The organism is Rhodococcus sp. P3_B8, from assembly GCF_056402775.1.
The window spans coordinates 114795-164918 of record NZ_JBFUGT010000008.1 but is presented as its reverse complement, the minus strand read 5'-3'; the positions used below and the strand labels follow the sequence as shown (position 1 = coordinate 164918).

52 protein-coding genes are annotated in these 50124 nt (G+C 67.4%); 25 read left to right on the top strand and 27 right to left on the bottom strand.

Annotated features, from left to right (window positions below):
• Positions 1-208: acyl-CoA dehydrogenase family protein (locus tag AC1D1G_RS06035; RefSeq protein ID WP_477951499.1), on the bottom strand; the 208-nt coding region annotated here is incomplete at its 3' end.
• Here AC1D1G_RS06035 and AC1D1G_RS06030 point away from each other — a divergent pair.
• On the top strand, positions 153-791 hold the full coding sequence (locus AC1D1G_RS06030) for a WhiB family transcriptional regulator (RefSeq protein WP_477951498.1): 639 nt from the start codon (positions 153-155) through the stop codon (positions 789-791). The two genes, AC1D1G_RS06035 and AC1D1G_RS06030, sit on opposite strands and share 56 nt — an antisense overlap.
• A 40-nt stretch (positions 792-831) precedes the next feature.
• On the opposite strand, the gene AC1D1G_RS06025 is transcribed toward AC1D1G_RS06030, so the two are convergent.
• The 3 genes from AC1D1G_RS06025 to AC1D1G_RS06015 are packed head-to-tail and all read right to left on the bottom strand — an operon-like array spanning position 832 to position 2478.
• Positions 832-2034 (bottom strand): fatty acid desaturase family protein, encoded by a 1203-nt coding sequence (locus AC1D1G_RS06025; protein WP_477951497.1) that lies wholly within the window; start codon positions 2032-2034, stop codon positions 832-834.
• A gap of 42 nt (positions 2035-2076) precedes the next feature.
• Positions 2077-2232: a DUF6131 family protein gene (locus AC1D1G_RS06020; protein WP_009476302.1), complete on the bottom strand. Its 156-nt coding sequence runs from the start codon at positions 2230-2232 to the stop codon at positions 2077-2079.
• Positions 2233-2283: 51 nt separating this feature from the next.
• Positions 2284-2478: a CsbD family protein gene (locus AC1D1G_RS06015; RefSeq protein ID WP_280779476.1), complete on the bottom strand. Its 195-nt coding sequence runs from the start codon at positions 2476-2478 to the stop codon at positions 2284-2286.
• A 225-nt stretch (positions 2479-2703) separates the two neighbouring features.
• Between AC1D1G_RS06015 and AC1D1G_RS06010 the strand changes: the two genes are divergently transcribed.
• From AC1D1G_RS06010 to AC1D1G_RS05985, 6 genes are all read left to right on the top strand, one after another.
• Entirely contained in the window at positions 2704-3411 is a 708-nt protein-coding gene (locus AC1D1G_RS06010; RefSeq protein WP_283333179.1) for a TetR/AcrR family transcriptional regulator C-terminal domain-containing protein, read from the top strand.
• Between the two features lie 144 nt (positions 3412-3555).
• Positions 3556-3933, top strand: a complete 378-nt coding sequence (locus AC1D1G_RS06005; protein ID WP_477951503.1) for a YciI family protein — start codon at positions 3556-3558, stop codon at positions 3931-3933.
• On the top strand, positions 3930-5165 hold the full coding sequence (locus AC1D1G_RS06000) for an RNA polymerase sigma factor (protein WP_283351008.1): 1236 nt from the start codon (positions 3930-3932) through the stop codon (positions 5163-5165). Before AC1D1G_RS06005 ends, AC1D1G_RS06000 begins: the two co-directional genes overlap by 4 nt.
• Complete coding sequence (locus tag AC1D1G_RS05995) at positions 5162-6046, top strand: carboxymuconolactone decarboxylase family protein (RefSeq protein WP_477951496.1); 885 nt, start codon at positions 5162-5164, stop codon at positions 6044-6046. The genes AC1D1G_RS06000 and AC1D1G_RS05995 overlap by 4 nt, the downstream gene beginning before the upstream one ends.
• 113 nt (positions 6047-6159) lie before the next feature.
• Positions 6160-6690: a pyridoxamine 5'-phosphate oxidase family protein gene (locus AC1D1G_RS05990; RefSeq protein ID WP_283351009.1), complete on the top strand. Its 531-nt coding sequence runs from the start codon at positions 6160-6162 to the stop codon at positions 6688-6690.
• Positions 6691-6743: 53 nt separating this feature from the next.
• Positions 6744-7391 carry a CG0192-related protein gene (locus tag AC1D1G_RS05985; protein WP_283333175.1) on the top strand — a complete coding sequence of 216 codons (648 nt, stop codon included), beginning with the start codon at positions 6744-6746 and terminating at the stop codon, positions 7389-7391.
• 185 nt (positions 7392-7576) lie between these two features.
• On the opposite strand, the gene AC1D1G_RS05980 is transcribed toward AC1D1G_RS05985, so the two are convergent.
• Both AC1D1G_RS05980 and AC1D1G_RS05975 read right to left on the bottom strand, forming a co-directional pair.
• Complete coding sequence (locus AC1D1G_RS05980; protein WP_477951495.1) at positions 7577-8380, bottom strand: MBL fold metallo-hydrolase; 804 nt, start codon at positions 8378-8380, stop codon at positions 7577-7579.
• Between the two features lie 11 nt (positions 8381-8391).
• A complete protein-coding gene (locus AC1D1G_RS05975) occupies positions 8392-8862 on the bottom strand; it encodes a grhN (RefSeq protein ID WP_477951494.1) in 471 nt (156 codons plus the stop codon).
• 102 nt (positions 8863-8964) lie between these two features.
• Between AC1D1G_RS05975 and AC1D1G_RS05970 the strand changes: the two genes are divergently transcribed.
• Entirely contained in the window at positions 8965-10095 is a 1131-nt protein-coding gene (locus AC1D1G_RS05970) for a helix-turn-helix transcriptional regulator (RefSeq protein WP_477951502.1), read from the top strand.
• Between the two features lie 58 nt (positions 10096-10153).
• Here AC1D1G_RS05970 and AC1D1G_RS05965 read toward each other — a convergent pair whose 3' ends face one another.
• The 3 genes from AC1D1G_RS05965 to AC1D1G_RS05955 all read right to left on the bottom strand — a co-directional run bounded on the left by AC1D1G_RS05965 (position 10154) and on the right by AC1D1G_RS05955 (position 11543).
• Positions 10154-10390, bottom strand: a complete 237-nt coding sequence (locus AC1D1G_RS05965; protein ID WP_005254663.1) for a hypothetical protein — start codon at positions 10388-10390, stop codon at positions 10154-10156.
• An 87-nt stretch (positions 10391-10477) separates the two neighbouring features.
• Complete coding sequence (locus tag AC1D1G_RS05960; protein WP_280779484.1) at positions 10478-10807, bottom strand: branched-chain amino acid transporter permease; 330 nt, start codon at positions 10805-10807, stop codon at positions 10478-10480.
• The gene (locus AC1D1G_RS05955; RefSeq protein ID WP_477951493.1) at positions 10800-11543 is read right to left on the bottom strand and encodes an AzlC family ABC transporter permease; all 744 of its coding nucleotides are present in this window, start codon (positions 11541-11543) and stop codon (positions 10800-10802) included. Before AC1D1G_RS05955 ends, AC1D1G_RS05960 begins: the two co-directional genes overlap by 8 nt.
• Before the next feature lie 77 nt (positions 11544-11620).
• On the opposite strand from AC1D1G_RS05955, the gene AC1D1G_RS05950 reads away from it, so the two are divergent.
• Positions 11621-12061 carry an Lrp/AsnC family transcriptional regulator gene (locus AC1D1G_RS05950; protein WP_477951492.1) on the top strand — a complete coding sequence of 147 codons (441 nt, stop codon included), beginning with the start codon at positions 11621-11623 and terminating at the stop codon, positions 12059-12061.
• 1 nt (position 12062) lies between these two features.
• Here the strand turns inward: AC1D1G_RS05950 and AC1D1G_RS05945 are convergent, their stop codons facing one another.
• The 8 genes from AC1D1G_RS05945 to AC1D1G_RS05910 are packed head-to-tail and all read right to left on the bottom strand — an operon-like array spanning position 12063 to position 19530.
• A complete protein-coding gene (locus tag AC1D1G_RS05945) occupies positions 12063-13142 on the bottom strand; it encodes an MSMEG_0565 family glycosyltransferase (protein ID WP_283333173.1) in 1080 nt (359 codons plus the stop codon).
• 1 nt (position 13143) lies between these two features.
• Positions 13144-13992, bottom strand: coding sequence for a carbon-nitrogen hydrolase family protein (locus AC1D1G_RS05940; RefSeq protein ID WP_283333172.1), 849 nt, complete (start codon positions 13990-13992; stop codon positions 13144-13146).
• A 5-nt stretch (positions 13993-13997) separates the two neighbouring features.
• Complete coding sequence (locus AC1D1G_RS05935) at positions 13998-15254, bottom strand: MSMEG_0569 family flavin-dependent oxidoreductase (RefSeq protein ID WP_477951491.1); 1257 nt, start codon at positions 15252-15254, stop codon at positions 13998-14000.
• The gene (locus tag AC1D1G_RS05930; RefSeq protein ID WP_283333170.1) at positions 15254-15556 is read right to left on the bottom strand and encodes an MSMEG_0570 family nitrogen starvation response protein; all 303 of its coding nucleotides are present in this window, start codon (positions 15554-15556) and stop codon (positions 15254-15256) included. Before AC1D1G_RS05930 ends, AC1D1G_RS05935 begins: the two co-directional genes overlap by 1 nt.
• Positions 15549-16505, bottom strand: coding sequence for a carbon-nitrogen hydrolase family protein (locus AC1D1G_RS05925; protein WP_283333169.1), 957 nt, complete (start codon positions 16503-16505; stop codon positions 15549-15551). Before AC1D1G_RS05925 ends, AC1D1G_RS05930 begins: the two co-directional genes overlap by 8 nt.
• Entirely contained in the window at positions 16502-17935 is a 1434-nt protein-coding gene (locus tag AC1D1G_RS05920) for an MSMEG_0567/sll0787 family protein (protein ID WP_283333168.1), read from the bottom strand. The genes AC1D1G_RS05925 and AC1D1G_RS05920 overlap by 4 nt, the downstream gene beginning before the upstream one ends.
• Position 17936: 1 nt before the next feature.
• The gene (locus tag AC1D1G_RS05915; protein ID WP_477951490.1) at positions 17937-18995 is read right to left on the bottom strand and encodes an MSMEG_0568 family radical SAM protein; all 1059 of its coding nucleotides are present in this window, start codon (positions 18993-18995) and stop codon (positions 17937-17939) included.
• 10 nt (positions 18996-19005) lie between these two features.
• Complete coding sequence (locus AC1D1G_RS05910; RefSeq protein WP_009476287.1) at positions 19006-19530, bottom strand: MSMEG_0572/Sll0783 family nitrogen starvation response protein; 525 nt, start codon at positions 19528-19530, stop codon at positions 19006-19008.
• Positions 19531-19947: 417 nt separating this feature from the next.
• Between AC1D1G_RS05910 and AC1D1G_RS05905 the strand changes: the two genes are divergently transcribed.
• The 4 genes from AC1D1G_RS05905 to AC1D1G_RS05890 all read left to right on the top strand — a co-directional run bounded on the left by AC1D1G_RS05905 (position 19948) and on the right by AC1D1G_RS05890 (position 24545).
• Positions 19948-21315 (top strand): hemolysin family protein, encoded by a 1368-nt coding sequence (locus AC1D1G_RS05905; protein WP_283333166.1) that lies wholly within the window; start codon positions 19948-19950, stop codon positions 21313-21315.
• Positions 21308-22342, top strand: a complete 1035-nt coding sequence (locus tag AC1D1G_RS05900; protein ID WP_283351014.1) for a CNNM domain-containing protein — start codon at positions 21308-21310, stop codon at positions 22340-22342. The genes AC1D1G_RS05905 and AC1D1G_RS05900 overlap by 8 nt, the downstream gene beginning before the upstream one ends.
• Positions 22339-22869 (top strand): hypothetical protein, encoded by a 531-nt coding sequence (locus tag AC1D1G_RS05895; protein ID WP_283351015.1) that lies wholly within the window; start codon positions 22339-22341, stop codon positions 22867-22869. The genes AC1D1G_RS05900 and AC1D1G_RS05895 overlap by 4 nt, the downstream gene beginning before the upstream one ends.
• Positions 22870-23084: 215 nt before the next feature.
• Positions 23085-24545, top strand: coding sequence for a PepSY-associated TM helix domain-containing protein (locus AC1D1G_RS05890; protein ID WP_283351016.1), 1461 nt, complete (start codon positions 23085-23087; stop codon positions 24543-24545).
• Positions 24546-24575: 30 nt separating this feature from the next.
• Here AC1D1G_RS05890 and AC1D1G_RS05885 read toward each other — a convergent pair whose 3' ends face one another.
• A complete protein-coding gene (locus AC1D1G_RS05885) occupies positions 24576-25244 on the bottom strand; it encodes an AIM24 family protein (protein ID WP_477951489.1) in 669 nt (222 codons plus the stop codon).
• 21 nt (positions 25245-25265) lie between these two features.
• A complete protein-coding gene (locus AC1D1G_RS05880) occupies positions 25266-25742 on the bottom strand; it encodes an Lrp/AsnC family transcriptional regulator (RefSeq protein WP_280779499.1) in 477 nt (158 codons plus the stop codon).
• A gap of 135 nt (positions 25743-25877) precedes the next feature.
• Here AC1D1G_RS05880 and pdhA point away from each other — a divergent pair, with 135 nt between their 5' ends.
• The 6 genes from pdhA to AC1D1G_RS05850 all read left to right on the top strand — a co-directional run bounded on the left by pdhA (position 25878) and on the right by AC1D1G_RS05850 (position 31649).
• A complete protein-coding gene (gene pdhA, locus AC1D1G_RS05875) occupies positions 25878-27014 on the top strand; it encodes a pyruvate dehydrogenase (acetyl-transferring) E1 component subunit alpha (protein ID WP_283333161.1) in 1137 nt (378 codons plus the stop codon).
• A gap of 4 nt (positions 27015-27018) precedes the next feature.
• Positions 27019-28023: an alpha-ketoacid dehydrogenase subunit beta gene (locus AC1D1G_RS05870; RefSeq protein ID WP_283333160.1), complete on the top strand. Its 1005-nt coding sequence runs from the start codon at positions 27019-27021 to the stop codon at positions 28021-28023.
• Positions 28020-29252 carry a dihydrolipoamide acetyltransferase family protein gene (locus AC1D1G_RS05865; protein ID WP_477951488.1) on the top strand — a complete coding sequence of 411 codons (1233 nt, stop codon included), beginning with the start codon at positions 28020-28022 and terminating at the stop codon, positions 29250-29252. The genes AC1D1G_RS05870 and AC1D1G_RS05865 overlap by 4 nt, the downstream gene beginning before the upstream one ends.
• A complete protein-coding gene (gene lpdA, locus AC1D1G_RS05860; protein WP_283333158.1) occupies positions 29252-30625 on the top strand; it encodes a dihydrolipoyl dehydrogenase in 1374 nt (457 codons plus the stop codon). Before AC1D1G_RS05865 ends, lpdA begins: the two co-directional genes overlap by 1 nt.
• Positions 30626-30699: 74 nt before the next feature.
• Positions 30700-31116, top strand: a complete 417-nt coding sequence (locus AC1D1G_RS05855; RefSeq protein ID WP_477951487.1) for a TIGR03667 family PPOX class F420-dependent oxidoreductase — start codon at positions 30700-30702, stop codon at positions 31114-31116.
• Positions 31117-31214: 98 nt separating this feature from the next.
• Positions 31215-31649, top strand: a complete 435-nt coding sequence (locus tag AC1D1G_RS05850; protein ID WP_283333156.1) for a VOC family protein — start codon at positions 31215-31217, stop codon at positions 31647-31649.
• Between the two features lie 12 nt (positions 31650-31661).
• Here the strand turns inward: AC1D1G_RS05850 and AC1D1G_RS05845 are convergent, their stop codons facing one another.
• Entirely contained in the window at positions 31662-32498 is an 837-nt protein-coding gene (locus tag AC1D1G_RS05845; protein WP_477951486.1) for a nucleotidyltransferase domain-containing protein, read from the bottom strand.
• 38 nt (positions 32499-32536) lie between these two features.
• Between AC1D1G_RS05845 and AC1D1G_RS05840 the strand changes: the two genes are divergently transcribed.
• Positions 32537-32932: a VOC family protein gene (locus AC1D1G_RS05840; protein WP_283333154.1), complete on the top strand. Its 396-nt coding sequence runs from the start codon at positions 32537-32539 to the stop codon at positions 32930-32932.
• Between the two features lie 10 nt (positions 32933-32942).
• Here the strand turns inward: AC1D1G_RS05840 and AC1D1G_RS05835 are convergent, their stop codons facing one another.
• The 5 genes from AC1D1G_RS05835 to AC1D1G_RS05815 all read right to left on the bottom strand — a co-directional run bounded on the left by AC1D1G_RS05835 (position 32943) and on the right by AC1D1G_RS05815 (position 39470).
• Positions 32943-34088, bottom strand: a complete 1146-nt coding sequence (locus AC1D1G_RS05835; RefSeq protein WP_477951485.1) for an FUSC family protein — start codon at positions 34086-34088, stop codon at positions 32943-32945.
• 181 nt (positions 34089-34269) lie between these two features.
• Positions 34270-35919, bottom strand: a complete 1650-nt coding sequence (locus tag AC1D1G_RS05830) for a dipeptide ABC transporter ATP-binding protein (protein ID WP_477951484.1) — start codon at positions 35917-35919, stop codon at positions 34270-34272.
• A 14-nt stretch (positions 35920-35933) separates the two neighbouring features.
• Positions 35934-36866, bottom strand: a complete 933-nt coding sequence (locus AC1D1G_RS05825; protein ID WP_477951483.1) for an ABC transporter permease — start codon at positions 36864-36866, stop codon at positions 35934-35936.
• Positions 36863-37822, bottom strand: a complete 960-nt coding sequence (locus AC1D1G_RS05820; protein ID WP_283333150.1) for an ABC transporter permease — start codon at positions 37820-37822, stop codon at positions 36863-36865. Before AC1D1G_RS05820 ends, AC1D1G_RS05825 begins: the two co-directional genes overlap by 4 nt.
• 43 nt (positions 37823-37865) lie before the next feature.
• A complete protein-coding gene (locus tag AC1D1G_RS05815) occupies positions 37866-39470 on the bottom strand; it encodes an ABC transporter substrate-binding protein (RefSeq protein ID WP_317569391.1) in 1605 nt (534 codons plus the stop codon).
• A gap of 346 nt (positions 39471-39816) precedes the next feature.
• On the opposite strand from AC1D1G_RS05815, the gene AC1D1G_RS05810 reads away from it, so the two are divergent.
• Positions 39817-42189: an arylsulfatase gene (locus AC1D1G_RS05810; RefSeq protein ID WP_477951482.1), complete on the top strand. Its 2373-nt coding sequence runs from the start codon at positions 39817-39819 to the stop codon at positions 42187-42189.
• 51 nt (positions 42190-42240) lie between these two features.
• Here AC1D1G_RS05810 and AC1D1G_RS05805 read toward each other — a convergent pair whose 3' ends face one another.
• Positions 42241-43323: a M48 family metallopeptidase gene (locus tag AC1D1G_RS05805; protein WP_477951481.1), complete on the bottom strand. Its 1083-nt coding sequence runs from the start codon at positions 43321-43323 to the stop codon at positions 42241-42243.
• Positions 43324-43658: 335 nt separating this feature from the next.
• On the opposite strand from AC1D1G_RS05805, the gene AC1D1G_RS05800 reads away from it, so the two are divergent.
• The 4 genes from AC1D1G_RS05800 to AC1D1G_RS05785 all read left to right on the top strand — a co-directional run bounded on the left by AC1D1G_RS05800 (position 43659) and on the right by AC1D1G_RS05785 (position 48894).
• The gene (locus AC1D1G_RS05800; RefSeq protein ID WP_477951480.1) at positions 43659-45998 is read left to right on the top strand and encodes a transketolase-like TK C-terminal-containing protein; all 2340 of its coding nucleotides are present in this window, start codon (positions 43659-43661) and stop codon (positions 45996-45998) included.
• A gap of 189 nt (positions 45999-46187) precedes the next feature.
• The gene (gene kdgD / locus AC1D1G_RS05795) at positions 46188-47102 is read left to right on the top strand and encodes a 5-dehydro-4-deoxyglucarate dehydratase (protein ID WP_164060816.1); all 915 of its coding nucleotides are present in this window, start codon (positions 46188-46190) and stop codon (positions 47100-47102) included.
• 35 nt (positions 47103-47137) lie between these two features.
• The gene (locus tag AC1D1G_RS05790) at positions 47138-47551 is read left to right on the top strand and encodes a heme-binding protein (protein WP_283351023.1); all 414 of its coding nucleotides are present in this window, start codon (positions 47138-47140) and stop codon (positions 47549-47551) included.
• A gap of 155 nt (positions 47552-47706) precedes the next feature.
• Positions 47707-48894: an NAD(P)/FAD-dependent oxidoreductase gene (locus tag AC1D1G_RS05785; protein ID WP_477951479.1), complete on the top strand. Its 1188-nt coding sequence runs from the start codon at positions 47707-47709 to the stop codon at positions 48892-48894.
• Between the two features lie 62 nt (positions 48895-48956).
• On the opposite strand, the gene solA is transcribed toward AC1D1G_RS05785, so the two are convergent.
• Entirely contained in the window at positions 48957-50093 is a 1137-nt protein-coding gene (gene solA, locus AC1D1G_RS05780) for an N-methyl-L-tryptophan oxidase (protein WP_283351025.1), read from the bottom strand.
• Positions 50094-50124 lie beyond the last annotated feature (31 nt).

Sequence of the window (50124 nt, the reverse complement as noted above, 5' to 3'; positions counted from 1 at the left end):
GCGCATAACAGGGCATCGACACCGGTGATCCGCCGTACTCCTCCGGAACCGCCAGACCGTAGATCCCGATCTGCTTCATCTGCTCGATCCACTTCTCGGGGTACTCGTTGGCGTGCTCCACCGCCTGCACCGTCGGCTTCACGTCGCGGTCGATGAAGGCGCGCACCGTCTCGACCAGGTACGCCTCTTCCTCGTTCAGCTTGCCCATCACTCCACCTCGCACTCGCACAATATTTGTACGGCCATATTCTCGGATATGTATGCTTCCGTCAAGCCTCGCATTGACATTCACCCGCGATCGGTGCCACCATCTAGTCCGGATCGGCAACATCTCTGCTGTTCAGGGGCTAGAAACGCGACTACAGGCGTCGGCCGACCTAATGGCCGTATTTACCGTCCCTTCACATACCGAAGGGATGCAAGTACCCCAGCGGTCGCCAACACCTCGCGTCGAGCGAACACCGTTTCTCACGAAAGAGGCGACCATGATGTCTCAGCACAGGTTCGAACTCCGGCCGGTTGCGCCCTCCGCGTCGAACTGGGACTGGCGGATGCACGGGCGTTGCCGGTCCACGGACACAGAGCTCTTCTTTCCGTGTGAGGGGGAAGGGCAGGGCGCACGCATTCGGCGAGAACGAGCCGCAAAGCATGTCTGCGAGCCCTGCCCGGTGCTGACCGAGTGCCGAAATCACGCATTGATCACCGGTGAGCAGTTCGGCGTCTGGGGTGGCACGACGGAGAAGGACCGCCGGTATCTTCGACCACCCCGACTCGGTCGATACCGTTCATGACGGCGAAATACCCGCGGCGTCACCGCTCGTCCGTATCGGCTCATCGGCGGTGCGCGCGCAGCGCGGTGCGGAGTCCTGTGCGGCGCCCGGTGGCTCCGTCGGCGGGCGTGATGGATGCGGTGCGGAATTTCAGTTCGGACGCGGTCTCGGGAGCATCGTCGGCGGTCGCGGACAGAAACCGGTCCGGGAGTGCCAACTTGTGGATGGTGCGCAGGGTCAAAAGGTATTGCCTGGCAAGCGAACCGGTGGTGTAGGGCAGATCGTACTTCTCGCACAGTACGCGGACCCGCGTCGCGATTTCCGGGTAGCGGTTGCTGGGGAGGTCCGGGAACAGGTGGTGCTCGATCTGGTAGCAGAGGTTGCCGCTGAGGAATGCGAGCACCGGGCCGGCTCGGAAGTTGGCGGTGCCGAGCATCTGGCGTAGATACCATTCCGCCCGGGTCTCGTTTTCCAGTTCGGTGGGGGTGAACTTCTCTGCGCCGTCCGGGAAATGTCCGCAGAAGATCACGACGTAGGCCCACAGGTTACGCAGTAGGTTGGCGGTGAGGTTCGCCTTCAGCGTCCGTCGCCACCGCCGCCCGCTGAGGACGGGAAAGAGGACGTAATCCTTGCCGGTCTGCCGGACGATCTTGCCGATCAGTGCTCGGGTGTGGCCGGACTTCTCGGCGGCGGTGCCGGCGCGCTCCTGTTCGGAATACAACCCGTGCAGGGCGATGCCCCATTCGAACGTGGCCGCCAGCAACAGGTTCCGCAGCGGTTGTAGCAGGTTGTCCGGTTTCCACGGCTGGTCGCGGGTGATGCGGATGACGCCGAATCCGAGGTCGTCGTCCATCCCGATCACGTTGCTGAACACATGGTGGCGATAGTTGTGGGAGTACTGCCACTGGGACGACAGGCCCGCCATGTCCCACTCCCAGGTGCTGGAGTGGATTTCCGGGTCGTTCATCCAGTCCCACTGGCCGTGAGACACGTTGTGCCCGATCTCCATGTTCTCCACACTCTTGGCCACGGCGAGAGCCGTGGTCCCGAGTGCCCATCCGACGCGCGTCCGGCTTGCGTGGATCACCAGCCGCGCAGCGGCATCCAACCCGCGCTGGAAGGCGATCGTGCGGTGGATGTAGGTGGCATCGCGCTCACCGAGTGAATCGGTGATGTCCCGCCTGATCGCGTCGAGTTCGGTGCTGAGCGCCTCGACGTCCTCCGCTGTGAGGTGCGCATATTCCTTGATGTCGGATATCGCCATGGTCTACTCCAGATTCCGGACCCACGCCGGACCGGCTGTGCGTCAGTAGTAGTGGCGTCGGCCCGCGACCGCGTGCCCGGCCATCCCCATGACCTCGAGCACCACTCCGATGATGATGAGCGCTATCCCGATGTACAGGAGCGCTGGGACGCTGAGGACCAAGCCGACTATGGCGAGGATGATGCCGAGAATGATCATGATGAGGCCTGATTTCGGGACGAGGTTCGAGATTCGGACTGGTGTGGAGGGTCAGCGTGTGAAGATTCTTTTGATCTTCCGGCCTGCCTGCTTGATCTGGTCGCCGGCTTGCTTGGCTTTGCCCTTGGCTTCCTGCGCACGTCCCTCTGCCTCCATGCGCTCGTTTCCGAGCGCCTTCCCGACGGTCTTCTTGGCGGCGCCTTCAGCGGTTTCAGCTTTGTGCCGAAGCTTTTTCCCGATACTCATGGCGATGCTTCTCGTTTCTCGGTTACGCGGCGGGTGCGGATCAGGCGTCGTACGTGAGCGGGAATGCGTCGCCGCTGGAGTTCAACACGCTTGCGCCTCCGACGATCTCGGACGATCATGACGGCCTCCTGTGGCCCACGGTGCATAATCAAGTCAACGCCGGATTCCGTCGCAAGTCAACACTGTAGATCTACGGTTTAGGCCTACAGTTGAACGCGAGGGAAGGTGGCGAAGATGCCCGAGCGTCGTTCGATCCACTCCGACGATGGCCCGATCACCCGTGAGCGGATACTAGAGTGCGCGCTCGGGATCATCGACGGTGACGGCATCGACGGCCTGTCCATGCGCCGCCTCGGCAAAGCACTCGGCCGCGACCCGATGACCCTGTACCGCCACGCCCCGAACAAGGCCGCGCTGCTCGACGGGGTTGCCGAGCGTGTCCTCGAAGAACTCGAGGTCGACACCGACGACGGCGACTGGGCGACGCAGCTGCGGGAGGTCGCGCGGGGCTTTCGCCGGTTGGCCCTCGCTCATCCTCAGGTGGTCCCGCTATTGGTCACCCGGCCGCTGTCGACGCCGCTCGGGCTCAGGCCGCTCGGCACCCTGCGTCCACTCGAGGACATCCTGACCCTGCTCACCAAAGCGGGCTTCACCGACGCCGATGCCTTGCACGTCTATCGGGCATTGTTCGGCTTCCTCTACGGCCACGTCCTCAACGAACTGCAGGAACTCGTCGAGCGTCCCGACGAGTCCGACGACCTTCTGCGCCTCGGCCTTCACCGCCTGCCGATCGCCGAGTTCCCTCTGATCCGGGGCCTGGCGCCGGTGCTGGCGTCCTACGACGGCGCCGCCGAACTCGAACGTGGCGTCGACATCCTCCTCGCGGGCCTGACCGCGACGTCGACGCAGCCCGACTCTCCTCCGTCCCGGTGATGTGAACGCGCTCGGACGTCGAGCCGGTTCGGTCGAGGGCATCGACATCGAAACCGAGTGGGCCGAAAAGTCGAGATAGGGTTGGCTCGTTCGTCATTCTCTACAGCCGAGTTGTCACGGGTGAGAGGAGGACCTGTGCAGTACATGCTGTTGATCTACAACTGTGAGCGGCCCGAACCGGGCGATCCGGGTTTCGCCGAGGCGCTGGCCCGGGTGAACGCATTCGCCGACGAGTGCCGCCGCCGCGGAGTCTTCGTCTCCGGGCACCCGCTGCAGCCGGAGCACACCGCCACCACGGTCAGCGTTCGGGACGGTCGGACGCTGATCACCGACGGCCCGTTCGCCGAGACCCACGAACACCTCGGCGGCGCCTATGTCCTCGACTGTCGCAATCTGGACGAAGCCCTGGAGCTGGCCGCCTTGTGCCCGTTGGCCGAGCAGGGGTCGATCGAGGTGCGGCCCATCGTCGATGTGCCGGGCCTGGATCACCGTCCGGCGAATGTGACGGTCGTCGGCGAATGAACGCCGAACCGGGGCTGCAGCAGGTCTACCTGGAACACAGGGCCCGGATGCTCGCAGCTCTGATCCACGTGCTCGGCGACTTCGAACTCGCCGAGGATGCGCTGCAGGATGCTTGTGCACTCGCGTTGCGCAAGTGGGGCGACACCGTACCGAACGACCCAGTGGCCTGGCTGCTCACGGCGGCCCGCAACAGCGCGGTCGACCGGCTGCGGCGGGCGCGGCTCGGCCGGGAGAAGCTCGCCCAGGTGGGTGAACAGTCCAGGGTGGTGACGGTGATGACGGACGTCGGTGAGGACAGCCTGCTGCGCATGGGTGATGAGCGGTTGAGCCTGATCTTTGCGTGCTGTCATCCCGCCCTGGCCGAGGACGCGCGGGTCGCCCTGACCCTGCAGGCCGTGGCCGGGCTGACCGCCGGGCAGATCGCCCGCATGTTTCTGATCGGCGAGTCGACGCTGGCGCAGCGCTTGGTGCGGGCGAAACGCAAGATTCGCGACGCCGGCATCAGTCTGGATGTGCCCGCCGATCACCAACTGCCCGAGCGGGTTTCCGGCGTTCTCGCGGTGGTGTACCTGATTTTCACCCAGGGCTACGCCCCCGGTCGGCTCGAGCAGAGCACGCTGTGCGAGGAGGCGATCAGGCTCGCCGAGCTCGTCGCCACCCTCATGCCCGACGAACCCGAAGCGCTCGGACTGGTCGCGTTGCTGCTGCTGCAACACTCGCACCGCGCCGCCCGCTACGATCCCGCCGGCGACGTGGTGCTGCTGTCGGATCAGGACCGCTCACGATGGGATCGCGCCGAGATCACCGAAGCGATCGGCGTACTGGACCGGGCGCTACGCCTCGGCAGACCGGGTCCGTACCAATTGCAGGCCGCGATCGCCGCGTTGCACGCCCAGGCTGCTTCGACCGATCACACGGACTGGCCAGGCATCGCCGCCCTGTACACCCAATTGCTCGCGGTCGATCCGTCACCGGTGGTGGCGTTGAACCACGCCGTGGCCACGGCAATGGCGACCGGCCCGGAGGAGGGGCTCGCGCTGATCGACGAAATCAACGGAATCGACCGCTACCACCTGCTTCATGCGGCACGAGCCGATCTCTTGCGCCGTCTCGGCCGCACCACGGAGGCGGCAATCGCCTACCGGCGAGCACACGAACTCGCCGGCAATCCCGCAGACCGGCGATTCCTCGCCCGACGTCTGCTCGAACTCGACCTCACGGAGTCCCCATGAGACTGTCCATTCTCGACCACGGCCACAGCCGACGCACCAAACTGTTCCTCACGCTCACGTCCACCATGTCGCGCGTGGACAGCCCCGACATCGTGAAGCTCCTGCTGTACCGGCCGGGCTTCCTCACCCGTCCGCTGTTGGAGCTCACCGCCGACGCGATGCGCGGGCCGTCGTACTGGACCGCCGCGGAACGGGAGTACCTCGCGATGTGCACCGCGCAGTTGCACCGCTGTCCGTTCTGCATCGACACGCACGCCGAACTCACCCGCATCGCCGGCCACGGTGAGATCGACCCGGATCGTCCCGCGTCGGCACGGCCCCCACTGAGCGCCGTCCGCGAGTTCCTCGACACGATCAGCCGCACGCCGGACCGTGCCGACCCCGCCGGAGTCGCCGACCTGCCCGAACAGGCGCTGGTGGAGGCATTGCGTGTCAACCTGGTGTGGAACATCGTCAACCGCCTGGCCAACGCGTTCGGCTTCACCCTCCGAGAAGGCCAGTTGCACAGCGGTACCCGCGGCCTGCACCGATTCGGCTATCGCTTCCCCGGATTCCTGCTCGCCGACGGCGCGAGACCCGACGGCAGTGACGATGCCGTGGCCGACCTCCGCCACTCGGTGTTGCACCGGCCTGCCACCACCGCCCCCGCCCTGCGTCTCGCCGCCGCGTCCGGCGACCCGCTTCCCGAACCGTGGCAGGCTTACGCGGCGGCGGTCCGCGACGCCTCCTACACGATCACCGACAGCGACATCGACAAACTTCTCGCCGCCGGACCAAACGAGGATCAGGTCTTCGAGGTCACCGTCGCCGCGGCGGTCGGCGCGGCCCTGGAGAGTTTCGATGCCGGAATGTCCGCACTGGGACACACGTCCACGAGCTGAACCGAGCAGATCGACGGAAAAACCTGACACAGGATGTCAGGGTCTCGGTGCGAGCATGGTTTCACCGTTCGGCGCCGGGCCCCGGATCGACATCGACACAGACAAGGACCTCCATGCGCGAAACACGAGAAGAGCTCGACGAGCTCCAAACCCTCCTCGACGCCTCCCTGTCCCGCTCCACCGCACATCTGCGTTCCATCATCAACACCGAGAGCACCCTGACCGCAGAACAGCTCACCCAGATCGTCACCGGCATGTGCACCCTCGCCCTGTCCACCGTCACGACGAAGGGCGAACCGCGGATCAGCGGTGTCGACGGGCACTTCCTGCACGGGAAGTGGCACTTCGGCACGGCGCGCGGCGCCGCCAAGGCCCGCCACCTCGCCGCCCGTCCCGCCGTCAGTGCTGCGCACCTGCGCGGTGAGGACCTGGGTGTGTTCACGCACGGGACGGTGGAGATCCTCAACCCCCAGGACGGCGAGCCGGCCGCGGACTGGCCGGACCTGCTCGCCTACTTCACAGACTTCTACGGCGAAGACTTCTTCGACTGGGACAACGACGTGGTCTACTACCGGCTGCATCCGCACTGGATGACCGTCTACGCCGCTGACATCGCCAAGCTCACCGCGGCGCCGCGGTCCTGATCGGCACTGTCGACCCGGCACCGATCGGCGGGTGACGCGGTACCGTCGGCCGCGTGGCTCTCATCCATCACGCTCAGCTGTCCCCGTCCAAGGCCGAGATGCTCGGTGACTGGGTTCCGCGCCAGCCCTGGATCGGGTCCGCCGACGCGTCGTCCGTCGAGGTCGTCGGTGCGTACCGGTTCGACGATCCGGCCGGGGAGGTCGGCATCGAAACCCACCTGGTCCGGACGGCGGACGGGCAGGTCGTGCAGGTGCCGGTGACCTATCGCGGTGCCCCGATGGCCGGTGCGGAGGCGTCGCTGATCACCACGATGCAGCATTCCGTGCTGGGTGAGCGCTGGGTCTACGACGCGTGCGCCGACCCGGTGTACGCGAATGCGCTCGTGACGGCGATCCTGACGGGAGGGACCGAGGCGGAACTCCAGTTCGACATACCCGGCGAGCGCCGAAAGGTGACGACCAAGGTGTCGGGTAGCGGCTCACCGGGCTCGACCGTGCCGGTCGTCGATGCCGTGAACTGTGCGAATGAGGGAACGACCACCGTCATCACGACGGACCGGATCGGCGTGCGGGTGTTCCGGGTGATCGATCCGGATCGGGTCGCGCCTGTCGGCTCGCACACTCTGGAGGGCACCTGGCCGGGCCGAGGTGCGCCGGCGCTGCTCGCGATCGCGCATCCGACGGCGAACCACGACGTGTGACGCGGGAGGGGCGGAATATCTCCGAGGACGGTACAGTTGAACCCGTCGACGGTGTCGGACATACCCCGGGTACCACATTAAAATTGTCGCCGAGAGCGACCACTTGCCGAGAGGCGATATGACGGCACCGTCGCAGAAGCCGCCGGCACCATGTGGTGCCGGCGGCTTTCGTTCTGCGGTGGACCTCACCCGACAGGCTCGAATCCGGCCAGCATCTGCTCGAGTGCGGCCTGGTCGGGCCCGATGAAGGGGTCTGACTTCGGTGCCTCGGCGAGCATGTCCAGAAACTCGGCGGTGCGTCCGTCCGCCGGGGGGAGGTGGGTGCCGAGGATCCATCGCGGGTCGAGCGCTCGGAGCGCGGCGACGGTGCGCAGGAACTTCGTCTCGTCCACCAGATGCACCCAGGGACTGTCGACGGTGGCCCACAGGTGCTGCGCGGAACGGACGGCGTTGGGTGTGGAGTACCCGACGTCGTTGGCGGTGGCGAGTTCGGCGGTCTCCATCGGCGCCCCGAAGCAATCCGACGAGAAGTAGGCCTCGCTGCGGTCGTCGTAGAAGCCGACGGTGCTGGGATTGTCGAACAGCGGGGGCCGTAGCGCCGTCAGTGTCCGATCGCCGACGTCGAGGGATTGACCCGGATTGAGCAGGTAGACCCGGTCCATCGGGACGGGCCGTGCGCAGGACATGATGCCTACGCCCGCGAAGGTCGTGATCAGGCGGGCGCGCGGCGCCGCGTCGAGCAAGTCGAACAACGCGCCGGTGTGATCGCGGTCCGGATGCGTCAGCCAGATCCACTCGACATCCGCGGGATCGAGCACCGAGCCCAGGGCTTCCATGAAGCCGCGTCCGGGCAGGCTGAGTCCGGTGTCGACGACGACGGGTTCGGCGGCGTGGAGAACGTACGCGTTCACCGGTAGGTGCCCGATCCCCGGTACTTCCAGTTCGTCACTGAGAGCGGTGATATCACGTCGGATATTGTTGATACGCATGGGAACTCTCCTCAGTCGTCGTAGTCGACGCGGATCAGTGATCGGGCGATCGTGGCCAGGTCGGCTTCGGTCGGCTCGTATCCCCGCGGGACCTTCAGGCCCAGTTCGAACGGGGTGGCCCCGTCGTCGAGCGCGGCACGGAATGCGGCGCCTGCCTCGGCGGGGGTGGCCTCCAGTAGCAGGGCCCGGCCCCGGCGGACACGGCCCCGGTGGGTGACCGTCACGGGTGCGCCGTCGGCGAAGTTGCTCCGCCACGGACGCTCGGTGAACACGAGCGTCTGACCGTCGACGTCGTGCAGGCACACCGGCACCCGCAGGGTGCGCCCGGTACGACGGCCGGTGAACTCGATCAGCCCTTGGCGCCGGATGCGCCGCCCCAGTGACCGGGTCGTGAGGACCCGCCGGACCAACGGGTTGACCAGCCGCATCAATTGGGGTGGCGGCGGGCTCAGCCGCACATTCGTGGTATCGATTTTGGACATGTCACCGACGCTAGGAGCGATGGAGCGGGCGCACCATTCCACAATTCTGGTATTTCCGGCGCCGATCCGCGCTCGTACGATTGACTCGTGAGCGTGGATTCCGTGCAGTGCGCGGCAGACAAGGTCGCACGATTGTGCGCCGCACCACGCGGCCTGGTGTCGCTGTGGCGGGACGCGTCGGACGTCGTCGCCGGTGTCGTCCCGTATTACTGGACGCCGTGCTGGTTCACTCTCGACCCCGTGTCCATGCTGATGACCAGTCACTATCACTTCGGCATGGACGAATTTCCCGGGGAATGGCTGGCCGCCGAGTATTACGAGGACGACGTTCAGTCCGTCCCCGACGTAATGCGTTCGGCCGAAGGGATTTCCACGTTGCACGAAGCCGCGCACGGTGATCCGTCGGGAAGTCCGCGCTGGCGCCGGAACCGGACACTCGGCGGCGACCAGGAGCTGATTGCGCGGTTACGCACGCGCTCGGGAGAAACGTGGGGAGCGCTGAGCCTCTATCGCGACGAGGGGATGCCGATGTTCTCGGAAACCGAGAAGTCGTTCGTGCAGGAGATAGCGCCGGTCCTCGCGGGCGGTGCCCGCCGCGCACTGCTGTACGGGCAGGCCGAGGAACCGGAGTATGCCGATTCGCCGGGTTTGCTCGTCCTCGACGAGAACTGGAACATCGAATCCGCGACGCCCGGGGTCGACCGGTGGATGGTGGATCTGCCGGGCGGGGACTGGGATCGGGGGGAGTTGCCGGCCGCGGTGATCACTCTCGCCGGTCGTGTATTGCGGTATGTGGAAGACCGCGACCGGCTGGGCGACGTGGCCATCTCGCGGGTGCTGTCGAGGTCGGGGGCGTGGTTGGTGCTGCATGGGGCATGCCTGACGTCGACGGGCAGGCGGCGGATCGCGGTGATCGTGGAGCCGGCGCATCCGAGCCGCCTGTATCCGCTGCTGATGTCGGCGTACGGGCTGACCGAGCGCGAGAAGGAGGTCACGTCGATGGTGTTGCAGGGGGCGTCGACTTCGCAGATCTCCGTCGAACTACACGTGTCGGCACAGACCGTGCAGCAACATCTGAAGAGCATCTTCGACAAGACCGGCGTGCACAGCCGACGCGACCTGGTCGGCAAGGTCTTCTTCCATCACTACGAGCCGCGGTTTCGCGACAACGAAAAGCGGACCGCCGCGGGCAGGCCTGTCCGCGGCGATCCCTGGCATACACAGAGCAGCTGAGCCCGGGAATCCGGTTACACCGGCGGATGGGTTCCGATCCGGGCCGTAGTCCGGTGGCCTACTGTTCCTTCTTCAGGCGGGCGGCCAGCATGGCCTTGCCCAGATCGCCACCCTTCCGGCTGACGGCTTGGGCGCGGCGGAAGAAGTCGGCCAACTCGGCGTCGCCGTCCATGTCGGCATCCGAGATGTAGCCCTCCAGACGCAGAGCGTTGCTCAGTGACGCTTCGACGAACCAAATCAGGTTGTAGTCCTTGTCCCGAACACCGGTCACCGAGCGTGCATCTTGTTCACTCATCAGTGCGTCCTTCCCGAGAAACGGCCGACTGTCTTGTGGTTCCTGCCTACCCGTGTGGTTGCATCGTAAACGTGAGGCGCGCCGGGCTCAGGCGAATACCCAGTTCATCAGGACGACGTACAGCCCGGTCCCGAGGACGATCGAGAGCACCGCATTCTTGCGCCACAGGTGCACCGCGGCCGTCGCCGCCACCGCGATCAGTTCGGGGATCCCGTGCGACGGGGCGGTGACGGACACGTTCTTCAGGGAGTACGCCACCAGGATCAGCATGATCCCGGCGGGCAGGTAGACACCGAGGTAGCCGACGAGTGCGGACGAGCGCAACGGCATGACGATCGCGAAGGGAACGGCGCGCAGGGCGAACGTGACGATCGCCATGATCGCGATGGCCGCGAGGATGTAACCGGCGTCAGGCATCGGTGCGCACCTTTCGCCGGGTGACGAGGTAGCGGATGACGAGCAGGCTCACGAAGGCGCCCATCGCTATCGGCAGCATGTGTTCGGGGTCGACGAGTCGCGCGATCAGCGCGCACATCACGGCCATCGAGGGAACCGCGAAACCACGCTGGGCCCGGATGGCCTCGATGGACAGCACGACGAACAGCGCGGTCAACGCGAAGTCGAGGCCGACGATGTTCTCCGGGATCCATTGCGCCGCGGTCGCTCCGAGCATCGCTCCACCGATCCAGTACGCGTGGAGATACAACTGCGAGTACACGATCACCCGGCCGGACATCGACTTCCGGTCGCCGGTGACCGTCATGGCGTACGCCTCGTCGGTCAGCGCGAACATGCTGTAGGAGCGGGCGAGCCGGCCCTTCACCCTGTCGAGGGGAAAGCTCAAGGCGTAGAACACGTGCCGGAAGTTCACCAGCAACGCGGTCAGCGCGATGTACGGGAGAGGCGTCATCGCGGCCACCATGCCGACCGCGATGAATTCGAGGGAACCGGCGTAGATCAGCGACGTGAAGACCATCGCCCACCACGGGTTGAGCCCCTGCTGGACGACGAGCACCCCGAGGGCGATCCCCAGCGGAACCAGCCCGATTCCGACGGGGAGCGACGCCTGTAGGGCGCGACGCCACTCCGGGGCCTGCCGGGGGTCGGAGTCGACGACTGCGGTCGTCGCGAGGGTAGCTGGATCGATCACCACGCAAATCTATAGCAACCATCCAGGTGCGCGATTGCGAGAGAATGCCCATTCGGCATAGTCTGCGCAATAATAGTTCAATGGACGCCATAGATCACGCAATTCTCGACCATCTGCGCAACGACTCCAGTCTGACCAACACGGAATTGGCGGATCTCGTGGGTCTCACACCCTCCCCGTGCCTGCGCCGGGTCAAGAAGCTCGAGGCGGACGGCGTCATCACCGGCTACCGCGCCATCGTCAGCCAGGAAGCGCTCGATCGGGGGTTCCAGGTGATCGTCACCGCCGAGATCGGTGTGAACGACCAGGCGACCATCGAACAGTTCGAGTCCCGGGTCGCCGCCTTCGACGAAGTGATCGAATGCCGGAGGCTGTTCGGGATCCCCGACTACTTCATCCGGGTGGCGGTCCGCGACCTCGCGACGTACGAGAACTTCATGGCCACCAAACTCAGCGGGCTCCCCGCGGTCTCGCGGGTCACCTCGTTGATCAMGATGAAGACCATCAAGAGCGCCGACTGAGTCAGCGGTGCGCCGCGACCTCCCGGTAGAACTCGAGGTGTTTCTGCGCGACGTTGTCCCATCGATGTGAGCGAGCGAAGGCGCGCCCCTCGTCGAGGGAGGCGCCGTCGGCAGGTTCGGTCAGGGCGCGTGCCATCTCCTCGTGGGTGGACGCGTACCGGACCGTCCCGCGAAAGACCTCCCGGAGGACCGGCAGGTCACGTGCGACGACGGGAACGCCTGCCGCCAGGGCTTCCATCGCGGCCAGCCCGAATCCTTCCTTGGTGGAGAGGAAGGCGAACGAGCGGGCCTGGGCTACCAGCGAGGGGAGTTCGGCGTCGTCGATCGTTCCGAGGATGGTCGGTGTCACACCCAGCTCTGCGGCCCGCCGGTCGAACTCGTCCCGGTACCCCCGGTAGTCGAACAGGGTCTCGCCGCCGGCGAACACCAGCCGCAGGTCCGGTTGCTCCTTCACGAGCAGTGCGTAGGCCTCCACCAGGTCGATGCTGCCCTTGCGCGGTTCGATACCGCCGACCGCCAACACGTAGTCGCCCAATTCACCGGCCCACCTGCGGCGGCGCTCGGCGTCCTCGCGGGCTTCCTCGAATCGGGCGGCGTCCACGCCGTTCGGAATGACGGCGCACTCGAGACCCCACCCGGCGGAGACCTCCGCGGCGACGGCGGCGGACACGCAGATCCGCGCGTACGGATCCACGATCGCGCGCTCGTGGCAGGCGGCGAGCGCGGGCGTCGTGAACTGGTCGAGATGGTGGATGGTTCGCACGCACCGTCCGACGGCGTTGGCACTGATGCAGTCCTGCGCGTGGACGATGTCGTAGGCCTCCGGTGTGAAGGCGGCGCGCATCGTCTCGATGGATCGGAGGATCCGGTCACCGACGGTCTCGTCGTCGACGTGTGCGAACGGCACCACCCGCACGGCGACAGTCGGGTCGACCGGACGGAAGAAGGCGGCGTCGCCGTGCCTGCCCAGGGTCCAGACCGTCACGTTCGCGCCCTGCCGGGCGAGGGCCTCCGCCAACGCCAGCGTGTGCACGACTCCCCCGCGCGGTTTGGTCGAATAGGTCAGCAGCGCGATCCGCACGTCAGTGTTCTCCTCGGTCCAGCAGTCTCCGGTAGGTGTCGATGCGGCGTTCCTCCAGGTGCCGAAGCACCTTCCTGGCCCGATTCACCTCGTAGTCGACGTCGAGTTCGGCGACGGCGAGGCCACCCTTCGTTCCCGTTCGCGCGAGCACGTCGCCGCCCGGACCCACCACCTTGGCCTGACCTAGGAATCGCAGTCCACCCTGGATTCCGGTCTGGTTGGACGACACGAGGACCACCTGGTTCTCGGCGGCCCGGGCCGAGTCGTAGAGATCGAACAGGCGTGATTGCCGGTCCTGGGTCATGCGCGCCGCCCGGTCCGTGATGCTGGCCGGCCACGCGGACAACGCGGCGATGATCCGTGCGCCGTCGAGCGCGAGGGTGCGGGCGGATTCCGGGAACGTCTTGTCGTAGTCGATCAGCATCCCGATCCGTCCCACCGGTGTGTCGAAGGCGGTGAAGGAGTCACCCGCGGCGTACGCCAGGGATTCCCCGGCCGGCTGATGAACCTTGCGGTGATTGCCCAGCACTCCGTCGCCGGTCACGCAGGCGGCGGCGTTGTAGCGCACCCCGTCGCACAGTTCCGTGTACCCGATGCAGACCGTCATGCGGCCCGCCATCTTCGCGACGGCCCTCAGCTCCGGGCTGTCCGCGGCGAGCGCGGGCGGGAGTTCCTCCGTGTCCGGCCGCCGGAGATCCGAGATGTAGCCGCCGAGGCAGGCGTCGGGCAGGACCAGCAGGTCCACGCCGTCGTTCGTCGCACTCTCGATCAGCGCCTGCAACTTCAGGAGCGCGCGATCGATGTCGCGGCCGAAGTGCCCCGCCAACGCTGCCAACCGTGTCGTCACCATAGGCGTCAGGCTAGTGTCGCCGTCGCCGGCAACACACCCGCTTCGAGTTCGATGCGGTCCGCCAGATACTCCGCGTCCCGCGCCACTCCCGCGAACCGTCCCGAACCCCACGTGTGCTGCCACGGAAGGCCGAGGAAGTACAGCCCGGGCACTGCGGTGACGCCGCGGTTGTGGGTGGGATGGCCCGCACCGTCGAAGACGCCCGCGTGGAGCCACCGGTAGTCGGTCCGGAAACCGATGGACCACACCACCGACGTGATGCCCGACGTCGGCAGTTCCAATTCGGTGACCTCACGTTCGGGACGCCAGACCGGCACGTACCGTTCCTCGCGCGGCGCATCGATGCCCGCGCGGTCGATGTAGGCGTCGATGGAATCCTTGATGCTCTCGCTCACGGCGTCGGCGGCATCCAGCGACGACTCCAGAGTGGGCGCGAACCGCAGGGCGCCGTCCGCGACGTCGAGCAGCCGCCCGTACAGACGCATTCCCGCGAGCGCGAAGGCACGGAGGTCGATGTCGCGGCCACCGTCCCGGCCGGTGACGTAGTGGTTGGTGTTCTCCCGCTTGCCCAGACCGCCCGGGTGATCGGCGATCGAGACGTCGTAGGTGCCCATGTCGTGCAGCCAGGCCACGCAGTCCCGGCCGCGGTAGAACCGCGCGACCCGCGGCGCCCCACCGGTGACGAGGTGGACGGTGCGACCCGCCAGGTGAAGATCCTCCGCGATCTGGGCGCCGGACTGGCCGTTGCCCACCACGAGAACCTCGCCCGCGGGCAGCGCGCCGGCGCTCCGGTACTGCGACGAGTGCAATTGCGTGATGTCGGCGGGAAGCCGTTCGGCGAACCGGGGAACGACCGGAGTGTGGTACCCGCCGACCGCGACCACGACGTGGTCGGCGTGCATCGGGCCTTCCGTCGTGTCCACGTCGAACCCTCCGGAACCCGACTGCCGCACCGCCACCACCGCGACCCCTTCGCGCACAGGCGGATCGAAGGTGTCGGCGTACCCGCGCACGAACTGGTAGGTCTGCTCGCGGTTCATGAACCCGTCGGGATCGCCGCCCGAGTAGGTGTATCCCGGAAGGGTGCACTGCCAGTTCGGAGTGACGAGAGTGAAGCTGTCCCAGCGACTGTCGCGCCACTCGTGTGCGATCGACTCTCGTTCGAGCACCACGTGGTCGATTCCACGCTGCACCAGATGCCAGCTGATCGACAGGCCCGCCTGGCCGCCGCCGATCACGACGACTGTGTGTTGTTCGGTCATCACGACTCTCCGGGGAGTGAAGCCGGGTTCATCTCGAGGACCCGGACGAGGGATTGGGGGTCGAGGGTGCGGCCGGCGCGTTCGAGTTCCTGCATCTGCTCGGACGCGGACGTGCAGTACATCCCGAACTTGGCACGGACTCGCTCACTGGCCTCGGTGAGCGCCGTCGTGGTGCGTGTGAGGAATTCGGCGACCGTGTAGTCCTCACCGGCCACCAGGTGGTCGTGCATGACCAGCGACGGCGAGTAGCAGGACTGGGTGCGTCCGTTCGGCCACCGCACCGTGAACGTCATCTCAGGCATCGACGGGCTCCAGTTCGGCTGTCGTGGTGCGGAGGAACGACGGTCGCGCCGACGCGTCGAGCCGCGTGCCGCTCACCCGGTTCTCCGCGACGACGTCGTCGTACAGTTCCGGCCGGCGGTCCCGGAGGTTGTACATCCCGCCGCTGCGAATCGCGTCCAGTTCGGCTTGCACATCCAGCGTGGCCGAGGCGAGGCCGGGTTCCACGCCCGTGGTGGCGAGGATTTCGCCGCCCGGGCCGACGATCTTCGCGCTGCACACGAACCGGAGCGATCCGAACGTTCCCGCCTGATTCGACGCCACCCAGACCACCTGGTTCTCCGTGGCCCGCGCGCGGTCGTAGATGTCGAATCTCTGCTTCCACCGGTCGTCTTCGGGATTCTCGACGCGGTTGGTGCGGGCGGTGGGCCACGCCGACAGCGACGTGATGATCTCCGCGCCGTCGAGGGCGAGCGTCCTCGCGGCCTCGGGAAAGGCCTTGTCGTAACAGATCTGCATGCCCATCCGTCCGACCGGTGTGTCGAACGCTTCGTACTTGTCGCCGGCGCGGTAGCAGAGGTTCTCCCCCAGCGGCTGGTGCACCTTGCGGTACGAGCCGAGTATCCCGTCGCCGTGCAGCGTCACCGCGGCGTTGTACCGGTCGGCGCCGTCGGCTTCGCAGAATCCGAGGGTGATCACCAGGTCGCCGGCCATGTCGACGACCCGCCGGACCTCGGGCCCGTCCAATTCCAGTGCGGGCGGGAGGCTGCGGAGCCGCCGCTGCCGCTGCTCCTCGGTTTCGTCGCCTCCGCCCAGGCTGGGCAGGTAACCGCCCAGGCAGGCCTCCGGAAGCACGAGTAGCGAACTCCCAGCCGCCCGCGCCTGCTCGATCAGTTCCCCGATCGTGCGATACGCCTGTTCCATGTCGCGGCCGAACTCGGCTGCCGCAACGGAGATTCCGATGTCAGTCATGCTCTTCCCAATCCTGTGACCGTGGAGTGCACCACGCGTGTCGTTACGCCGTCGGGCCAGCGAAGGCTGACCCCCGGCTCAAATGTCAATTCCCCGCAAACGGCCGAGGTGGCCGGCCCGGCGGGCGCCACCGCGCTACCCCGCCGATCGGCGGTGATCATCGCGAACCCGGGGAAGCACGTCATCCAGTCACCCGCCGTCGCAGCGGGTGGCCGGGGGACCGATGCGACGTCGAGGACGGCGCCGAGTCCGCTCGCCTCGGCGAGCATCCCGGTAGTGCCCGCGATCCCCGCCATGCTGATGTCCTTCGCCGCGGCGGGGCGGGTGCGGGCGACGAACGAGGCCATGTCCCGCAGTTCGTCCGAGCTGCGGTGGGACGTCGAATCCCACTGCTGTCCGGTGTATCCCGGCCTCCACTGCCCGTCCAGGTCTGCTGTCAGCGTGAGCTCGTCGCCCACCCGGCCACCACCCGCGGGCACCGGATCCGCGGTGCGCCCGAGCGCCGTCACCGACAGCGCCGCGGGAACGCCGAGCTGAGTGTGGCCCCCCAGTACCGGTACGTCCCACGCTTCCGCAGCCCGGCTGAGCCCACGGATCACCTTCGTCAGGATCGACGTGTTCGGTGCGCCGACGGTGTCGAGCATCCCGACCGGGACGGCACCCATCGCCGACAGGTCGTTGAGGTTGACGAGGGCGGCGCACCATCCGGCCCACTCGGGATCGCGCTGAACCATGGCAGGCAGGATGGCGTCACACGCCGCGATCAGGTCGCTGCCCGGAACCGGTGCGCCGTCGTCGCCGCGGAACCCGCTGCCGCCGAGCGCATCACCGTGCGTGCCGAAGGGTGCCAGGGTGTGGGCCAGACAGGACTTCGTGCTCTGGACCAGACGCTCGACGCGATCGATCGGCCACGTCATGTGCACGTGCGGCGCGCCCGCCACCGTGACGTCACCCATCCGCGTCCAGCCCAGGTGGGCGAACATCGTTTCGTTCCGGCTCTGCACGGTGGCGTCGAACCGCAACACGCCGCGTGATTCGGCGTGGGCGCAGGCGGCGCGCACGAGCGCCTTTCCGATTCCTCTGCTGTTCCGGACGTTTCGACCCACCACGAGTCGGCTTCCCGCCCACCACCCGAGGTCGGTGCCGTCCGTCATCGGTGCGAGGCGAACACCGCCGAGCACCTCGCCCGTGGTGCTGATCGCCACGAGCACCACGGTGCGGGGATCGTCGTCGACATCGTCCCGGTCGCTGGCGGTGAACAGCCCCTGTTCCACGACGAACGTCTCACGCCGCAGTCGCCGGTACGCCTCGGTCATGACCCGACCGGTGGCGGGTTGCACGAGTAAGCTCTGCTGCGACTCCTGAATCGACGGCCCGGTGAGGACGGCGAAGTCGGAAGGAGTGCTCTCGGCGGTCGGTAGGTCCCACATGTCAGCCTCCGGCGTTCTGAAGGACGCTGCAGGCCCCACATGCCGCGCAGCCCGCTTTCTGGTCGGCGCCGCGCATGCCGCCCGCCTGCAGTTCCTTCGCCACCCGCGAGGTGACGTCGGCGAGCAGGGCAGGCGACGGCGCCTGCGCCCCGTCCTCGACCGCCAGCGTGCCGGCGAGCGGCCGGAACGGGACGACGAACGGGTAGACGCCCATGTCGATCAATTCGGCTGCGCCCGCGACCAATTCGTCGGGGTCTTCACCCAATCCGACCAGCAGATAGGTCGACACCTGATTCCGTCCGAAGACCCGTACCGCCTCCCGCCACGCCGCCCGGTACTCGTCCAGCGGCACCGTCGCCTTGCCCGGCATCCAGCGCCGCCGAACCTCCTCGTCCAGGGACTCCACGTGGATGCCGATGGAATCGGCCCCCGCGTTCCGGAGATCCGTGATGGTCCCGAGATCGCCGGGCGGTTCGCACTGCACCTGGATGGCGAGATCCGGGGCCGCCGCCTTGACGGCCGCGACGCATCGCGCCAGGTGACGGGCCCCGCGATCCTTGGCCGCGGACGTGCCGGTGGTCATGATCATCTGTGTGACGCCGTCGAGACGGACGGCGGCTTCGGCGACCTCGGCGAGTTGTTCGGGCTTCTTCACCGCGATGGTCGAGCCGGACTGCAGTGATGCCTCGATCGAGCAGAACCGGCACCGCTGCTGCGGGTCGTACCGAATGCAGGTCTGGACCACGGTGGTGGCGAGGACGTTCGTCCCGTGCAGCCGGGCGATCTTCTCGTAGGAGATGCCGTCGGCAGTGTCCAGGTCGTAGAACCGGGGCCGGCGCACCGGCTCGATCTCCACCCCCATGTCGGTGCCGTTCATCAGCAGGCGGTTTCCGCTGACTTCGTACGGGCTGTCGGACCGGATGGGGATGGCGCCGCCGATCCCGCCGATCAGTACGTGACCGTCATCGCTGGGGCCGGCGCCGGAGGTTCGGGTGACCGGGACGTTCAGTGACCGAATCCCACGTACTGCTACGTCAACTCGTGTCGAGAGATCGCTCATCGTTCACACCTCAGACCATGTAGGTGGAGTTGATGATGGCGCCCTTGCGGGAGTAGTGAATGATGGCGTCCTGCACATCGAGGGGATGTGCGGGCACGACGCCCTCGATCAGGTCCTCTTCCCTGCCGCCGTGCAGCGCGAGACCGAAGCGGCACGCGAAGACGGTTCCACCTTCGGAGATGAACGTCGCGAGCGCGTCGTTGATGTTCTGCTCGCCGGGGAACCCGTTGTCGCCGGTGGTCGGAAAGCCACGTGTCGCAAGGCAGTTGAGCGCTCCGGGACCGTAGAAGTAGATCGCGGACTCGAAACCCTTGCGCAGTGCGCGGGTTGCCTGCAGGACGGCGACGAAGCTGACGGAGGATTCGTGCGCGATGCCGTGCACCAGCGTGAAGTAGGACTCGCCGTCCTCGGCCTTGTAGTCCGGGAAGATTTTCGTCGACCCGTAGATGTTGCTGCCCTTGGGCAGTGCCGGGTGGGGAATCTCGCCGAGCGACTTCTGGATGTTCGCGGCGATGGTGTTCTCGATGTCGGTCACAGGGGACTCCTGGTCGGTCGTGGGGCGGAGGCGCCCGAAGGGCCTGAACGCGCTGATGAGATGCTGTGGGTGACGGCCCGGGCGTAGACTTCGATGTCTGTTCGCTCTGCGTGGGGAGAGTGCGTTGCGCACTCCGTCGACCTGAAACAAGTACACGGTTCGGCGATTTCCGAATGGTCACGCGCGGAACAAGCTCAGGTTTCGTAACCCTCACCGCGGCCCGAATCCGGAAATCCGGTCGTAACACCAACCGGGTGACTCTGCGCACCCGCCGGTCGCAAAGGTAAAGAGTCCTTTACTATGGGTGTTTCATATCCCGAATACAGAGAGAGCCATGACCAGCGCTTCGCGCCCCCGAAGACCCAGCCCGCCCCAGAGTGATCACCGCAGTCCCGGATACAGGGCGCGGGTGAACGCATGGTGACCGTCCTGAGCATCGGCTTCGGCGTCGTCGTCGTATTACTGATCACCGCCCTGACCGGCTACTTCGTCGCCCAGGAATTCGCGTACATGTCGGTCGACCGCTCGCGGCTCAAAGCCCGGGCCGAGGCGGGAGACTCGGGCGCCGCCCGCGCCCTCGGCGTCACTCGCCGCACCTCGTTCATGCTCTCCGGCGCCCAGCTGGGCATCACCGTCACCGGCCTGCTCGTCGGTTACGTCGCCGAACCCCTGATCGGACGCGGCCTCGGTGAGCTCCTCGGCGGCGTCGGCATCCCGACCGCGGTCGGGATCGGTGTCGGCGCCGTCCTCGCCGTCCTGTTCTCCACCTTCGTCCAGATGCTCTTCGGGGAGCTCTTCCCGAAGAACCTGGCGATCGCCCGGCCGGAACCGGTGGCGCGTTGGCTCGCGCTGTCGACGACGATCTACCTGAAACTGTTCGGCTGGTTGATCTGGCTGTTCGACCAGTCGTCGAACCTGCTGCTGCGCGCGCTGCGGATCGAGCCGGTCCACGACGTCGAACACTCGGCCACGGTGCGGGACCTCGAACACATCGTCGCCGAATCCCGCGACGCCGGTGAGCTGCCGCGGGAACTCTCGACCCTGCTCGACCGGATCCTCGACTTTCCCACCCGCACCGCCGGGCACGCGATGATTCCCCGCGCCCACGTCGACACCGTCCGGGCCCACGATTCCCTGAGCAGTGTTCGCGAGAAGATGGGCGCGGGCCACACCCGATACCCCGTGGTCGGGAGTTCGTCCGACGATCTGCGCGGCGTCATCCACCTCCACGACCTGCTCGGCGAGCAGGCCGACGGTCCGGCCGCGTCCCGGGCCCGTCCGGCCGTCGTCGTGCCGTCGTCGCTGCCTCTGCCAGACGTGCTGGAACAGCTGACGGCGGCCCGGGACGAAATGGCCCTCGTCGTCGACGAGTACGGCGGATTCGCCGGCGTCATCACGATCGAGGACCTCGCGGAGGAACTCGTCGGTGAGATCGCCGACGAGCACGATCCCGACGGTGACGCGTCCGTGACGGGCTCGGAGTCCGAAGGCTGGACGATGCCCGGCGATCTGCACATCGACGAGGTGGAGCGCATCCTCGGACACGACCTGCCGCCCGGTGACTTCGAGACGCTCGCGGGTGCCGTCATCACCGAGTTCGGCGGTCTCCCCGTCGTCGGTGACGTCGTCGCGATCCGATTGAATCCGGATCCGGCCGACCTGATCAATGACGCCGACCCGCCCGTCCGCAGCCTCGACGCCGAGGTGCGGGCAGTCGACAAGCACGTCCCGTCCTCGCTGTTCGTGAGGCTCCGCGTCCTGGAGAGTGACTCGACCGATGAGTAATCCATGGGTCATCGCGCTCGTCACCGTCGGGTTGATCGCGGCCAGCGCGTTCTTCGTGGCGATCGAATTCGCGTTGATCGCCGCCCGCCGCCACCGGCTCGAGGACGCCGCCCCCACCAGCAGGGCCGCCCGCGCGGCTCTGCGCAGCGCCTCCGAGTTGTCCGTGCTGCTGGCCGGATCCCAGCTGGGCATCACCGTCTGCACCCTCGCGCTCGGCGCCGTCACGAAGCCGGCCGTGCATCACTGGCTCACCCCGGCCTTCGCAGGTTGGGGTGCCCCGCTGTGGCTGGCGGACGTGCTCGGATTCATCCTCGCTCTGATCATCGTCACGTTCCTGCATCTCGTCGTCGGTGAGATGGCACCGAAGTCGTGGGCGATCGCGCACCCGGAGAAATCGGCGACCCTGCTGGCGATCCCGATGCGCGGGTTCATGTGGGCCACCCGCCCGCTGTTGCTGGTGCTGAACCGGATGGCCAACCGGTGTCTGCGGAAGTTCGGCGTGGAACCGGTCGACCAGGTGGGGGCCGGGCAGGATCCCGACGCGCTGCGGCACCTCGTCGAGCACTCGGCGACCGTCGGCACGCTCGACGAGCGGTACCACGGTCAACTGACCAGCGCCCTGGAACTCCAATCGCTCGCCGTGCGAGACATGGTGCGGCCGAACACCGCCCCCAGCAGCGTCGCCCCGGACGCGTCTGCGGCTGCGATCAGGGCGGTCGCGGATCGAAGCGGCCACCTCCGACTGCTCGTGCGCGATGAGGACGGGATCAAGGGGGTGGTGCACGTTCGTGACAGCCTGCGGACCGGCGACGCAGCCACGGCCGCCGACCTCATGCGCCCGGTGCTGACCCTCGATGCGGACGCCGCCGTGTACGACGCATTGCGCACCATGCGCGAGACTCGCAGCCACCTTGCGATCGTCACCCACAGCGAGCAACTGATCGGTGTCGTCACCCTGACCGACGTCCTCGCGCGTCTGCGCCCCGCGGCCGGGGTGGGCCACGGAAGCGGTACCCTCGCGGGGTGAATTCACGGTTGGATGTGGTCGCGCGGGTGCGCGGCTCCGTCGTGGGTTCACTGTCCGGCGCGGTCAGCATCGCCGCGCACGGCATCGGTGGAGGCGGAATGCCCCCGAGCGATGGCTCGGTGGTGCTGCTCCTCGCGGCGTGCGCCGCGGTCGGGGCGTCGGTCGCCGCTGTCCGGGTGACCACCCGGGAATGGCTGTTCGTGCTGTCGGTGCTCGCTGCGGGCCAGCTGATCGGCCACACCACGCTGGCCTTGGCCGCCGATCATTCCCATGGGCTGGGGCTTTCCACCCCGATGATCGCCGCGCACCTCGCCGCGATCGCGGTGGCCGCTGTACTGGTCCGGTCCGCCGAACGCGCCTGCCTCAGGGCATTGGCGGCGTTGTCACGGATCGTTCTCGCCGTCCTGGCCCCGCTGCAGGTCGATACCGGCACCTGGACCGCGACCCCGGTCTACCGCGCGAAGCTGTCGTTGTGGCTGCTGGTCGCCGCGGGCGCCGGCACCCGCGGACCACCCGCTCTCGTCTAGTCGAATCCTTTCTCACCGCCTCCCGGTGCACACCAGACGTGTGGTCGCCGGTCCGGCGTGTTCTCACACGGCACCAGCAGACTCCCGGCGGGTCCCGGTGCCGGTCCCTTCCTGAGTCGGCGCATCCCTGACCTCGAGTTGCCCAGCGCACCCCGGACGTGCGCGGCCTCGACGGCGCTGGGTGCTCGTCTCACCCGATTCGAAGCGAGATCGTCATGTCCATCCCTGACCTCGAACGCGACACACCGGTCGCGTCCTCCCCGGCGTCGAAGGTCTCCCCGCCGCCACGCAGTTTCCGGCCACTGATCCTGCGCCTGCACTTCTATGCGGGGATCCTGGTAGCCCCGTTCCTGGTGATCGCCGCCGTCAGCGGCGGCCTCTACGCTCTCGCGCCGTCGGTCGAGCAGCTGGTCTACCGCGACTACCTGCACGTCGATTCGACCGGCCCGGACCTGCCGATGTCCGAACAGGTGCGGGCCGCGCAGCAGGTTCGCCCGGACCTCACTGTCGCCGCCGTGCGCCCGGCGACCGAAGCGGGTGACACGACGCAGGTGATGTTCACCGATCCCACCCTGGGCGAGTCCGAGCGCCGCGCGGTCTTCGTCGATCCCGTCACCGCGGAGTCGGTGGGCGAGCTCGTCGTCTACGGCAGCAGCGGGGCGCTGCCGATGCGCACCTGGATCTCGCAGTTGCACCGGCACCTGCACCTGGGCGAGCCCGGCCGCCTCTACAGCGAGCTCGCCGCGTCGTGGCTGTGGGTCATCGCGCTCGGTGGCGTGTACCTGTGGGTGCAGCGCTACCGCACCACCCGCGCCCGCAACGCGGACGCCGCCAGGCTGTGGACGCTCGACCGGTCGAGCCGCGGACGCAACCGCACCCTCAGCTGGCACGGGGTGGTCGGCATCTGGATCGCAGTCGGCCTGGTGTTCCTCTCGGTCACGGGCCTGACCTGGTCGCGGTACGCGGGCGAGAACGTCGGCGAACTCCGCTCCGCACTGAGCTGGACCACCCCCAAGATCGACAAGAAGCTGGACTCGGCGCCCGCTGCCGGCGCTGCCGCATCGGGCGGTCACGACGGGCACGGCGCCGGGCACACCCCCGCGTCGGATCCGGGAACCCTCGACCGCAACGTGGGCGAACTCGACACCGTCCTCGAGGTGGCGCGGCGGGGCGGTGTCACCGGTGCCGTCGAGGCGACCGTTCCCGCCGACGCGGGCACCGCGTTCACCGTCACCCAGACCCGCGAATCGTGGCAGTTCTCGACCGACGCGATCGCGGTCGACGGGGCGACGGGCGCGGTGACGGACGTGTCGCGATTCGGTGACTGGCCGCTCGCGGCGAAGCTGACGTCCTGGGGGATCGCCCTGCACATGGGGTTGCTGTTCGGCCTGCTCAACCAGCTGGTCCTGGCCGTCCTCGCGGTGGCGTTGCTCGCCGTGATCGTCCGCGGCTACCTCCTGTGGTGGCGCCGCAGGCCCACCCGCGGCACCACCCGGGCGGTGGGCAGGCCGCCGGTGCGGGGCACCTGGCGGCGAATCCACCCGGCCGCGGCGGTGGCCGGGGCCGCCTGCGTCGTCCTCGTCGGCTGGTTCGTTCCGCTGCTCGGCGTCAGCCTCCTCGCGTTCCTGCTCGTCGACGTCGCGGTCGGCGCCCTCGCCCGCACCCGGGCAGGGTGAGTGACCGGGGCACCCGTGCAGCCGCGGCGGTTACGGCTTGGGAACCGGGTGCCCCTCCGAGGTCTGGACGACGACGATGCCGCTTCCGGTGAGGCACAGCTGATATGCCTCACCGGAACCGCGGCCGATCGCGGCGCCCATCTTCGCGGTCTTGCGGATCGTCGAGTGCAGGCCGGTCGACCACAGCACCGCACTCTGCATGTCGACGTACGTGGGGGTGTCCACGTTCAGGACGACGGGAGTGCCGTAGATGGTGACGGCGAGGACACCGCGGCCGGTGAACGTGGTGTTGAACAGTCCGCCGCTGAGCATCGACGCCCCCTCGACGCGGTTGATGTCCCAGCTGAGGGAGCTGTCGAACGCGAGGACGTTGGAACCGCTGACGGTCACCGACTCGTCCTCGAGTTCGAGCAGGAAGATCTCGTCGGCGTCGCGGGCGAGGAACACGTCGCCGCTGCCGGAGACCTTCATCAGCGACATGCCCTCACCGGTGAATGCCTTTTTGAAGAACTTCCCGACACCGCCGCTGCCCTGGTAGGCGAAGTCGACGTCGCCCTGGTAGGCGACCATCGATCCCTGCCGGGCAAAGAAGTGACCGCTGGTTCCGGCCAAGTCCACCTTGAGCATTCGGGGATTCTGTAGCACGAAGGTGCCCGGGTCACCACTGCGTTCCGCGTTCTTCATCAGGTCGCTGCGCATGACGGAATCCTATCCGTCCCGTCAACGAACCCATTCCGGTCCGGGCCCGTTGTCTTCTTCGAAGATCAGCCACGTCTTGGTCGACTGCACACCCTCGAGGCTCTGCAACCGTTCGAGGACGACATGACGCAGTGCGCTGTTGTCCGGTGCGCGCACCAGGACGAGAACGTCGAAATCGCCGCCCAACAGCGAGAAGTGCTCGACGAAGGGCAGTGTCCGGAGCTGGGTGGAGATCCCCCGCCACGAGTCCTGCCGAATGGAGAGGGCGATGAACGCGGACGAGCCGAGTCCCGCCTTGGAGTGCGAGATCCGGGTGGTGAAGCCTTCGATGATCCCCGCCTCCTGCAACCGCTCGATTCGGACGTAGGCGTGCGCGCGGGAGATGTGCGCCTTCTCCGCCAGCGCCCGCATCGAGATGCGGCTGTCGGCGACCAGTTCCTTGATGATGCGCCGGTCGATGGCGTCGAGTTCATACGTGTCCGCTGTGCCGCCGGCCATCTGTCCATCCCTACTGTGGTCGCTCACACTCCGGTGAGACATTCTGCCCTCAATGAGCCGATTCTAGACCGTTTGTCTCTGATTCCGCCTTTTCGTTGTCGATAGGTCGTTCAGTTGCGAGCATTGACGAACACAATGCATCTGGAGGTAGACGTGACGCTCGTAGAGCCGCCCCTGGCGACGCCGTATCGGAAGTTCCTTCCCGCCGAGTGCGCGGTGCAGTATCTGGACGCGGCCGGTGAGCTGACCGAAAGCGAGGCCCGGTATCCGAGGCCGAGCGACGATCGTCTGATCGAGATGTACCGGAACATGGTGCTGGGCAGGCGCTTCGATCAGCAGGCGACGGCTCTGACCAAGCAGGGCCGGCTGGCCGTGTACCCGTCGTCGCGTGGTCAGGAGGCCTGCCAGATCGCGGCGGCGATGAGCCTGCAACCCGGCGACTGGATGTTCCCCACGTACCGCGACTCGGTCGCGCTCGCCGCCCGCGGCATCGATCCGGTCGAGATCCTCAGCATGCTCGCCGGCAACTGGCACTGCGGCTACGACCCCGCCGCCCACCGCAGCGCCCCGCAGTGCACCCCGCTGGCCACCCAGCTCCTGCACGCGACGGGTGTGGCCTACGGCGAACACCGCAAGGGAAACGACACGATCGCCCTGGCGTTCTGCGGCGACGGCGCGACCAGTGAGGGCGACTTCCACGAGGCCCTCAACTTCGCCGCCGTGTTCAAGGCGCCGGTCGTGTTTCTGGTGCAGAACAACGGATTCGCGATCAGTGTGCCGCTCGCCCGGCAGAGCGCGGCGCCCACGTTGGCGCACAAGGGGGTCGGCTATGGAATCGGCTCCGAGCAGGTGGACGGCAACGACCCGGTCGCCATGCTCGCCGTGATGGACGAGGCCGCGAACTTCGTCCGCGCCGGCAACGGTCCCGTCATCGTCGAAGCCCACACCTACCGGATCGATGCGCACACCAACGCCGACGACGCCACCCGCTACCGCGACTCGGCCGAGGTGGAACAGTGGCTCGGCCGCGACCCGCTGGCCCGGCTGGAGAAGTACCTGCGCGGGAAGGGCCTGCTCGACAACGCATCGTCTGAGGCCCTCACCGCGGACTCCGAGGCCGCCGCATCCGCGCTGCGTGCCGGCATGAACGTCGACCGGCCCACCGACCCGATGGACCTGTTCCGGTACGTCTTCGCCGAACAGACCCCGCAACTTCGAGAGCAGCAAGCGCAGGCGGAAGCCGAACTGGCCGCCGAGTCCGAGGAGAACTGACACCATGCCCGTGCTCACCATGGCCCAGGCCCTGAACACCGCACTGCGCGACGCCCTCACCGCCGACGAGAACGTCGTCGTCTTCGGCGAGGACGTCGGCGCCCTCGGCGGCGTCTTCCGCGTCACCGACGGCCTGACCCGAGACTTCGGTGCCGACCGGTGCTTCGACACCCCGCTCGCTGAATCCGGCATCATCGGCTTCGCGATCGGCATGGCGATGTCCGGGTTCAAGCCGGTCGTCGAAATGCAGTTCGACGCGTTCGCCTACCCGGCGTTCGAGCAGATCGTCTCCCACGTCGCGAAGATCCGGAACCGCACCAAGGGTGCGCTGTCCGTGCCGATCGTCATCCGGATCCCGTTCGCGGGCGGCATCGGCGGGGTCGAGCACCACTGCGACTCCAGCGAGGGCTACTACGCCCACACCCCCGGGCTGAAGGTCGTGGCCCCGTCCACCGTCGAGGACGCCTACACCCTGCTGCGCGAGGCGATCGACGACCCGGACCCGGTGATCTTCCTCGAACCGAAACGTCTGTACTTCTCCCGCGCCGACGTCGACCTCGCGGTCGGCGCACCGATCGGACAGGCCGCCGTCCGGCGTCCCGGCCGGGACGCGACCATCGTCGCGTACGGGCCGTCGGTGACCGTCGCGCTCGAGTCTGCCGAAGCGGCCGCGGCGGAGGGGCACGACATCGAGGTGATCGACCTGCGGTCGATCGTGCCGTTCGACGACGAGACCGTCATGGCGTCGGTCCGGAAGACCGGCCGCTGCATCGTCATTCAGGAGGCGCAGGGGTTCGCCGGTGTCGGCGCCGAGATCGCCGCCCGCGTCCAGGAACGCTGCTTCCACCACCTGCACGCGCCGGTGCTGCGGGTCAGCGGATTCGACATCCCCTACCCGGCACCGAAACTCGAACGCCTCCACCTGCCGAGCGTCGACCGTGTCCTCGACAGCGTCGACCGGTTGCAGTGGAACGACTCCGTCGACACCCGCTGGGCGGTGACCGCATGAACAACCAGGTCTTCCTGCTCCCCGACCTCGGCGAGGGACTCACCGAGGCCGACATCGCCGAATGGAAAGTCCGGGTCGGCGACACCGTCACCATCGACCAGGTGGTCGTCGAGGTCGAAACCGCGAAAGCCGCGGTCGAGGTGCCGATTCCCTTCGAGGGCACGGTGATCTCCCTGCACGGCGACGAAGGCTCGACGCTGAAGGTGGGCACCCCGCTCATCACCGTCAGCGGAACCCCCGCCGCACACGAGCAGTACCGCGAAGAAGAAAAAGCCGGCTCGGGCAACGTCCTGATCGGGTACGGCACCAGCGAGGACATGCGACGGCGTCGCCGACGGGTCGGCGTGACACGCGAGGTCACACGACCGGAACCGAACCGTACCGGTGTTGCGCCACGGGTCATCTCGCCGGTCGTCCGCAACCTCGCGCGGCAGAACGATCTCGACCTGTCGCGGCTGCCCGGGAGCGGTCCCGGCGGTGTGATCAACCGCGCCGACGTCGAGAAGGCACTCGCCGCCACACCCGAGACAGCCGACGCGCAGCGGATTCCGATCAAGGGCCTGCGGAAAGCGGTCGCCGACAAGCTGTCGACGAGCCGACGCGAAATCCCGGACGCGACAACCTGGGTCGACGTGGACGCCACCGACCTCCTCGCCGCCCGCCGGGCAATCAACGCCACTCTCGACGCCGACGCCGGCGTGAGCCTGATGGCCCTGCTCGCGCGTCTGGCCCTCGCGGCGCTGAAGCAGTACCCGGAACTGAACTCGACCGTCGACACCGAACGCAACGAGATCGTCCGATACGGACACGTCCACCTCGGCATCGCGGCGCAGACACCGCGCGGCCTGGTCGTCCCGGTGATCGGAAAGGCCGACTCGCTCACCACCGTCGAACTGGCCCGGCAACTGCGGGACACGACGGCGCTGGCCCGTGAGGGGACGCTCCCGCCGGCACGACTGACCGGTGGCACGTTCACCCTCAACAACTACGGCGTCTTCGGTGTGGACGGCTCGACCCCGATCATCAACCATCCCGAGGCCGCGATCCTCGGCGTCGGCCGCATTATCGACAAACCGTGGGTGGTGAACGGGCAGTTGGCCGTTCGGAAGGTCACCCAGGTGTCGCTGAGCTTCGATCACCGCGTATGCGACGGCGGTGTCGGGGGCGGGTTCCTCAGACTGTTCGCCGACTACCTCGAGAACCCGATCACCGTGCTGGGAAGGCTCTGATGACCACCACCCACAGTGACGTCCTGATCCTCGGTGGCGGTTCCGGCGGTTACGCCTGCGCCTTCCGAGCCGCGCAGCTCGGCCTGTCGGTCACACTGATCGAAGCCGACAAGATCGGCGGAACCTGCCTGCACCGGGGCTGTATCCCGACCAAAGCGCTCCTCCATTCCGCCGAGGTCGCCGACACCGCGCGGACCGGTGCCGCGTTCGGCGTGCGAACGACGTTCGACGGCATCGACATCGAGGCGGTGCACCAGTACAAGAACGACACGATCGACCGGTTGCACAGGGGACTGCAGGGCCTGGTCGCCCAGCACGAGATCAGCGTCGTGAGCGGGCACGGAAAGTATCTCGGAGACAGGACGATCGAGGTGGACGGCACCCGCTACACCGGGACGTCCGTGGTTCTCGCGACCGGCTCCTACGCCCGGACGGTGCCGTCCATCGAACTCGGTGAGCGCATCGTCAACAGCGACGACGCATTGAATCTCGGGTTCGTCCCGAAGAAGGCCATCGTTCTCGGCGGTGGCGTGATCGGCGTCGAGTTCGCCAGCGTCTGGGCCTCGTTCGGTGCGGAAGTGACTGTCGTCGAGGCGCTCCCCCGCCTGGTCGCGGCGGAGGATCCGTGGTGCTCGAAGCAACTCGAACGCGCGTTCCGCAAGCGCGGTATCGCCGCCCGCACTGGGGTGACGGTCGCGGCGGCGAAGGAAACCGCGGACGGCGTTCTCGTGGAACTCGACGGCGGCGACACCCTCGAGGCGGAGATCCTGCTGGTGGCGGTGGGGCGCGGACCGTGCACCGGTGACAGCGGGTTCGCGGAACACGGCATCACCCTGGACCGTGGGTTCGTCGTCACCGACGAGCGGCTGCGCACCCCCGTCGACGGTGTGTACGCCGTCGGCGACATCGTGGCCGGACTTCAACTGGCGCACCGCGGCTTTCAGCAGGGTGTGTTCGTTGCCGAAGAGATCGCCGGCCTCGATCCCGTTCCCGTGGCCGAGCATCTCGTTCCGCGGGTGACGTACTCGCACCCCGAGGTCGCGTCCGTCGGACTCACCGAGGATGCCGCCCGCGAACGGTACGGCGACGTCACGGCCGTCGTGTACGACCTTGCGGGCAACGGCAAGAGCCAGATCCTGAAGACGTCGGGCGGAATCAAGGTCGTCCGAGCCGGGCACACCGGCCCGGTGGTGGGTGTGCACATGGTCGGCGACCGCGTCGGCGAGCTGATCGGCGAGGCCCAGCTGACCGTCGCCTGGGAGGCCCTGCCCACCGACGTCGCACCGTTCGTCCACGCGCACCCCACCCAGAACGAAGCACTGGGCGAAGCGATGCTGGCGTTGTCGGGAAAGCCGCTGCACGCGCACGGCTGAACGCATTCGATCCGCGTCGGGGAAGATCGCGCACCGGTCCGCGGTTGATATCGGAAACGACACAGGAGAACGCCATGACTCTTTCAGCGTCCGCGATCACCGAACCCGTCGCCGACCGGTTGGCCCACGAAGCCATCGTGTGGTTGACGACCATCGGTCGCAACGACACGCCGGTTCCCACCCCGGTGTGGTTCAGCTGGTCGGGCACCGAATTCCTGATCTTCAGTCAACCGGGCACCGCCAAGCTCGCGAACATCGGCAGGAATCCGCAGGTCGCGCTGAACTTCAACAGCAGCCCCACGGGTGGTGACGTGTCGGTGTTCACCGGGAAGGCCCGCGTCGACACGGACGGTCCCTCGCCGGAGGAGTGGGAAACCTACGTCGAGAAGTACCGCGAGGACATGGCCGGTCTGGACTACACGCCCGAGAAGTTCCGGCAGGACTACTCGACGCTCGTCCGCGTCACCCCGGACCGGTTGCGCGGCTGGTAACCCAGAGTTCTGGGCAGAACGACGGCACCGACGTCCCCGATGCGCCACCATCTGATGCGGAGCAATTCGCTCCCCACCGATACGGAGGAACTCGCATCATGGACTGGACACTCGAAGTGGTCGTTCTGCCCGTCAGCGACATCGATCGTTCCGTCGCGTTCTACCGCGACAAGCTCGGCTTCCATCTCGACCACGACACCACCAACGAGCACATGCACGTCGTTCAGCTGACCCCCACCGGTTCGGGCTGCTCGATCGTGATCGGCGACCTCCCGTCGCAGACGGAGATGGCACCCGGGTCGATGAGGGGACTGCAGTTGGTGGTCGCCGACGCCGCCGCGGCCCGCCAGGAGTTGCTCGATCGGGGTGTCGAGGTCAGCGAGATCACCGTGTTCGACGAGCGTGACGGGGGAACTTTCTTCGGATTCGCCGATCCCGACGGCAATACGTGGGCGGTCCAGCAGATCAAGGCGCGGGCGGAGAAGCCCCTGATTCCGGTCGAGGCCCGCGGCCGGTTCGGGGAGAACGGCTGAGGGTTCGCACGCTCACGTCAGGGGACAGGCGTTGCGGGTGTCGTCGACGAGTTGTTCGGCCAGGGTGAGGGCGGCGGTCAGTTCGTCGGGCGTCGTTCCGAGTCGGCCGAGGACGGCGTGAGCGCGAGCGGTGAAATCGGTGGGTGCGTTCGRCAGGGCACCGGCGGCAGCCACGGCGCCCTTCTCGTTGATCACCCAGCGCCGGGCGTGCGCGTGGAGGGCGTGGGCGCACAGGCACACCGCGCGAAACAGGCACCCCGCCACATACGTCGCATCGGCACGCGGGATCGCCTTGCGGGCCAGCACGGTGACGAAGTCCGCCTCCCACAGTCGCCGCACCAGGGCTTCGCGCAGCGGGTCCGGGTAGTGCTGCATGCCGGCGTGAAGCGCAGCGATGCGTCCGGACGGATCGGCGAGGATCACCGCCGACGCGAGTTCGCCCGCGTACGCGAAGTCCGCGAACCCGAACGGGTGACCGGTCTGGGCGTGAAACCCGTACACACCCTGCTGCGTGTCCTGCCACACCGCGGTCACCCGGTCGAGGTCGCGATACAGCCAGTCGACCGCCCGGCCGTCGAACGACAGCCACGCACCGCCGTCGACCCACGGTCCCCACTCACCCGTCCGGGTCGCCGATGCCCCGGCGCCCGCCCACTCCCGCGCGAGATCGTTCAGCCCGCCGGTGTCGAGGGCCCCGCCGTAGTAGACACCCAGGTCGTAGTCGGATTCCGCCGTGTGCGTCCCTCGGGCGCGGCTGCCGCCGAGGGTGACGCCGACGACGCCATCGACGCGGCACAACCGCTCGGCGAGGGGTCGCAACACCAGGTCCTCGAAATCCACACCCCACATCGTCCACCCCGGCCCGGCGCAGCGGATAAATTCGGTTCATGCTCATCTTGGGAACGACCGTGATCGGAGCACGCGACATCGGGCGTGCAACCAGGTTCTGGACCGAGGCACTCGGATTGACGGCGCTCCCGCCCGTCGGCGACAACGACTTCACCAACCTGACGCTGCCCGACGGCCGGCCACTGCTGGCGATCCAGCAGAGCGAACACGACGCGGAGCCCGAGCCTCGGCTGCACCTCGACCTGCACGCCCGCGACAGCGAGGACCAGGCCGCGGAAATCGAACGACTCGTCGGTCTCGGCGCGCAGCGGGTGCCGTGGGACCGGTACCCCGAGGACTCGGACTTCGTGGTGCTGGAGGACACCGAGGGCAATCGGTTCTGCGTAATCGACAACTCTCGCGCGCCCGAACAGTGCCGGCTCGAGATGTCCTGAGGTCACTGGGCTACGCGGCGCCCGCGTAGTGGGCGGGGCGGGGCAGCATCGGCCGGCAGACGGCGCGGGGGATGCCGCACACTTCGAAGAAGTCGATGACGATGGATCGGACCTGCGCGGAGACGACCGCTGCGGAGAACCCCGCCGAGATCTCCTGCTGCGGCAGTGAGCGGGCGAATCGTTCGAGTTCGTCGCTGATCTGGATTTCGTTGGGTTTCTTCGCGGGAGTCGCGAGAATCATCAGCCGCATCCGGTCGGCGAGGTGCGCCAGATCGGAAACGGCGTCCGCCAACTGCGGGTCGACTCGCTCGCCGTCGTACGTGGCGATCAGGGCGCGCCGCACCAGGACCCGGGTGTTGCGTGCGGCGTTGTCGATCGGGTCGGCAATCGATGCCAGCCGGCCGATGCGGCGACGTCCCCGCCAGTGAATCGGTGAGATCCGGGCCACCTCGGATCCGGAGCGCAGTTCGACGCGCATGCTGTCGATGGTCGACTGCGTCGAACGGGCAAGTGCGAGAGCATCCTCCAGAGCGGAGACGTCACCCGCGGCCAGGCCCTTCGACGTTTGACGGAGGGCCGCGGCCACGCTGTCCAGCACAGCGGCGGCGCACCGGCGTGTCCGTCGCACCGGGTCGGTGGGCAACACGGACAGCGCCACCAGGCTGAGCGCACCCCCGATCAGTGCGTCCACGACACGGTCGAACGGGTGGGCGCTCGTAGCGGATGCCATGGCTGCGACCAACGCCGCCGACGAACCCGCCTGCAGGACGATCACCGAACCACCGTCGAGGAGCACCGCGAAAGACATCGCCACCGCTACCACGAGGCAGATCTGCCACGGCCCGTTGCCGATGTATCGCACGACGACGTCCGAGACGATCGTTCCGATGGTGACGCCCGCGATCAACTCGCCGGCCCGGCGGCTGCGGGCGCCCCGCGCGACGCTCAGGCACACGACCGCCGCCAACGGAGCCAGCAGCGGCTGTTCGTGACCGGCCACCTCGACCGACACCCACCACGCCGCCCCCGCGGTGACCGCCGTCTGCGCGATCGGCACCAGGTACCCCGCGAAGCGAAGCAACGCGGCGCGCACTGACGGCAGTGCGGTGGAACCGACCTTCCTGAGAAGGGCGAGTATCGAGATGAGCTGGAGCACAGTGGTACAGCTTTCTGGACGGTCACACGTGGGCAGGAGCACATTCTGTAGAGCCCGCCGCGGCCGACGATCGCCGGTGGACAAGCCTTCGCAAGCTTGTCCTGGATTTCTTACGCCCGTGTAAAAGTCGCCGCTTTCATAGCGCAGATCACGTTATCCACGTGGTTTCGGGCGATGCGGGTCACAACGCTGCCGTCGCTTGTCGCCGGGCACGCTGCGCCACGGGGTCCGGGATCGGGAGAGCGGCCACGAGTCGTCGCGTGTAGTCGTGTCGAGGGTGGGTCAGCACGCTGGTAGCGGGGCCGGTCTCGACCAGTTGCCCGGCCCGGAGCACGGCGACCGTGGTGGATACCCGCTCGACCACGGCGAGGTCGTGGCTGATGAACACCGCCGCGAAGCCGAGCTCACGCTGGAGAGTGGCGAACAGTTCGAGCACGTCGGCCTGCACGGAGACGTCCAGGGCGCTGGTCGGTTCGTCGGCGATCAGCAGGGTGGGCTCCAGCACGAGGGCCCGGGCCAACGCGACCCGTTGGCGCTGCCCGCCGGACAACTCGGACGGCAGCCGCGTGGCGAACGACGCCGGCAGCCGGACCGCATCCAGCAGGTCGACAACCTTCTTGCGTCGCTCGGCGCGGGTGCCGACCCGGTGGATGTCGAGGGGCTCGGCGATGCTCTCCTCGAGCGTGAAGCGGGGATCGAGCGAGGCGGCGGGATCCTGCGGTACGAACGCCAGCCGACGACGCAGTTCCCGCAGCGCGGATCCGCGGGTGGCGGCGACATCTCGGCCGTCGACGCGGATCGCCCCGGTCGCCGGAGTAATCAATCCGGCGATCGCGCGACCCAAAGTGGTCTTTCCCGAACCGGATTCGCCGACCACGCCGAGCACCTCACCCGCGGACAGCTTCAATGACACGTTATCGAGCGCGCGGAACGCCGCCTGACCGCGCCGACCCGGGTAGACGACCGACACGGTGTCGACGTCCAGGACCGGGGTGCCTGCTTCTTCGACCCCGGCGACCGGTTCTGAATACTCGCTCGGCTGCGGAAGGCGGAGGACCGAATCGAGCAGATGCCGGGTGTACTCGTGCTCGGCTCGAGCGAAGATCTCGGTGACCTCACCGCGTTCGACCACCTCGCCGAGCTGGAGCACCACCACGCTGTCAGCGATATCGGCGACGACACCCAGGTTGTGGGTGATCAGCAGGATGCCGGCATTCGTTCGGTCTCGCAGCCGACGGAGCAGGGAGAGGATCTCGGCCTGCACCGTGACGTCGAGCGCGGTAGTGGGTTCGTCGGCCAGGAGCAGGACGGGGTCGTTGGCCAGGGCCAGGGCGATGACCACACGTTGCTTCTGGCCGCCGGAGAGTTGGTGCGGGTAGTAGTCGATGCGTTTGTCCGGTTCGGGGATCTCGACCAGGGTCAGCAGTTCGATGGCGCGTTCGCGCAACTGCTTCCGGCCCGAGCGGCCGTGCGCTCGCAAGGCCTCGCCGATCAGCCAGCCGACGGTGCGCACAGGATTGAGCGCCGTCTGCGGCTCCTGGAAGACCATCGCGACCCGTCCGCCGCGGATGGCCTCGAGTTCGCGTTCGGATGCGCCGAGCACCTCGACGCCGTCGACCTTCACGGAACCGGTCGCGATTGCGGTGGGCGGAAGCAGTCCCATCGCGGCGCGGGCAGTGATCGACTTGCCGGATCCGGATTCGCCGACGAGCGCGACGATCTCGCCCCGGTTCACCCGGAGACCGATGCTCCGGACGGCGGGGCGCGGATGGCTGAACGCCACCTGCAAGTCCGTCACGTCGAGGGCGGGAGTGGAGGATGCTGCGGTCACGAAGGTGGTCCTTTCTACAGGCGCCGCGCGTGCGCGAATGCCTGGGAGATCAGCAGAAAGCCGAGTGTCAGCAGGGAGACGACCACCAGGGGACCGACCGCGAACAGCGGGTTGGTCTCGAGATAGCGGTTGCCGTCGCTGAGGATGGAGCCGAGCGACGGAGTCGGTGGCACCACACCGATGCCGAGGAAGCTCATCGCACCCTCGATGAACACGGCGACCGACATCGACAGCGCCAGTTGCACTCCGAGTGGTTCGATCGAGTTCGGCAGAACGTGCTTGCGCAGAACCCAGCCGGTGCTCGCACCCGAGACCACGGCGGCCTCGACGTAGGGAAGTTCGCGCACCCTCAATACAGACGTACGTATGAGCCGACCGAACACGGGTATCTCGGCGAGGACGATCACCAGCACGATCGCGCGGACCCCGGGCCCGAGCACGGCGGTCAGGGCGATCGCCAGGACGAGCGCCGGGAACGCGAGGATCACGTCGAATACGCGCTGCGCGAAGACATCGGTGTATCCCCGGATACCGGCCACCAGACCGATCAGTGATCCGAGTATCGCGCCGGCGGGCACCGCGACGAACACGATCACCAGGTCGGCGCGAATCCCGAACAACACCCGGGACAACACGTCGCGGTTCACGTCGTCGGTGCCCAGCCAGTGTGTGGAACTGGGGCCGAGGAGGAATGACGCGTCCAACTGCTCGTCCGGCGCGAAGGGAGCCAGCACCGGGGCGAGCGCCCCGAGGAGCACCACGACCCCGACGAGTACCGCGCCGGCCAGACCTCGGCCATGCGTCAGACTGCGCCACAACGGTTCCGTGCTGCGACGTGGATCCCGATCCGCCGGGGTTTCCGGGACCAGGCCAGGCCGCAGGTCCGCGGGGCCGCCGGGAAGCGACGATTCCGGTGTCGTCACATTACGATCGACCAGCTCACTCATGCCTGTCCTCCCAATCGGATACGGGGATCCAGCCAGGCGTGGGCGACGTCGGTGAGCAGCTGCAACACCACGAACACCGCGACGGAGAGGACCAGCAACACCTGCACGAGCGGATAGTCACGGCTGTTGATCGCCTCCTCGGTGAGAAGCCCCAGGCCGGGCCAGACGAAGATCGATTCCACGAGCACGGCCCCGCCGAGCAACCCGCCCACGGTCAGTCCGAGAACGGTCAACACCGACGGCAGCGCATTCGGCAGCGCGTGCGCCAGGACGATGCGCCGACGGCTGACACCGAGCGACTGTGCCGTCACGACGTACGGTTGCCGCAGCTCGGTGTGCAACGCCTCCACCAGGAATCGGGTCAGGGCGGCCCCCGCCGGTATCGCCAGGGTGATCGCCGGAAGAACCAGATACTGCGCGGCGATGTCGGGCCGGGTCAGGAACCCGTCCGGTGGGGTCCCACCCGACGGCAGGATCGGCCAGAGGATCCCGAACACGAGCACCAGCAGCGTCCCGGTGATGAAGATGGGCAGCGCCGCCGCGATCGAGTTGTTCACCGTCACAACGGCGTCGAGCAGCCGATTGCGGAAGATCACCGAAGCGGTGCTGACGACGAGCGCGTACACCACCGCGATCAGCAGCGCGGACGCCGCCAGCACCACCGTGTTCTGGGCACCGTAGGCGATCAGGTCACCGATCGACCCGCCGACGATGTAGGACTTGCCGAGGTCGAAGCGGAACAGGGAACCGAGCCAGGACAGGTACTGCGCGACCAACGGCCGGTCCAGACCGAGATCAGCACGCACGGCCGCCAACTGTTCCGGGGAGGCGTCCGCACCGGCGAGTGTCTCCTCCGGGCTGCCGGGAACCAGGCGGAGGATCGCGAAGATGAGGAGTGAGGCGAGGAAGAGTACGAGGACGGCCGACGGGAGCCGCCTGGCCAGATAGGTCACCATGATGTCGAGTCCTGTGTCGGTGGGTGTGCGGGCGGTCGTCGGATCAGGTGCGCAGCAGGTACGTGGAATCGAAGCGCGGATCGTTGGTGCGGGACCAGTCGAATCCGCCGAGGTCGGTGGACACCACGACCTCGGTCTGCACCACCCCGATCTCCACCAGGAACAGCGACTCCAGCAGGTCCGCGTTCAGCGCGCGGTAGGCGTCGATCGCCGCGGGTGACGTGGGGTCCTGCTGCTGCCAGGCCGCCACCGCATGCGCCTGGTACTCCGGGTCGAGGAAGTTGGAGGCGTTCTTCACCGCGTTGAACGGGAAGGCCGCCACGGCCAGGGTGGACGGGGTCATCTGCGCGAACCCGTGCTGGGTGACCCACAAACCCGGGAACTGGCCGGCCACCAGCAGACTGGTCATCTGGGCTGCGTCGGTGGGGATCAGGTCGACGTCGATGCCCACGTCGCGAAGGTTCGCCTGGATGATCTCCGCGATGATCCGGGAGGTGCGGTCGGCGGGGTAGTTCAGCGGGATGGTCGGGACGTCACCGATCTCGGCGACGAGTGCGCGCGCCCGTTCCTCGTCCCGGCCGTAGGTGTTAGCGGTCTGTTCGTCGTAGGCGGGCGAGGTCCGCGGCCACGGCAGGCTGGACGCGTAACCCTTGCCGCGGTAGACGTCGGTGAGGATGCGGTCCCGGTCGATCGCGTACGCGATCGCCTGCCGGACCCGCAGGTCGTTCAGTGGCGGTGCGGAGACGTTGATCCCGATGTACTGGTCGGACTCGGCGCCCTCCAGTACGTGGGAGCGGAACCCGCCCCGGGAGACGGCGAGTTCGGCGTCGAGGGAGGGCAGATCGTAGGCGGCGTCGATCTGGCCGGTCCGCAATTTGGTCACCAGCGCCTGATCGTCGGAGACGACGGCGAACGTCACGCCGTCCAGGTGGGGCGGATCACCCCAGTAGTCGGGGTTGCGGGCCAGCGACAGTGAGACCTTCGGCTGCCAGGAGAAGAACGTGAACGGTCCGGTGCCGTTGAACACCCGCCCCTCCTTCAGTCCGTCGACCGTGTCGCCGTCGAGGATGGGCGCGACCGCCAGGAGATCGAAGATATTCCCGGTCGGCTGCGACAGGGTGAGCACGATGCGGTGCGGGTCGCTGGTGTCGAACGCGGTGATCGCCGCCGCGGTCCGCCGGAACTGCGCGTTCCAACTGGGATCCGTGTAGGTCCGCAACGTGAATTCGACGTCCCTCGAGGTGAATTCCTTGCCGTTGTGGAAGCGGACGTCGTCACGCAGCGCCAACTCCAGTCGACGTCCGTCGTCCGACAGCTGCCACGAGGTGGCCAGCCGGGGTTCGGGCTCGAGACTGCCGTGCGGGTACTGGACCAGAGTGTCGAAGACGTTGGCCGAGACTCCGCCGTTGGTGGGGTTGTTGCCCAGCGACAGGAACGTCGCGGGGATGAGGTCGGCACCGACACCGATCCGCGCCGTCCCGCCCGTGGGCACGTCCTCTCCCTGCTGGAGCACCGATTCCGTACCTGACCGCTGCAGGCCGACCGCCGAGGTGCACCCGGTGACCAGCATCACGAGGGCAGCGACAACCGCCGACACGACAAGGCCCCGTCGCGGGTGCGTGGTCGACGTGCGGAAACGAGAAGACATGGCTGTGTCCTAAGGGTCACCCGAAGGGAAGTGGAAAGGGCAGGAGAGACGCGGAACCCGTGAACACCCCGGATCGAGTTGTCCGGATGACGAGAGGCGTGAGGGGACGTTCAGCTACGGCAGCGACACCGCATGGAGGCGCGGTCGCAGCTGGTCGGGGTACCCACGGGATCGAAGCTAGCACCGGCTCGGAGGCCCGACCAAGTTCGATCAGTGGTTGAAATCTGCATGATTCTAACTACTCGACGGGCTCTTGGGCGACCGTAGGATTTCCCGGATTGCACGGGGAAATATTTCTCCGATTCTGTGGGGAAACACGCCTCGGCTAGTGAAAGGGATTGTGATTGTGACGGATTCGGCAACCAGCGGAGACGGGCAGGGTTTCGGGGGACAGCAGCTCCCTTCGGGAGCGCGAGGGTACGACGGATTCGGCGGACATATCGGGCGGACGAGTGCGGAGTCGACGCCGTGGTGGGCGCCGGAGACGAAAGCCCCCGCCGGTGCGCCGAACATCGTGGTCATCCTCATCGACGACATGGGCTACTCGGACATCGGACCGTTCGGCTCCGAGATCGACACCCCCAACCTGAACCGGCTCGCCGACAGCGGCTACCGGCTGTCGAACTATCACACCACCTCGGTCTGCTCACCGGCTCGCGCGGCGCTGCTCACCGGCCTGAACCCGCACCGCGCCGGCTACGGCAGCGTGGCCAACTTCGATCCCGGCTTCCCCGGACTGCGCATGGAACTCGCCGACGACGCGCTCAGCCTCGCCGAGATTCTGCGCGCGAACGGGTATGCCACGCACGCGGTCGGCAAGTGGCATCTCGCGCGCGACACCAACCTCGCACCGGGCCGCACCCGTGACTCCTGGCCCCTGCAGCGTGGATTCGACAGCTACTACGGCTCGCTCGAGGGGTTGAATTCGTTCTACTACCCGAACGAGCTGATTTCGGACAACTCCGTGGTCGACGTCGAGGAGTATCCGTCGGACTACTACGTCACCGATGACATCACGGACAAGGCCGTCTCGCGGATCAAGAGCCTGCGCGCCCACGACGCCGACAAGCCGTTCTTCCTGTACTTCTCGCACATCGCGATGCACGGACCGCACCAGGCCAAGCCCGAAGACCTGGCCAAGTACCGCGGCCGCTACACCGAGGGCTGGGACGCAGTGCGACGCAGCCGCTTCGACGCGCAGCTCGAGGCAGGCTTCTTCCCGCCCGGCACCCAGATGGCCGAACGCAACACCGAACCCGGCTACGACGCGCCGCCGTGGGACGAGCTCACCGAAGAGGAGCAGCTGCGGTTCGCCCGGTACCAGGAGGTCTACGCCGCGATGGTCGACAGCATCGACCAGAGCGTGGGGCGGGTGCTCGACACCCTCGACGAACTCGGCGAGACCGACAACACCATCATCGTGTTCACGTCCGACAACGGTGGCACCGCCGAGGGCGGCGCGGCGGGAACGCGTTCGTACTTCAGCCAATTCGTGCACGGACCGGTCCCGTCGGACTGGGTGCGCGACGTTCCGCACGACGAGGAACTGATCGGCTCGGAGAAGATCGGCGTCCACTACCCGCGCGGCTGGGGGCAGGCGTCGAATACCCCGTTCCGGTTCTACAAGGGCCAGACGTTCGCCGGTGGTGTCCGGGTGCCGTTCCTGCTGTCCTGGCCGGCCGGTCTCGGGCGTGCCGACGGCGACACCGGACTGCGCAAGCAGTACTCGTACGTCACCGACATCACGCCGACGCTCCTGGATCTCGCTGGACTCGAAACTCCGAGCCACCGGAACGGGCTTCCCGCCCAGGAGCGTGACGGTGTCAGCATCGCCGACGTTCTGCGTGACGCCGCGCAGCCCACCCCGCACACGGAGCAGTACGCCGAGTTCGGTGGTCACCGCGGGTTCTACCGGGACGGCTGGAAACTGCTGTCGCTGCACACGGATCCGACCCGGGTCGACGATCCACAATGGCAACTGTTCGACGTCGAATCCGACCCCGCCGAAACCACGGACGTCGCGCATCTCTTCCCCGAGAAGGTCCGCGAACTCGCCGAGGCGTGGGATCGGGCGGCGTGGCACAACACCGTGTTCCCGATCCTCAACGACCGCAAGGCCGTGCAGCGGCGACCCGACGAGCGTCGCCTCGCGGAGCCGGTGAAGATCCTCGCGGGCACGCCGACGCTGGAACGCTATCGGTCCAGTGTGCTGATCCAGTACCGCGACTTCACCATCGACGTCGCCACCCACCCGATCGCCGCGGGCGACGAAGGTGTCCTCGTCGCGCACGGTGACCCGCACGGCGGATACGTGCTCTACGTCGAGGACGGCCGGATCGTGTTCTCGGTCAACAGCTACGGCCGCGTCGCGCACACCTCCGCGCCCCTCGGTGCGGATGTGGTGGGCGTGCAGGTGCGGGCGGACGCCACCGAATCCGTCCGGTGGAACTTCACCGTCACCCTCACCGACTCGGCCGGGGTCACCACCGATGTGGCCACCCTCGATGACCAGTTCCAGCTGGTCGGCATGGCGCCGTGGACCGGGATCTCGGTGGGCGTCGACGCCCGCGGACCCGTCGTGTGGGATCTGCGTGAACGCCGCGGAACGTTCCGATTCACCGGCAGGCTGCGGTCGGTCACTTACACCCCCGGGCCCGTGCGGGTGCCTGAACCGGTCATCCAGGAGGTCGAGGAGCTGGCCGAGGCCATGGCCGACTGACCGAAGGGGTCGGGCGCGCGAGAACGCGCCCGACCTCCGCTGGGTTACCGGTCAGCTGTCGCCGTCGGAATCCTTCTTGCCGTCGGAATTTCTGCGCCAGTGGGTGAAGCGCTCCTTGATGTCCGCCGCGACGTCGCCGACGCCGTTGCCGACGGCGTCCACGGTGGTGCCCAGTCCGCTGCCGATCTCACGGAGCATGCGGATCAGCGGGTCGTTCGAGGTGTCGAAATTCTGTTTGTACGATTTCGCGGCCTTGCGGAATTCCTCGCTGATCTTGGCGTCGTCGTCCTCGCCGCGGCGCGGGTACTCCCCGCGGAGTATCGCCGCGTAGGCGCCGCTGTCCACCCACTTCTTCAGCTCGGCGGCGCGCAGCACCGAGAACGGATGGGTGAGCAGTTCGATGTTGAGGAGTTTGAGCACGCCGTCGCGCAGGTCGCCGCTGGCGTCGTACTCCGCGGCCTGGGCCAGGAAGGCGTCGGTGTCGATTTCGCTCACCCGAGAGCCGCCTGCCAGCTTCAACTGAACGCGGAGGGCGGTGTGGACGTCCTGCCCGCACAGCAAACCGGCACGGTCGCCGGACAGTTCCGATTTGCGCTGCCACTCCATGAGGGCGGCGATGATCGCGCGCAGCGCCCACCCGCCGATCGGGATCCAGCCGATGGTCCCGGCCAAGCGCATCAGATGTATGAGGATCGTGCGATACACCGCGTGCCCGGACAGCGCGTGCCCGAGCTCGTGGCCGATGATGAACCGCTGCTCCTCGTAATTCATCACGTCGAGCAGTCCGGTGGTGACCACGATGAACGGCCGGTCCATGCCGATGGTGAAGGCATTCACGACCGGGGTCTGCAGCACGAACAGCTCGGGTGTCTCGTCGGCGCCGAGAATGTGCACGCAGTCGCTGCGGAGGTCGTGGAGATCACTGAACTGCCGTTCGTCGACGCGCACGGACGTGGCCAGGTACATCAGCCGGTGCTGGCGCTCCTGCAACAGACCCGAGATGGTTCGGAAGACTGTGTCGAACCCCTTCAAGGTGCGCAGGGTGACGAGCGCCGCGCGATCCGCCGGGTGCTCCCACGCACGCGAGCTGATGTCCGGGAACGCCGTGCGAACGCGGTCTGGTGTGGTGGTCAAGCTTTCCCCCCTGGGTCGGTGTGCGCGGTGCAGAGCCCTCCCGGTCAGGGTAGCGCCGGAGGGTAGCGGCGGCGGTCGTGCTGGGCAGTTTGCCAACCGCCGACCACGGCGGCTGCTCCGAACATGCGCAGGATGCTCAAATGCGACGCTCGGTATTGCTCAAAGTGCGTTCCGATGGTCGACTGTTGTGCGAGATCTGCACACGAGACCTCGAAGATGCGGTGAGGTCGGTTCCCACAGGTCCGCCTGCCCGTCACCGCCGATCCGCCTCGCTCACGAACTGGGCCGAGGAGGATCGGATTCGGTGCCAGGAACTCACAGGCAAGGACGAAACGATGAACGACGCCCGCACGATCGACGACCACCCGGCGCAGCTCAGCCCGCGCGCGACCACTCCGGAAGCGCTCGTGGAGATCGAGAAGCGCGTGCTCTGGTTGGCGACGTCGATGATCCACCACGCCAACCGGGTTCGCCCGAATCCGACGGGGTTGAAGGTGGGTGGGCATCAGGCGTCGTGCGCGTCGATGGTGTCGATCATGACGTCGTTGTGGTTCGAGCAGCTCCGGCCGAGGGATCGGGTGTCGGTGAAACCCCATGCCTCGCCGGTGCTGCACGGCATCAACTACCTGCTCGGTGAGCTGGACGAGAAGTATCTGACGACGCTGCGGGAGTTCGGTGGCCTCCAGTCGTACCCGAGCCGGTCGAAAGATCCTGATCCGGTGGACTATTCGACCGGGTCGGTCGGCATCGGCGCGACGGCCCCGATCTGGGGTGCCATCGCCCGCCGCTACGTGAACACCCAGATCGGTTCTGCGGGCACGGGCCGCCAGTACTCGCTCGTCGGTGACGCCGAGTTGGACGAGGGCGCGGTGTGGGAGGCGATCCTCGACACGTCCGTGTCCGAACTCGGGGAGATCGTGTGGATCGTCGACCTGAACCGGCAGTCCCTGGACCGGGTGGTGCCGAACATCGCCGCGGGCCGGCTCGAGGCCATGTTCTCCGCCGCCGGATGGCAGGTGATCACCGTGAAATTCGGGACCCTGCTCGAGTCGCTGTTCACCCGGGCGGGCGGTGCGGCGCTGCGGACCCGGATCCTGGACATGCCCAACCCGGAGTACCAGCGGCTGCTGCGGTGCGACGCCGAGCAGGTGCGGGTGCGGCTGCCCGGCGACGGCCCGGACGCCGCCGCGATAGCGTCGCTGATCGCCGGCCTCGACGACGACACCCTCCTCAACGCGATCCGGAACCTCGGCGGTCACGACCTCGACGCCCTGCGCGCCGCGTACGCGCAGATCGACGACACCCGCCCGACGGTGATCATCGCCTACACGATCAAGGGTCGCGGCCTGCCGACGCAGGGGCATCCGCAGAATCACTCGTCGCTGCTGACCGTCGAGCAGTACGAACAGCTCGCCGCGGAACTGGGCATGGACCCGGCGAAACCGTGGGCTAGGTTCGACGCCGACAGTGCGGCGGGCCAGGTGTGCGCGGCGACTGCGGACAGGTTGCGGCGGAACCCCGTCGAACCGGCAACCCCGCCCGCGGTCCCGGCCGATATCGGCCGCACCCCGTCGGGGACGTCCACGACGCAGGCCGCCTTGGGCCGGGCGCTGCTGGACCTGTCCCGGGAGGCCCCCGACGCTGCGAAACGGGTGGTCACCGTCAGCCCCGACGTCTCCTCGACCACGAATCTGGCGGGGTGGCTGAACAAGGTGGGGGTGTGGTCGCCGAACGAGCGCCGCAACTGGTTCGACGACGACGCCGAGACGATCATGCACTGGCGGGAGAAGCCCACCGGGCAGCACATGGAACTCGGCATCGCCGAGACGAATCTGGTCGGCCTGATGGGTGAGCTCGGTGCCACCTGGAGTCGCTGGGGGCAGCCGCTGTTCCCGATCGGGGTGATGTACGACCCGTTCGTCGAACGCGCCCTCGAACCCTGGTCGTACGGCATCTATGCGGGTGGGCAGTCGATCCTGGTCGGCACCCCGTCCGGGGTGACCCTCGCGGCGGAGGGTGGGGCGCATCAGTCGATCAAGACCCCGTCGATCGGCCTCGAGCAGCCCGGGTGTGTGAGTTACGAGCCGGCGTTCGCGATCGACGTCGAGTGGACGCTGCTCGACAGCATCTCCCGCCTGGGCCGCCCGGACGGCTCCTCGTCGTATCTGCGGCTCTCGACCCGCCCGGTCGATCAGACCCTCGCCGCCGTCCCCACCGATCCCGCCGCCCGGGAGCGTCGCCGCCGTCAGGTGGTCGCCGGCGCGTACACCCTCCGGCACAGCGACAAGCCGGCGGTCACGCTGGTCGGGATGGGCGCGATGATCACCGAAACCCTCGCGGCCGCGGACCGGTTGGCCGAGCAGGGGATTGCCGCCGACGTCGTGTGCGTGACCAGTCCCGGGTTGTTGTTCGAGGCGGTGCAGGCGCGCCGCGGCCTCGCCGACGGCCCGTCGTGGATCCTCGATCAGGTGTTCCCCGCCGGCCGGGCGGCGCCGATGGTGACCGTCCTCGACGGGCACCCGCACACCCTCGCATTCCTGACCGGGATCAACCACGTTCCCGGTGCGGCGCTCGGGGTCAGCAAGTTCGGGCAGGTCGGTTCCCTCGACGACGTGTACCGCTACCACGGCATCGACACCGACAGCATCGTCCGCGCCGCCCTCGACCTCTCCTGAACGAACGGGACGCTCGTCGCGTCAGATCGAACGAGCGTCCCGTTCGTTCGGCGCAGACGGCACCGGCGATACCTTTTGGGTATCAGAAGATCCATAACTAGTGTTGGACTTGAATGGTTGGCGCTCCTAGCCTTGTGGACACAGCGCGCACCGACGGCGGCGCGATTGCGAACGAGGAGAACGAAACCCATGGCCACTGCGTCCCCCCACGAGATCGCTCACAAGCTCGGCTCCGGTCTGTTGTCGTTCCCGGTCACCCACTTCACGGAGGACCACTCGTTCGACGAGGCCGCGTACCGCGAGAACATCGGCTGGCTCGGGCAATTCGACGCCTCCGGGTTGTTCGCCGCAGGTGGCACGGGCGAGTTCTTCTCGCTCACCCCGCCCGAGGTGGAGCAGGTGGTCCGGGCAGCGGTGCAGGAGGCACCCGACGGTCTCCCGGTGATCGCGCCCGCCGGCTACGGCACCGCCACGGCCGTGCAGATGGCCCGGTCGGCGGAGAGCGTCGGCGCGCACGGCATCCTGCTGCTGCCCCCGTATCTCACGGAGGCGAGCCAGGACGGACTCGTCGCCCACGTCAAAGAGGTTTGTGCCGCAACCACTCTCGGGGTGACGATCTACAGTCGCGCCAACGCCGTCTACACCGAGGCCGCTGTCGCGGAGCTCGCGGACAGCTGCCCGAACCTGGTCGGGTTCAAGGACGGGGTCGGCAACATCGAGCAGATGACCCGCATCTACGCGAGTCTCGGTGACCGGCTGACCTACGTCGGCGGACTGCCCACCGCCGAGATGTTCGCATTGCCGTATCTCGCGCTGGGTGTCACCACGTACTCCTCGGCCATCTACAACTTCGTTCCGAAGTTCGCGCTCGACTTCTACAACGCGCTCCGCAGCGGAGACAACGCATTCGTCATCAACGCACTCAACGAGTTCGTGATCCCGTACTGCAACCTGCGCAACAAGAAACAGGGTTACGCGGTCAGCATCATCAAGGCCGGCATGACGGCGATCGACCGACCGGCAGGCCCGGTGCGCGCGCCTTTGACCGACCTCGATGCCGTCGAACTGGCCGAGCTCGCCGACCTGATCAAGAAGGTGAGCTGAGCCGCACAATCCGCGATCGATCATCGGAGAACGCCATGACACTCACCGCAGCGCGTGCGCAACTCGCCCTCGATCTGGTCCGGCGCCATGCCGCGACACTCGACGCCGCCGTCGCCGTCAGCGTTGCCGACGACGCCGGAAATCTGATGTGCTGCTCCCGGACCGACGGCGCCGCCGCGGAACTGCTGGACTCCGCGACCCGCACTGCGCTCGGCACCGCCCGGCGAATGTCGGGAACGACTGACGGGCACGGGGTAGGGCCGGCGCCCGGCGTGACGGTCGACTGCGGGATGGTCCCCGCGTGGACACCTCACCCGGCCGACAAACCTAGTGCGGTAGGCATACTCGCGGTCGCAACCTCTGTCGGTGGTGCCGGGCCGCACATCGTCGAGACCGTCATCGACGAGATCCACCGGTTCGACGAGCGACACCGCCGCAACATTTCGTGACACCGGCCCCGACAGCGACCGTTGCCCCGCTGGAAAGTCGTCTGTGACTATCTCGTCGCCCGCAATGCCGCATAGACTTGCCCGGTCGTGGCTTCGCGCAAGGCGTCAACTTCCTCGGACATCGGAACGTCGCGAGCTGAAGGATAGGGAATGCGATGATGAATTTTCGATCCGACACCCAGTGGAATTCGGTGAGCGCCTGGGACGACGATCCGGTGGTCGCGTCGTGGAACGGTCTTCCGGTGTTGGAACAGAACGTCACGGCCGACGTGTGTGTCGTCGGCCTCGGCGGGTCGGGTCTCGCGGCGATCGGCGCCCTGGTCGAACGTGGGCTGCAGGTTGTCGGCGTCGACGCCGGGCGGGTCGCGGCCGGCGCGGCGGGGCGCAACGGCGGCTTCCTCCTGGGCGGCCCGGCGACGTTCCTCCACTCGTCCCTCACGACCTGGGGGACGTCGTCGGTCGATCTCTATCGCGCAACCCTGCTCGAGTTGGACCGGCTTGCCGAGATGCTGGGTCCGGAGGTCATCGCACGGACGGGCTCCATTCGCCTCGCCGGATTGCCCGGCGAACCTGTCGACGACGCCGAGGCCGCCGACCGTGTGGTGGAACTCGCGGATTGCGCAGCACTGGCAGCGGTGTTGCGTGAGCACGACATCGCTGTCGAAGAATACGACGGCGAGCTCGGGCGCGGTCTGTTTCTGCCCGACGACGCGGCCATGAACCCCTCTCGTCGAGCTCTGGGGCTGGCGTCTCTCCTTCGGGGACGGGCCGGCCTGTACGAGCACTCGCCTGTCACCGCAGTGGAGAGTGGAAGGGTGACAACAGAACACGGTTCGGTCAGTGCGCCCGTCGTCATTGTCGCGGTGGACGGCAAACTCGAACAGGTCCTCCCGGATTTGCAGGGGCGGGTCCGGACGGCACGCCTGCAAATGCTCGGGACGGCGCCGGGGCTGCCCGAACGCCTGCCGTGCCCTGTGTACGGACGCTGGGGATACGACTACGCCCAGCAAGCGAAGGATGGGCGCCTATTCGTCGGGGGCGGGCGAGACCGTTTCGTCGACACCGAGTGGACATTCGACACGTCACCCACTCCGGACGTCCAGGGCTACATCGAACGAGTAGCGGAACGTATGGCGGGCAAGCCCGTCGACGTCGTCCGGAGATGGGGTGCGTCCGTGAGTTACACCACCGACGGCCGTCCCCTCTGCTCCGAGGTTCTTCCCGGCGTCATCGCCATCGGTGGGTACAACGGGACGGGAAACCTGGTGGGGCCCGTCGCTGCCCGTGCGGCTGTGGCACTGGCCCTGGACTCGACAGCACCACCGGTGTACTTCTCGACCTAGCCGGCGAGTCGAGGGACCACGGCCCTCGATCACGACGGCGCGGACGCCGGATCCCCGTTGTGTCAATCAGAGAATCGGTTGACGTCGAACAACTCCAAGGGGAATTCCGGGGTCGATCCGCAACTGAGATCGGCGGCGATCTCTCCGATCACCGGTGCAAATTTGAAACCGTGACCAGAGCACGCGGACACGACCGTCACGTTCCTGTAGGCGGGTGGATTTCCGATGATGAAGTGCCCGTCGGGTGTGTTCGTGTACATACACACCGCGGCCCGCACGGGGTGCGAACTCAATCCAGGCAGGTAATGACGAACGAGGTCCCGCAACGGGGCGGTGTCTTCGTCATGGACCACCCGATCCAGCTCGTCAGGGTCGGTCTCGCGCCCGCCGAGATGGAGCGCGATCTTGACCGTCTTGCCGTCCATGGTGGGGAAGCCGTACCACGTACCCTCCGGGCTGTCCCGCAGGAATACCGGGAACCGGTCGGGCCCGAACTGCGTGGGATCTTCGGCCGGGAACCATGCGAGGATCTTGCGCTCCACAGTCAAGGGGAGATGGGCGGCTGGGAGAAGGCCGGGAATCCAGGCGCCTGCCGCGACCACGACGTGGTCGGCTCGAATGACCTCGTGGTCGAGCCGCACGAGCACCGTGTTTCTGGGACCGTCCTCGATCCCCAGGACGCGGCTCTCGGGACGTACAGAGGCGCCCAGTTCGCTCGCACGGCGCGCTGCACCGGTGATCGCCAACTCCGGCCTGATCACGCCGGCATCCTTCTCCCAGATGGCCGTATCTCCCCCACGCAACCTCTGTGTAGGAAACCGGGTACCGAACTCGGCCGGGTCGAGAATCTCCTGGGTGAGGTCATGCACCCTGGCTGCTTCGAGGGAGCCACCCACAATCACGCCGCTCGAGGGGCCGATACTGAGGCCCCCGGTCATCGTCAAGACGGGTTCGCCGGTTTGCTCACCGAGTTCCCGCCATCCTCGGAGTGCGGCCCGGAGCATCGGGACATACGCGGGATCCTCATGGTATGCGGTTCTGAAGATGCGCGACTCGCCGTGCCCGGAGCCACGATCGTGCCCGGGAGTGAATTGCTCGAGACCGACTGCAGGAATACCTCGCTCCGACAGTCTCCACATGATTGCGGAGCCCATCGTGCCGGTACCTATCACGGCGACACCGGTCCTCGTCGTGGTCATCGACTGCGCACCAGCGTGTATTCACCAGCGG

Excerpts from the sequence above, each read along its gene's own strand:
- AC1D1G_RS06030 (WP_477951498.1), top strand. The coding sequence starts at position 153 with ATGAAGGCGCGCACCGTCTCGACCAGGTACGCCTCTTCCTCGTTCAGC.
- AC1D1G_RS06025 (WP_477951497.1), bottom strand. The coding sequence starts at position 2,034 with ATGGCGATATCCGACATCAAGGAATATGCGCACCTCACAGCGGAGGAC.
- AC1D1G_RS06020 (WP_009476302.1), bottom strand. The coding sequence starts at position 2,232 with ATGATCATTCTCGGCATCATCCTCGCCATAGTCGGCTTGGTCCTCAGC.
- AC1D1G_RS06015 (WP_280779476.1), bottom strand. The coding sequence starts at position 2,478 with ATGAGTATCGGGAAAAAGCTTCGGCACAAAGCTGAAACCGCTGAAGGC.
- AC1D1G_RS06005 (WP_477951503.1), top strand. The coding sequence starts at position 3,556 with ATGCTGTTGATCTACAACTGTGAGCGGCCCGAACCGGGCGATCCGGGT.
- AC1D1G_RS06000 (WP_283351008.1), top strand. The coding sequence starts at position 3,930 with ATGAACGCCGAACCGGGGCTGCAGCAGGTCTACCTGGAACACAGGGCC.
- AC1D1G_RS05995 (WP_477951496.1), top strand. The coding sequence starts at position 5,162 with ATGAGACTGTCCATTCTCGACCACGGCCACAGCCGACGCACCAAACTG.
- AC1D1G_RS05990 (WP_283351009.1), top strand. The coding sequence starts at position 6,160 with ATGCGCGAAACACGAGAAGAGCTCGACGAGCTCCAAACCCTCCTCGAC.
- AC1D1G_RS05980 (WP_477951495.1), bottom strand. The coding sequence starts at position 8,380 with ATGCGTATCAACAATATCCGACGTGATATCACCGCTCTCAGTGACGAA.
- AC1D1G_RS05975 (WP_477951494.1), bottom strand. The coding sequence starts at position 8,862 with ATGTCCAAAATCGATACCACGAATGTGCGGCTGAGCCCGCCGCCACCC.
- AC1D1G_RS05965 (WP_005254663.1), bottom strand. The coding sequence starts at position 10,390 with ATGAGTGAACAAGATGCACGCTCGGTGACCGGTGTTCGGGACAAGGAC.
- AC1D1G_RS05960 (WP_280779484.1), bottom strand. The coding sequence starts at position 10,807 with ATGCCTGACGCCGGTTACATCCTCGCGGCCATCGCGATCATGGCGATC.
- AC1D1G_RS05940 (WP_283333172.1), bottom strand. The coding sequence starts at position 13,992 with ATGGTGACGACACGGTTGGCAGCGTTGGCGGGGCACTTCGGCCGCGAC.
- AC1D1G_RS05935 (WP_477951491.1), bottom strand. The coding sequence starts at position 15,254 with ATGACCGAACAACACACAGTCGTCGTGATCGGCGGCGGCCAGGCGGGC.
- AC1D1G_RS05930 (WP_283333170.1), bottom strand. The coding sequence starts at position 15,556 with ATGCCTGAGATGACGTTCACGGTGCGGTGGCCGAACGGACGCACCCAG.
- AC1D1G_RS05925 (WP_283333169.1), bottom strand. The coding sequence starts at position 16,505 with ATGACTGACATCGGAATCTCCGTTGCGGCAGCCGAGTTCGGCCGCGAC.
- AC1D1G_RS05920 (WP_283333168.1), bottom strand. The coding sequence starts at position 17,935 with ATGTGGGACCTACCGACCGCCGAGAGCACTCCTTCCGACTTCGCCGTC.
- AC1D1G_RS05915 (WP_477951490.1), bottom strand. The coding sequence starts at position 18,995 with ATGAGCGATCTCTCGACACGAGTTGACGTAGCAGTACGTGGGATTCGG.
- AC1D1G_RS05905 (WP_283333166.1), top strand. The coding sequence starts at position 19,948 with ATGGTGACCGTCCTGAGCATCGGCTTCGGCGTCGTCGTCGTATTACTG.
- AC1D1G_RS05900 (WP_283351014.1), top strand. The coding sequence starts at position 21,308 with ATGAGTAATCCATGGGTCATCGCGCTCGTCACCGTCGGGTTGATCGCG.
- AC1D1G_RS05890 (WP_283351016.1), top strand. The coding sequence starts at position 23,085 with ATGTCCATCCCTGACCTCGAACGCGACACACCGGTCGCGTCCTCCCCG.
- AC1D1G_RS05885 (WP_477951489.1), bottom strand. The coding sequence starts at position 25,244 with ATGCGCAGCGACCTGATGAAGAACGCGGAACGCAGTGGTGACCCGGGC.
- AC1D1G_RS05880 (WP_280779499.1), bottom strand. The coding sequence starts at position 25,742 with ATGGCCGGCGGCACAGCGGACACGTATGAACTCGACGCCATCGACCGG.
- pdhA (WP_283333161.1), top strand. The coding sequence starts at position 25,878 with ATGCATCTGGAGGTAGACGTGACGCTCGTAGAGCCGCCCCTGGCGACG.
- AC1D1G_RS05870 (WP_283333160.1), top strand. The coding sequence starts at position 27,019 with ATGCCCGTGCTCACCATGGCCCAGGCCCTGAACACCGCACTGCGCGAC.
- AC1D1G_RS05865 (WP_477951488.1), top strand. The coding sequence starts at position 28,020 with ATGAACAACCAGGTCTTCCTGCTCCCCGACCTCGGCGAGGGACTCACC.
- lpdA (WP_283333158.1), top strand. The coding sequence starts at position 29,252 with ATGACCACCACCCACAGTGACGTCCTGATCCTCGGTGGCGGTTCCGGC.
- AC1D1G_RS05855 (WP_477951487.1), top strand. The coding sequence starts at position 30,700 with ATGACTCTTTCAGCGTCCGCGATCACCGAACCCGTCGCCGACCGGTTG.
- AC1D1G_RS05850 (WP_283333156.1), top strand. The coding sequence starts at position 31,215 with ATGGACTGGACACTCGAAGTGGTCGTTCTGCCCGTCAGCGACATCGAT.
- AC1D1G_RS05840 (WP_283333154.1), top strand. The coding sequence starts at position 32,537 with ATGCTCATCTTGGGAACGACCGTGATCGGAGCACGCGACATCGGGCGT.
- AC1D1G_RS05825 (WP_477951483.1), bottom strand. The coding sequence starts at position 36,866 with ATGAGTGAGCTGGTCGATCGTAATGTGACGACACCGGAATCGTCGCTT.
- AC1D1G_RS05820 (WP_283333150.1), bottom strand. The coding sequence starts at position 37,822 with ATGGTGACCTATCTGGCCAGGCGGCTCCCGTCGGCCGTCCTCGTACTC.
- AC1D1G_RS05815 (WP_317569391.1), bottom strand. The coding sequence starts at position 39,470 with ATGTCTTCTCGTTTCCGCACGTCGACCACGCACCCGCGACGGGGCCTT.
- AC1D1G_RS05800 (WP_477951480.1), top strand. The coding sequence starts at position 43,659 with ATGAACGACGCCCGCACGATCGACGACCACCCGGCGCAGCTCAGCCCG.
- kdgD (WP_164060816.1), top strand. The coding sequence starts at position 46,188 with ATGGCCACTGCGTCCCCCCACGAGATCGCTCACAAGCTCGGCTCCGGT.
- AC1D1G_RS05790 (WP_283351023.1), top strand. The coding sequence starts at position 47,138 with ATGACACTCACCGCAGCGCGTGCGCAACTCGCCCTCGATCTGGTCCGG.
- AC1D1G_RS05785 (WP_477951479.1), top strand. The coding sequence starts at position 47,707 with ATGATGAATTTTCGATCCGACACCCAGTGGAATTCGGTGAGCGCCTGG.
- solA (WP_283351025.1), bottom strand. The coding sequence starts at position 50,093 with ATGACCACGACGAGGACCGGTGTCGCCGTGATAGGTACCGGCACGATG.